Origin of the sequence: Komagataeibacter xylinus, assembly GCF_004302915.1 — a bacterium.
In the GTDB taxonomy this organism is placed as follows: Bacteria; Pseudomonadota; Alphaproteobacteria; order Acetobacterales; family Acetobacteraceae; genus Komagataeibacter; species Komagataeibacter xylinus_C.
In genome coordinates this window covers 1-54,975 of the sequence record NZ_QQBI01000015.1, presented here as the reverse complement: position 1 = coordinate 54,975, position 54,975 = coordinate 1, and the positions used below count along the sequence as shown (strand labels likewise).

Here is a 54,975-nt window from a genome sequence, read left to right as displayed (position 1 = left end):
GCCAGCTGCACCCCCGGCCTGAGTGCGACGCTGCTGTGCATCGACCTTGATTATTTCAAGACCGTCAATGACGTGTATGGCCATGCGGCGGGCGATACGCTGCTGCAGCTGGTCTCCGCCCGGCTGAAGGCGTGCAGCCGTCCTGAAGACCTCGTGGCAAGGCTGGGCGGCGACGAGTTCGCCATCATCTGGCCCCATGTGCCCGACCCGAACGAGCTGACCGGCCGCGCGCGAGAGATTGTCGAGACCGTCAGCAAACCTTACATCATCGACGGGCACCATATCGTCATTGGCGCCAGTATAGGTGCTGCGCTGTACCCGCAGGATGGCGAGAATGCCGAACTCCTTTTGCAGCATGCCGATATTGCGCTGTATCGCGCCAAGTCGCTCGGGCGCAACGGCTTCCAGTTCTTTGATGCCGACCTGCGTGATGAAATCCAGACCCGCGCGCGCCTTGGCAACGAACTGCGCGCGGCCATTGCGGGCAATGCGCTGACGCTGCATTTCCAGCCGCTCTATCCCATGCCGGGCAACCGCATCAGCGCGTGCGAGGCGCTGGTGCGCTGGCATCACCCCGTGCGCGGCATGATCCCGCCCGACCAGTTCGTGGGCCTGGCCGAGGAAAACGGCCTGATCCACGACCTTGGTGAATGGGTGCTGCGCGCCGCCTGCCTTGAGGCTGCGGGCTGGCCCGAGCAGGTGCGCATTGCGGTCAATGTCTCGCCCATCCAGCTGCGCAACCCGCGTTTCCTGAGCATTGTGGAAGGGGCCCTGGCGTGCTCGGGCCTCGCGCCGGCGCGGCTTGAAGTCGAGATTACCGAAAACATCTTCGTGCAGAACAGCGCCACCAACCGCGACATCCTGCACAGGCTGGGCCAGATCGGGTGCAGCATCGTGCTTGATGATTTCGGCACCGGCTATTCCTCGCTGGGCTACCTGCGCTCGTTCCGCTTCCAGAAAATCAAGATCGACCGCTCCTTCGTGCAGGAACTGCCCGAGCGCGGGGCCGCGGGCATCATCCGCGCCATCATCAGCCTGGCGCAGAGCATGGACATTCCCATCACGGCGGAAGGGGTAGAAACACACGACCAGTGGGCGCACCTCAACGCGCTTGGGTGCAACCAGGTGCAGGGCTTCCTGCTCGGTCGCCCGCAGCCATCGGAGATGATCCGCCAGAGCATCCTGACCCATGCCTGAGCGCACAGGGGCGGCCTAGTCTTGCACCCGTAACGCAAAACACGTAAAACCGCAGCCAGCATCAGGAGTTGGGGCGACGCCCAACGCCAACCTGCCGTTCCGGGCAAGGTGGCGCTCCCGCAAGGGAGGATGTGGCCAGGCCGGCAACCAAGCGGATCATGCCACGCAGCGCGTCACGCCCCACACAATGGAGGACGGACGCGGCAATGCCCATAAGAATACCCGATGATCTCCCCGCCCGCGGTACGCTTGAGGCCGAGGGCGTGATGGTGATGGGCGAAACCGACGCCATCCGGCAGGATATCCGCCCGCTGCGCATCGGCCTGCTCAACCTCATGCCCGACAAGATCCGCACCGAGACCCAGATCGCCCGCCTCATCGGGGCAACACCGCTGCAGGTCGAACTCACGCTGGTGCGCATGAGCGGGCATGTGCCACGCAATGCTTCAGCCAGTCACATGACCTCGTTCTACCGGGCGTGGGAGGAGGTGCGCGGCGCGCGCTTCGATGGCTTCATCATCACCGGGGCACCGGTCGAGCGCCTGCCCTTTGCGGAAGTGACATACTGGGATGAACTGCGCCGCGTGTTCGACTGGACCCGGACCAACGTGCACCGATGTTTCAACATCTGCTGGGCCGCCCAGGCGGCGGTGCACCACTTTCATGGCATGCCCAAGCATGCGCTCGCCTGCAAGGCGTTCGGGGTGTATGACCACCGCATCCTTGTCCCGGCCTCGCCCTACCTGCTCGGCTTTGCCGATGACCTGTCCATTCCCGTCTCACGCTGGACGGAGGTGCGGCGCGCCGACCTGCCGCGTGGCACTGACATGACCGTCCTGGCCGAAAGCCCCGAGACTGGCCTGTGCCTGCTGGATGACCCGCGCCACCATGCGCTGCACATGTTCAACCACCTTGAATATGATTCCACCTCGCTGGCCGAAGAATATTTCCGCGACCGCGAAAGGGGCCTCGATATTGCGGTGCCGCACAACTACTTCCCGCATGATGACCCGGGCCAGCGCCCCATCAACCGCTGGCGCGCGCATGCGCACCTGCTGGCGGCCAACTGGATCAACCAGATATACCAGACCACGCCGTTCAATATCGCGCGGATCGGGCTTGAAAGCCGCAGCCCCGCCCTGGCCTGCGCCTGAGGGTACACGCACACGTGATGGCGGCATGCCTGTTCGCACAAACGTCAGGCAATAAAAAGAACGGGATGGGGATAGGGTATTCTCCCCCGTTGCCGGAGATGCTAAAAGCGGCCAAGGCCATGATCCGCGGCTCTTTATCGCGGTAAAAAACCGACATAGTTACAGGCATGACATTGCATGGCATGAAGATCGGCTTTCTGTTCAACCACGACTGTATCCACCAGGTTTCGCATACGGCCCCCATCATCTGCCAGCTGGTTGCATTGGGGCAGGATGTTACGGTCATTACCTCATCGGTGGAGCAGGAGGCGCATGTACGCCGCACGGTCGGTGCCTGCGCGCATGATGTGACCTTCGTGCGCATCGACATCAGCCTGCTTGCGCGCGCCGTCAACGTGGTGGCCCGTTCCTTCCTGCCGTTCCGCCGCATTGCCAACCTGCGCGAGAATATCCGCCTGTTCTCCCGCTTTGACGCGCTGGTGGTGCCCGAGACCACATCGGCCCTGCTCAAGAGCCATTTCCGGCTCGATATCAAGCTGATCTACTTCCCCCACGGCGCGGGCGACCGCTCCATCGGCTTTCGCGACGTGACGCGGTTTTTCGACCTGGTGCTGCTGCCCGGTGAAAAGACGCGTGAGCGCATGCAGGCTAAAGGCCTCATTCGCCCCGATGCGCATTCCGTGGTTGGCTACCCCAAATTCGATATCGTTGACCTGTCCAGGCGCCGCCGGTTTTTTGATAACGACCGCCCGACCGTGCTGTACAACCCGCATTTCGATCCCGTCCTGTCCTCATGGTGGGACATGGGGCTTGAGGTGCTGGACTGGTTTGCGCGGCAGGATGACTACAACCTGATCTTTGCGCCCCATGTCATGCTGTTCAGGCGCAACCTGCATACATCGGTCGAGCACCGCAGGCTGCGCCTGCGCCGGATGATACCGCAGAAAATCCGCAACCTGTCGCATATCCTGATCGATACCGGCAGCGCCAACTCGGTCGACATGTCCTATGTGTGCGGGGCCGATATCTACCTCGGTGATGTCAGCAGCCAGATCTATGAATGGATCTACCAGCCGCGGCCATGCATCTTCCTCAATTCGCACAAGGCCCGGTGGCGCGACAATCCCAGCTATGCCCACTGGAACATGGGGCAGGTGATCGACCGGGTGGATGAACTGCCCCATGCGCTTGCCGTAGCGCAGGCGCAGCAGGCCCTTTATGGCCCCCGCCAGCAGGAGGCATTTGCCGCCACCTTCCATACCGTGCCCGATGAGAGTGCCGCCAGCCGCGCCGCCCGGGACATTGTGTATTTCCTCTCGCATGGTAAAACATCCGCCGCCTGAAAGCTGAGAGAACCCATGACCGTCGGTGTGGGAGGAGAGGGTCATGCGGATCGCCTATGTCATCAACACGTTCGAGGGTGGTGGCGCTGCCCTGCCCATACCCGATATCGTGGAGGTGTGCCGCGCCAACGGGCACAGTGTCGAGGTCGCCGCTCTCTCCCCGCGCAATGGGCGCGCCATGCCCGCCCTGCGCAAGGCCGGGCTTGAGCCGGTCGTGCTGGCCGAGGATACGTCATCTCCCGCGCTGATGCTGCACCGGCTTGATGCCTGGGTGCGCAAGGTGCAGCCAACCCATATCTGGACATCGCTCACCCGTGCCACCCTGCTCGGGCAGCTTGTGGGGCTGCGCCAGGGCATTCCGGTGGTGAGCTGGCAGCACAACGCCTTTCTCAAGCCTGCCAACCTCGCCCTGCTGCGGCTCATGCGCAACCGCAGCCGGTTATGGGTGGGCGATTCAGGCTACGTGACCGAACTGACCCGCCAGCGGCTCGCCCTGCCTGCCGACCGGGTCATGTCATGGCCCATCTTCCGCATTGATCCTGATCTGGCACCCGCCGCGCCGTGGCGGGCGGGCGAGGTGGTACAGATCGGCTCGCTGGGGCGGCTTGATCCATCCAAGGGGTATGACGTGCTGTTCCGCGCGCTGCTGGCCCTGCGTGATGTGCCCGGCCTGCCGCCCTACAAGGTCACCATAGGCGGCGAGGGGGCAGAGCATGCGCGGCTTCAGGGCTTCTGCCAGCGCCACGGGCTGGATCAGGTGCACTTCGCGGGTTATGTCGAGGATACGGCGGCGTTCCTGCGGGACTGCCATCTCTATGTTCAGCCCTCGCGGCAGGAAGGGTTCTGCATTGCCGCCCACGAGGCGATGAACACGGGCCTGCCGGTGCTGGGCAGCACCGTGGGCGAGATGACGCATTCCATTACCGAAGGGGTCAGCGGCTGGCATGTCCGCCCCCGCCGCCCGCATGAACTGGCAGGCAAGCTCGAGCAGGCCCTGCGCCAGCCCGAACGCCTTGCGCCCATGGGGCGGGCGGCGCGGGCCTATGTGGCGCAGCATTTCAGCCCGGCGGCCTTCATGCAGGCAGGGAGTGCGGTGTTGCAGCGCATGGCGGCGCTGGCATAGCGCCCTTAATCGGCTAAAAGCGAAAAAGTAAAAGTTTTTGGGTGCCGCCTTTTTTAAAGGCGGCGTTCTTCTGAAGCGTTTTGAAAAAAAGCTTCAGAAGAAACTTCTTTTTGTCAGGGTCGGGCGGTCAGAGGATCTCATCTGGCGGGGTCTGCTTGGTCAACCGGTCATAGCGCAGCAGGGTGCCCAGTAGTTCTTCCATGGCCGAGAGCGGCAGCATGGTCGCACCATCGCTCGGGGCCGTGTCGGGGTCGGGATGGGTCTCGATAAACAGGCCCGCCACGCCAATGGCCAAGGCCGCGCGCGCCAGGATGGGCGCGAACACGCGCTGCCCGCCCGAGGCCGAACCCAGGCCGCCGGGCTGCTGCACCGAATGCGTGGCATCATAGATTACAGGGTAACCCGTGCCCGCCATGATGGGCAGGGCCCGCATGTCATTGACCAGCGTGTTGTAGCCAAACGATGTGCCGCGCTCGCACAGCATGATGCGTTCGTTACCGGTCGAGGCGACCTTGGCCGCCACGTTCGCCATGTCCCACGGGGCAAGGAACTGCCCCTTTTTTATGTTGATGGCAGCCCCGGTCTGGCCTGCGGCCAGCAACAGGTCAGTCTGGCGGCACAGGAAGGCGGGGATCTGGAGCACATCGGCCACTTCGGCCACGGGCGCGCACTGGTCTGGCTGGTGCACGTCGGTCAGGACCGGCAGGCCAAAACGTGCACGCACCTGCGAGAGGATATCAAGCCCCTGCGCCATGCCCACGCCCCGCGCCCCGTTGAGGGAGGTGCGGTTGGCCTTGTCGAACGAGCTTTTATAGATCAGCCCGATGCCGAGGCGCTTCGCCATGCCCTGCAGGGCATCGGCCACCTCGGTCGCATGCTGGACGGACTCGATCTGGCACGGCCCTGCGATCAGCACGAACGGATGTTCGTTGCCAACGGCAAGCGTGCCGATATCGACCGTGGTGTGCGCTGTCATCGCTTGGCCGCCGCGTGCGCCACCGCCGCCTTGATGAAGCCGGAGAACAGCGGGTGCGGGTCAAACGGCTTGGAGAGCAGCTCGGGGTGGTACTGCACCGCGATGAACCACGGGTGGTCGGGGTATTCCACCACTTCGGGCAGGATATCGTCAGGTGACATGCCCGAAAAGCGCAGGCCGGTCTTTTCCAGCTGCTCGCGGTAATGCACGTTCACCTCGTAGCGGTGGCGATGGCGCTCGCGGATGTCGGTGCGGCCATAGGTCTCGGCTGCGCGCGAGCCTTCGGCCAGCTTCGCGGGGTAGGCGCCAAGGCGCATGGTGCCCCCCAACTCGCCGCCCTCGCGCCGGCGCAGCAGTTCGTTGCCGCGCGCCCATTCGGTCATCAGGCCCACGACCGGCTGGTCCGTCGGGCCGAATTCGGTCGAGGACGCATCGGGAATGCCCGCAAGGTTGCGCGCGCATTCCACCACCGCCATCTGCATGCCAAAGCATATGCCCATGAAGGGAATGTTGTTCTCGCGCGCATAGCGCACGGCGCGGATCTTGCCCTCCGATCCGCGCTCGCCAAACCCGCCGGGCACCAGAATGGCGTCGCTGCGGGCCAGGATGTTCACCGCATCGTCCGATTTCTCGAAGCTTTCAGCCTCGACCCAGTTCAGCCGCACGCGCGCACGGTTGGCAATGCCACCATGCTGCAATGCTTCGATCAGCGATTTGTAGCTGTCGAGCAGGGCGGTGTATTTGCCCACCACCGTCACCACCACCTCGCGGTCGGGGTGGCGCACGGCGTCAACGATCTTCTCCCACCGCGACAGGTCGGGGGCGGTATCGGTCGGCAGGCCGAAATGGTGCAGCACCTCGGTGTCCATGCCCTCGGCATGATACGAGATGGGGCAGGCATAGATCGTGTCCACATCGCGCGCGGCAATGACGGCCTGCGGGCGCACGTTGCAGAAATTGGCGATCTTGCGGCGCTCGTTTTCCGGTATTTCCCGGTCCGAGCGGCAGACCAGCATCTGCGGCTGGATGCCCACGTTCTGCAGTTCCTTGACCGAATGCTGCGTGGGCTTGGTTTTCAGCTCGCCCGCAGCCGCAATCCAGGGCAGCAGGGTGAGGTGGATGAACATCGTCTGGTCAGGTGCGAGGTCATTGCGCAGCTGCCGGATGGATTCAAGGAAGGGCAGGCTCTCGATATCGCCCACCGTGCCGCCGATCTCGACCAGCACAAAGTCAAGGTCCTCGGTATCCGCCACGATCGTTTCCTTGATCGAGTCGGTAATGTGGGGAATGACCTGCACGGTCGCACCAAGGTAATCGCCACGCCGCTCGCGTGCGATCACGCCGGAATAGATCTGACCCGTGGTGGCATTATCCGCCTTGGTGGCGGGCACGCCGGTAAAGCGCTCATAATGCCCGAGGTCGAGATCCGTCTCGGCACCGTCGTCGGTCACGAAGACCTCGCCGTGCTGGTAGGGGCTCATCGTCCCCGGATCGACATTGAGGTAGGGGTCAAGCTTGCGCAAACGGACCCGATAGCCACGGGTCTGGAGCAGGGCAGCAAGGGCAGCCGAAGCGATGCCTTTGCCAAGGGAGGACACCACGCCGCCGGTGATGAATACAAACCGCGTCATGGATGGCCTTCCTACACTGGTTGCAGCCCACGCGCAAAGCCTACCTGCGGGCTGAGTGAAAAAATAAAAAAGCCCCCGCCCCACACAAAGTGGGGCGGGGGGCTTGACCCTTGCCCAGAGGGGGGCGGGCTTACTTGCCTGCTGCGGGGGCCGAAGGCGCGGGCGGCTGGGCCAGGATATCGTGGCCAACCCCGCTCGAGGCGCCACGGTTCATGACCGCGAGCGTGAGCGAGAGCACCATGAACGCCGTGCCGAGCACCGCCGTCGAGCGGGTGAGCAGCGTTGCCGTGCCGCGACCGGACATGAAGGAGCCCATGCCCTGCGAGCCGCCGATTCCAAGCCCGCCACCCTCGCTGCGCTGGATCAGGATGGTGCCGATCAGCGCGATGGTGACGAACAGGTGCAGTAGAAGAAGAACTGTAATCATGCGTCTTTCCAGTAGATCCCCGCAGGCCGCGCGGCAATCACGATGCGCGGGCGGCGCGGACAAGCGGCACGAAGGACTCGGCCTTCAGGCTGGCATTGCCCACCAGCGCCCCGTCAACGTGTTCGACAGGCAGGATATCGGTGACATTGCGTGCGTTAACGGACCCACCATAAAGGATTCGGATCGTTTTGCCAGCTTCACCGAACTGGCGCACCAGTTCGGCGCGGATGAAGGCGGACATATCGGCAATATCCTGCTGGGATGCAGCCTGCCCGGTGCCGATGGCCCAGATCGGCTCATACGCCACGATGCCGGTAAAGCCCTGCGGCAGCGAGCCCTCGAGCTGCCAGCCCACGGTGGCCTGCGAATCCCCCGAGGAGCGCTGGTCGTCGTTCTCGCCCACGCACACGATGGGGGTGAGGCCGGCGGCCATGGCGGCGACCGCCTTCTCGCGCACCGTCTCGTCAAGCTCATGGTGCTCGGCGCGCCGCTCGGAATGGCCAAGGATGACATACTGCACCCCGAGGTCGACCAGCATGGGGGCGGAAATGTCGCCGGTATGCGCGCCCGAGGCGTCCTTGTGGCAGTCCTGCGCGCCCAGGGCGATGCCTGCCGCCTTGAGGCCGGGCGCAAGGCGGGCAAGCTGCGTAAAGGGCGGGCAGACCACCACGTCGGCGCGGGTGGGCAGGGCGGCCAGTTCCGTGGCCAGCCCCGCCACCAGCGCATCCGCCTCCGCGCTCAGGCCGTTCATCTTCCAGTTGCCAACAATGATCTGTTTCATGTTTCCCCTCCTGGCCATGGCCCGGTCGTGCGGCCTGCGGGCGGCACGGGGCATGGCGATGATGGCGGCAAGCCTACACCACGGCTGCGGTGGCGTTGCAACCCGCGCGTGGCACAACCGGCCCGCCTGCACGCTAGCGCTGGTCAAACCGCCCCCGTGACCGTATGGTGCCCGACCGGAAAACAGGGCCGCCCGCACGGCGTACGGGGTGCGCGGGTCTGATCCGTCCGCCTTTATCTTGGTCCTGGTGCAGGGTTTTTCATGCTGTCTTTTCTGTATCGCGTGTTTGTCGATTCATGGGTGGGGCGTATCGTCGCCGGGCTGTTCTTCCTGGCCTTCATCGGGTTTGGCGTGGGCGACGTGCTGCTCAACATCGGCACCGAGCGCGCTGACGTGGCCGCCCGCGTGGGCAACCGCCCCATACTGGTGCAGACCTACCAGAACGCGTTGCAGACCGAGATGCCGCAGGTGGCGCAGTCCATGCACCTGGCCGACCCCTCGCAAATTCCCCCCGCCACGCGCGAGCAGGTGGCCCAGCAGGTGCTCGGCCGCCTCATGCTGCAGGCCGAGATTGCGGAGGCTGCGGACCGTCACGGCCTGATCGTGCCCGATTCCGTGGTGCGTGACGAGATCTTCTCCATCCCCGCCTTCAAGGGGCGCGATGGCCAGTTCGACCGTGCCCTGTTCAATGACCGCCTGCGCCGCACCGGCATGACCGAGGGCCGCCTGATCGAGCTGGTGCAGCAGGAGCAGGCCTCGCGTGTGCTGCTCCAGCCGATTCGTGATGGTGTGGCCGCGCCCGACGTGATGGTGCGCCGCGTATTCGACTTCGAGGCCCAGACCCGCACCATCGACCTCGTGCGCGTGCCCTTTGCCGCGCAGGACGTGACCGCCACCCCCACGGCCGCCCAGCTTGCCCGCTACCAGGCCAACCACCCGTGGGAATTCACCGTGCCGGAATACCGCCATGCCCGCATCGTGGTGCTGTCGGCCGATACGATTGGCCAGCGGCTTGATATTACCGATGCCGACCTGCACCAGGCCTACGAGGCGCAGGCCCAGACCTTCAACCAGCCCGAGCGGCGGACCGTGCAGATCGTGACCGTGCCGACCGAGGACCGCGCAAAGGCGCTCGCCGCGCAGTGGACGGATGGCGGCGCCTGGGCCAGCGTGCAGAAAAACGCGGGCAAGGACGCGGCGGCGGTGGAACTGCCGGGCATCAAGGTGGGTGATGTGCCCTCGGCCACTCTGGGCAGGCAGATTTTCGCCGCCCCGACCGATGCAACGCAGGGCCCCGTCAAGAGCGAGGGCGGCTGGGTGGTCTTTCGCGTGACGGCCATCAATGCCGCCCATTCCACACCCTTTGACGAGGTGAAGCAGGCCCTGCACGACAAGCTCGCGCATGACCGCGCCCAGGCGCTGCTGGCCGACCACGTGCAGAAGCTGCAGGATGCGATTGCAGGCGGCGGGCTTGATGCCATTCCCACCGATCTGGCCGCCACCGCCGTCTCGGGCGATCTGGATGCGCAGGGCCTGACCCATGAGGGCACGCCCGCCCCCATTCCCGGCAGCGACGCCGCCCGGCAGGCGATCATCGCGCGCGTGTTCTCGCAGGCCAAGGGGGCGAACCCCGAGCTGGTGCAGGGGCCTGATGGCGTGTGGTATGCCGTGGCGGTTGATGGCGTAACGCCGGGCCATGCGCAGACCCTGGCCGAGGCCGGGCCGAAGGTTGCCGCCGCATGGCAGGCGGCGGCCCGTCGCCACATGGCCGACCAGCAGGCCACCGCCTATTACACGCAGGCGGCAGGGCAGGGCGGGCTTGGCCATGTCACCCCCGCCATTGCCGGGCTTGAGCACAGCCAGCCGATCTCGCCCATGCAGCCCGCGCCCGAAATCCCGCGTGAGGTGGCGGCCCTGATCTTCCGCCTGTCGCAGCCGGGGCAGAGTGTCATGACGCAGGCGGGCGATGCGTATGTCGTGGCCACGCTCACCGCCATCAACCACCCCGATCCCGCCACCCAGAAAAACCTGTATGACCAGGTGCGTGCCGGGCTGGGCCAGTCGATGGGCGATGATATTGAAATGAGCTATGGCGCGGCCCTTGAAGGCATCGTCAAGCCCAAGCCCAATAACGGTGCCATTCAGGCGGTGATGGCGGAAGTGACCGGCCAGCAGAACGCGGGAGCAGCACAGTGAGCACACAGGCAGCCTCCTCCGCTTCCCCTCTCCACCAGGTCGCGCGCGACGCGGCGCTGGCCAGCCTGCGGGCGGGCCAGGCCAGCGTGGCGTGGCGCATCGAGCCTGCCGACCTGCTCACGCCGGTCGCGGCCTTCCTGCGGCTGGCAAAGCTGGCGCGCAGCCATGGCGGCGGCAATGGCGGGCATAACGCTTTCCTGCTTGAAAGCGTCGAAGGGGGCACCTCGCGCGGGCGCTATTCGGTCATCGGCCTGCTGCCCGACCTGATCTGGCGCTGCCATGACGGCCGGGCCAGCGTGTGCCATGACCCGGCCGCGCCCAGGCATGTCTTCACGCCCGAGGCCGAGGCCCCGCTGGTCTCGCTCCGGCGCATCCTGCATGAAAGCCGCATCGACCTGCCCGAGGGCCTGCCGCCCATGACCGGCGGCGTGTTCGGCTACCTTGGCTATGACATGGTGCGCCAGGTCGAGCACCTGCCCGACATGCCCGCCGATGACCTGAACCTGCCCGAGGGCATCCTGATCCGCCCGGGCCTGTTCGCCATATTCGACACCGTGCGGGATGAACTGCTGCTGGCAAGCCCGCTGCGCCCCCGGCCCGGTGTTGCGCCCGAGGCGATATGGGAAGAGGGGCAGGCCCGCCTGCAGCAGGCCCGCGCAGCCCTTTCCACCCCGGTGGAACTGCCCGATGCGCCTGCGGGTGCGATCGAGGCGCCGGTGCCGCAATCCACGCTGTCGCGTGAGGCGTTCTGCGATATCGTGCGCAGGTTGCAGGACTACATCGCGGCGGGGGATGCCTTCCAGATCGTGCCCAGCCAGCGCTTCAGCGCGGCCTTCACCCTGCCGCCCTTTGCGCTGTACCGTGCGTTGCGGCGCATCAATCCGGCACCTTTCCTGTTCTATCTCGACCTTGACGGGTTCAGCCTTGTCGGCTCCTCGCCCGAGATCCTGGTGCGCCTGCGCGAGGGCACCATGACCGTGCGCCCGCTGGCGGGCACCCGCCCGCGTGGCCACACCACGGCGGAGGACCTGGCGCTGGAGGAGGAACTGCTGGCCGACCCCAAGGAACGCGCCGAACACCTGATGCTGATCGACCTCGGCCGCAACGATGTGGGCCGGGTGTGCGAACTCGGTTCGGTCAGGGTGACCGAGCAGTTCGTGATCGAGCGCTTCAGCCATGTCATGCACATCTCATCCAACGTGGAGGGCACGCTGCGGCCGGGGCTCGAGGCGCTCGATGCGCTGATGGCGGGCTTTCCCGCCGGCACGCTGACGGGGGCGCCCAAGATCCGCGCCATGCAGATCATTGACGAGGTGGAGCCGACCCGCCGCGCCACCTATGCCGGGTGTATCGGCTATTTCGGCCCCGATGGCGACATGGATACCTGCATCGGCCTGCGCATGGCGGTGGTCAAGGACGGGCGGATGTACGTGCAGGCGGGCTGCGGCGTGGTGGCCGACAGCGTGCCCGAGGCGGAATACGAGGAAACCCGCCAGAAAGCCCGCGCCCTGTTCCGCGCGGCGGAGGAGGCAGTGCGTTTTGCCACGGATGACGGCGCATAAGGCGATTTGATAGCGGGGGCGTACATGATAGGATGCGCCCAGACATGCCGGGGCAGGCCGCAGGGTTTGACCCGGCCCAGCGGAAAAGCCATGATACGCCCATGATCCTCCTGATCGACAATTATGACAGTTTCACGTTCAATCTCGTCCATTACCTCGGTGATCTGGGCGAGAAATGCGATGTGTACCGTAACGATGCCATCAGCGTGGAAGAAGCCCTTGCGCTCAGGCCCGAGGCCATTGTCATCTCGCCCGGCCCCTGTTCACCCAACGAGGCCGGGATCTGCTGCGACCTGATTGCCGCCGCTGCCGGCAGGGTGCCGGTCTTTGGCGTCTGCCTTGGCCATCAGGCCATTGGCCAGGTGTTTGGCGGCAAGGTGGTGCGCGCGCCCACGCCCATGCATGGCAAGGTCTCGCCGGTCTATCATGACGGCACCGATATTTTCACCGGCCTGCCGGACCCCTTCAACGCCACCCGCTACCACAGCCTGACGGTCGATCCCGACAGCCTGCCCGATACGCTCGTCGCCACCGCCCATACAGCCGATGGCGTGATCATGGGCCTGCGCCACGCCAGCCTGCCGATCTTTGGCGTGCAGTTCCACCCCGAGAGCATCGCCTCGGAATATGGCCACGAGATCATGGCCAATTTCCTGTCCATCGCACGGGGCAGGAACACACCGCGCAAGGCCGCCTGAGCCGGCATGGGCAGCACGATGGACAACGCCCCCGAGCCGCAGGTTGCGTTCAGGGATATTCTGGCCCGTGTCGTGGGGCAGGGGGCGGTGCCGCCCGAACTGGTAAAGGCCGGGCTGGCGCAGGTGCGTGCCGGGCAGGTGGCGGAAATTCCGGCGGTTGCCTTCCTGACTGGCCTGCGCCTGCGCGGCATGCTGCAGGCCGACCCGGTGGAGCTTGAAGGTGTCATGACCGGGCGCGCGGCTGATCCTTCGGCTGCGTCCGCCACGTTCCGGGGCATTGTGGACGTGGTGCTCGAGGGCCGGGAACTGCCGCACGGGATGGCGGATGAAGCCTTCGGGCTGATCATGGACGGCGCGGTGGGCGAGGGCATGCTGGCCGCCTTCCTGACCGCGCTGCACATGCGCGGCGAGAGCGTGGGCGAGCTTGAAGCCGCGGTAAAGGCCATGCGCGCGCGCATGCTGGCGGTGCCCGGCATGCCTGATGGCGCCCTGGACGTGTGTGGCACGGGGGGCGACGGGCTGGGCACGCTCAATGTCTCGACCGCAGTGGCCTTTGTGCTGGCAGCGCTTGGCGTGCCGGTGGTCAAGCACGGCAACCGCGCCCTGTCATCACGCTCGGGGGCGACCGACGTGCTGCTGGAACTTGGCGTGCCGATGCCCGTTGGGGCTGAGCCGATCGGGCAGATGGTGGCGGCGCATAACGTGACGTTCCTGGCCGCGACAAGCCACCATCCCGCCATGCGGCATGTGGGTGCCGTGCGCCGCGCGCTGGGGTTCCGCACCATTTTCAACCTTGTCGGCCCGCTTTCCAATCCCGCCAGGGTCAGGCGGCAGCTTGTGGGCGTGTTCACGCCGCAATGGCTTGATGTCATGGTGCGCACGCTCCGCGCCCTGGGTTCCGAGCGGGTCTGGGCGGTAAGCGGGGCGTGCGGGCAGGGGCGCTTTATCGATGAACTGACCCTTGCTGGCCCCACGCAGGCCTGCGTGCTGGAAAATGGCCAGATTCACACCCTGACCATCGCGCCCGAAAGGACCGGCCTGCAACCCGCCCCCATCACGGCCATTGCAGGGGGCGCGCCCGCCCATAATGCCGCCGCCCTGCGCGCGCTGGCGGCAGGAGGGCAGGGTGCCTACCGTGATACCGTGCTGCTCAATGCAGCCGTGGCATTGCATGTGGCGGGGCGAGGGGACAATATCATGCACGGGGGCGTGATTGACTATGCCGCCCTGCGCGAGAACATCCGCCTGGCTGCGGGTGTGCTCGATAATGGCGCGGTTGCGGCCGTGCTGGAGGCTGTCCGGCAGTTCCGGGCAGACGGGCCAAACAGAGTAACAGGGTAAAACATGAACGACACGCCAATGACCCCCCCCCAGACAGGCAGTGTCCAGCCCGTGGATGTGGACAGCATCCCCGATGTTCTGGAACGTATCTGTGCACGGACCCGGGTGGACGTGGCGCAGCGTGCCAAGGTCATGCCGCTGAAGGAAATCACCGCCCGCGCGCGTGAGGTGAACACCCCGCCGCGCGGTTTTGGCCAGGCGCTGAAGCAGAAGACCGCCGACCACCAGATCGGCCTGATTGCGGAAATCAAGAAGGCCTCGCCTTCCGCCGGTATCCTGCGCCCCGACTACGAGCCCACCGTCATTGCCGAAGCCTACGAGGCGGCGGGGGCGGCGTGCATTTCCGTCCTGACCGAGGGCTCATGCTTCCACGGCAGCGCCGAGGACCTGACCCGCGTGCGCGAGGCGTGCAAGCTGCCCATCCTGCGCAAGGACTTCATCATCGACCCGTGGCAGGTGCATGAAAGCCGCCTGATGGGGGCTGACTGCATCCTGCTCATCATGGCCATCCTCACCGATGCCGAAGCCGCCGAACTGCTCGACATCGCCCGCGGCCTCGACATGGATGTGCTCGTTGAAGTGCATGATGAAGGCGAGCTCAACCGCGCGCTGGCCCTCGATACCTCGCTGATCGGCATCAACAACCGCAACCTCAAGACGCTGCAGACAGATATCGAGACCACCTGCCGCCTGGCCCCGCTGGTGCCGCCCGACCGGATCATCGTGTCAGAAAGCGGCATCCGCACGCATGCGGATGTGATGAAGCTCAACGCCGTGGGCGCATCGGGCTTCCTGGTGGGCGAGAGCCTGCTGCGGCATGAGGATGTGGGCGCCGCCGTGCACGCGCTGCTGGGCACCACCGCCCCGGCCAGCCCGGATGCGGCCGCGCCACCAGCCGAGAGCACGCCATGACCGCACCCCGCCTGTCACACCTCGATGCGGCGGGGCATGCGGTCATGGTCGATGTCTCGGCCAAGCCTGATACGCAGCGCGAGGCCGTGGCGCATGGCCACATAAAAATGCGCGCTGGAACGCTGGACCTGATCCTGGCGGGTGACATGCCCAAGGGCGATGTGCTGGCCACGGCGCGCATCGCGGGCATCATGGCCGCCAAGAGAACGGCGGAACTTATTCCGCTGTGCCACCCGCTGGCCATTTCCTCCGTCAAGGTGGAGCTTGCGCCCGACAGGGCGGGCGAGGGGATCGACATTACCGCGCGCGTGCGCACCACCGGGCCGACCGGGGTGGAGATGGAGGCGTTGACGGCAGCCTCCGTCGCGGCGCTGACGCTGTATGACATGTGCAAGGCCGTGGAGCGCGACATGGAAATCGGTCAGATCCATGTGATCCATAAATCCGGCGGCGCGTCTGGCACTTATGATCGTGCATCAGGCTGCTGATGGCACCGCAAACACCCTGTAATCGCAACGGCTGCCCTACCCTGCGCGGGTGGCGGCACGGGCACCATGAACCAAGGACGTTCGATGAGTAACGAGACCGATCCCGGCCTGGGGGGCGGGCATAACAGCCGCGCCATGACCGAAGCCGACCTGAAGCATGCCTATTACCAGATGGTGCTGATCCGCCGCTTCGAGGAGCGTTCGGGCCAGCTTTATGGCATGGGGCTGATTGGCGGGTTCTGCCACCTGTATATCGGGCAGGAAGCCGTCGTGGTCGGGATCCAGATGGAGCTCAAGCAGGGTGACAAGATCATCACCTCCTACCGCGACCACGGCCAGATGCTTGCCGCCGGCATGGACCCCCGCGGCGTGATGGCCGAGCTGACCGGCCGTGAGGGGGGCTACTCCCACGGCAAGGGCGGGTCGATGCACATGTTCTCGAGTGAGAAACACTTCTATGGCGGCCACGGCATCGTGGGCGCGCAGGTCTCGCTGGGCATCGGGCTGGCATTCGCCAACAAGTATCGTGGCACGGACGAGGTCTCGGTCACGTATTATGGCGAGGGTGCCGCCAACCAGGGCCAGGTTTACGAGAGCTTCAACCTCGCCGCCCTGCACAAGCTGCCCTGCCTGTTCGTGCTCGAGAACAACCGCTACGGCATGGGCACCAGCGTGGAGCGGGCCTCGGCCTCGAAGGCGCTGTGGCGCAATGGCGAGCCGTGGGGCATTCCGGGCATGTATGTCGACGGCATGGACGTGCAGGCCGTGCGCGCGGCCGCAGCCGAGGCCGTGGCCCATTGCCGCGCGGGCAAGGGGCCGGTGCTGCTCGAGGTCGATACCTACCGTTACCGTGGCCATTCCATGTCCGATCCGGCGAAATACCGCCAGCGCTCGGAGGTGGATGAAATCCGCAAGAACCAGGACCCCATCGACCGCGTGCGCCGCGAACTGCTGGCCATGGGCGTGGATGAACACGAACTCAAGGCCATGGACGAACAGGTCAAGGCGGTCGTGACCGATGCAGCGGCGTTTGCCCAGGCCAGTCCCGAGCCCGACCCCTCGGAGCTGTGGACTGACATACTGGTGGAAAGCTGATCTAGAGATGGCAACAGAAATACTCATGCCCGCCCTTTCCCCGACCATGAAGGAGGGGAAGGTGGCCCGCTGGCTGCGCAAGCCCGGTGATGCGATCACCGCAGGCGACGTGATTGCCGAAATCGAGACCGACAAGGCCACGATGGAAGTCGAGGCCGTTGACGAAGGCACGCTTGGCCAGATCCTGGTGCCCGAAGGCACGGAGAACGTAGCGGTCAACACGCCCATCGCGGTCCTGCTTGCCGAAGGTGAGGATGCATCCGCCATGCCGGCGGCAGCCCCCACGGCAGCGGCAAAGCCTGCGGTGGCCCAGCCCTCGTGCGCGCCGTCCGTAGCCGCGCCAGCTGCCGCCCCCGTCGCCCCGCAGCCTGAAAAGGACTGGGGCGAGACCACCGAGATCACCGTGCGCGAGGCGCTGCGTGACGCCATGGCCGCCGAACTCGCGCGCGATGAGGACGTGTTCCTGATCGGTGAGGAAGTGGCCCAGTACCAGGGGGCCTACAAGGTCTCGCAGGGGCTGCTCGACCAGTTTGGCGAGAAACGGGTGATCGACACCCCCATTACCGAGCAGGGCTTTACCGGCATGGCCATTGGCGCGGCCCTGACCGGGCTCAAGCCGATTGTCGAGTTCATGACCATGAACTTCGCCATGCAGGCCATTGACCAGATCATCAACTCGGCGGCCAAGACGCGCTACATGTCGGGCGGGCAGATGTCGTGCCCCATCGTGTTCCGTGGCCCCAATGGCGCGGCGGCCCGCGTGGGGGCCCAGCATTCGCAGTGCTATGCAAGCTGGTACGGCCATGTGCCGGGGCTGAAGGTGGTGGCACCGTGGTCGGCAGCCGATGCCAAGGGCCTGCTGCGCGCCGCCATCCGCGACCCCAACCCGGTCGTGTTCCTTGAAAACGAGATCCTGTACGGCCAGCGCTTTTCCTGCCCGGTGGATGAGGATTTCATCCTGCCCATCGGCAAGGCCAAGGTGGAGCGCGAGGGGCGTGACGTGACCATCGTCGCCTTCTCCATCATGGTGGGCGTGGCCCTTGAGGCGGCGGCAAAACTGGCCGAGCAGGGCATCGAGGCGGAGGTGATCAATCTGCGCACCATCCGCCCGCTCGATACCCAGACCGTGGTGGACAGCGTGAAAAAGACCAGCCGCCTCGTTACGGTGGAAGAAGGCTGGCCGTTTGCAGGCATCGGCGCGGAAGTGGCCATGCAGGTGATCGAGCATGCGTTCGACTACCTCGACGCGCCGCCGGTGCGCGTGGCGGGCGCCGACGTACCCATGCCGTTCGCCGCCAACCTTGAAAAGCTGGCCCTGCCCAATACGGACTGGATCATCAATGCCGTCCGGCAGGTTGTGTGAGGGGAACGCGCGATGTCCATCAACATCCTGATGCCAGCCCTTTCCCCCACCATGAAGGAAGGCACGCTGGCCCGCTGGCTCAAGGCGGAGGGCGACACGATCACCGCAGGCGACGTGATTGCCGAGATCGAGACCGACAAGGCCACGATGGAAGTCGAGGCCGTGGATGAAGGCATTCTGGGCCGCATCCTGATCGAGGGCGGCACGCACGGCATTGCCGTCAACACGCCCATCGCCATCCTGGTGGCGCAGGGGGAAAGCGTGCCGGATGCGCCAGCCCCGGTTGCCCCGGCAGCTTCACCCGCGCCCGCGCCATCTGCCCCGGCAGCGCCGCCGGCAGCCGCAGCGGCTCCGGCTCCGGCTGCTGCACCCGCCAAAGGCACGCGCGTGTTTGCATCCCCACTGGCGCGCCGCATTGCAGCGCAGAAGGGCATCGACCTTGCCAGCCTCAAGGGCAGCGGCCCCAACGGGCGCATCGTGCGCCGTGATGTGGAGCAGGCGGCATCTGCCCCGGCACCCAAAACCGCAGCGCCCGCGGCTTTGGTGGAAGAAGCGGGCTTCGAGAGCATTCCGCACACCACCATGCGCAAGGTCATTGCGCGCAGGCTGACGGAATCCAAGTCCACCGTACCGCATTTCTATGTGGAAATGGATGTGGAGCTTGATGCGCTGCTGGCACTGCGCAGCCAAATGAACGCGGCCTCGCCTGATGAAGGGCCGGGGGCGTACAAGATTTCCGTCAATGACATGCTGGTCAAGGCGGCGGCTGTCACGCTGCGCCGGGTGCCGCAGGTCAACGTGTCCTTCACCGAGGAGGCCGTGCGGGTTTATGAGGATGTGGACATTTCGGTGGCCGTCTCCATTCCCGACGGGCTGATCACGCCCATCGTGCGCAAGGCCGATACCAAGAGCCTGCGCCAGATCAGCCTCGAGACGCGTGACCTCGTGGCGCGTGCGCGGGCAGGCAGGCTGAAGCCGGAGGAATTCCAGGGCGGCACCTTCTCCATCTCCAATATGGGGATGTACGGGGTCAAGGCGTTCTCGGCCATTCTCAACCCGCCGCAGGCGGCCATCCTGGCCATTGCGGCAGGCGAGCGCAGGCCGGTGGTCAAGGGTAACGAGATCACCATCGCCACCGTCATGACTGTCACGCTCTCGGTCGATCACCGGGTGGTGGACGGCGCGCTGGCCGCACAGTGGGTCTCGGCCTTCCGCAAGGTGGTCGAGAACCCCATGAGCCTTGTGGTCTGAGGGAGCGCGTTCAATGAGCACCACACAGTTTGATGTGATTGTTATTGGCGGCGGCCCCGGTGGGTATGTCGCGGCCATCCGCGCGGCCCAGCTCAAGCTCAAGGTCGCGGTGGTGGAAGCCTCCCAGCTTGGTGGCATCTGCCTCAACTGGGGCTGCATTCCCACCAAGGCGCTGCTGCGCGCCTCCGAGATCAACCACCTGCTGCACAACCTTGGCGAGTTCGGGTTCGCGGCGGATAACGTGCGCTTTGACTTTGACAAGGTGGTCAAGCGCTCGCGCGCCGTCTCGGCCCAGCTTTCGGCAGGTGTTGCCCACCTGCTCAAGAAGCACAAGGTCACGGTCATCAGCGGCTTTGGCAAGCTGGCCGGAACGGCGGGGGCCAGTCGCAAGGTCTCGGTCAGCGTGGACGGTAAGGAAACCACCGTGCTGACCGCGCCAAACGTGATCGTGGCCACCGGCGCGCGTGCCCGCGTGCTGCCGGGGCTGGAGCCTGATGGCAGGCTGGTCTGGTCCTACCGCGAGGCCATGGTGCCCAAGGCCATGCCGCGCAGCCTGCTGGTGATCGGCTCGGGCGCGATTGGCGTGGAGTTCGCCTCCTTCTATCGCAACATGGGTGCGGAGGTGACCATTGTGGAAGTGGCTGACCGCATCCTGCCGGTGGAAGATGCCGAGATCAGTGGCTTTGCACGCAAAGCGCTGGAAAAGCAGGGCATGAAGATCCTGACCGGAGCGAAGCTGGGCAAAATCACCAAGGCTGACAATTCGGTTACGATAGACGTAACCGCTGGCGGCAGGACCACGCCCGTCACGGTCGAGCGCGTGATCTCGGCGGTGGGCATTGTCGGCAATGTCGAGAATATCGGCCTCGAGGGCACTGCCATCAAGGTGGACCGTACCCATATTACGGTCGATCCCTACTGCCGCACGGGCGAGAAGGGCGTGTTCGCCATTGGTGACATTGCAGCTCCCCCCTGGCTTGCCCACAAGGCCAGCCATGAGGGTGTGATGGTGGCGGAACTGATCGCGGGGCGTGAGGTTCACCCGATCAGCCCCATGAACATTCCCGGCTGCACCTATTGCCGCCCGCAGGTGGCCTCCGTCGGGCTGAGCGAGGAGAAGGCGAAGGCTGCGGGTTACAGGATCCGCGTGGGTCGCTTCCCGTTCATAGGCAATGGCAAGGCGATTGCGATGGGCGAGCCCGAGGGTATGGTCAAGACCATCTTTGATGAGGCTACCGGCGAACTGCTCGGCGCGCACATGGTTGGCGCGGAAGTGACCGAGATGATCCAGGGCTACGTGATCGCCCGCACGGGTGAACTGACCGATGGCGAACTGAAGGAAACGGTCTTTCCGCACCCCACCATATCCGAGACCATGCACGAGGCCGTGCTGGCCGCGTATGACGGGGCGCTGCATATCTGACCCCCACTGAAAGCCGGGGGCAGGGCCATACCGCACCCTGATCGTGCGGATGTGATCCTGCGCCCGGCTCAGGGCGCCAAGAATGCTTGACGTCTTGCTGCAGGCGTTTCACTTCTGGTTATCTGCCTGTTTACGGGATTTTTTGCATCATGTCCGTGCGTTTGATGATCGACCACCGCAAGAAGGGTGAAGCCACGCTGCGCCATCCAGAAAAGGCGCACAGGCCCGATAACCCCATTGCCCGCAAGCCAGAGTGGATCCGTGTGCGCGCGCCCAACCACCCCACCTATCACGAGACGCGCAAGCTCATGCGCGACAACAACCTTGTGACCGTGTGCGAGGAGGCGGCCTGCCCCAATATTGGTGAATGCTGGTCGCAGCGCCACGCCACCATGATGATCATGGGCGAGATCTGCACCCGGGCCTGCGCGTTCTGCAATGTCACCACCGGCCTGCCCAACGCGCTTGACGGGGATGAACCCGGGCGCGTGGCCGATGCGGTGGCCAAGCTCGGCCTGCGGCACGTGGTCATTACATCGGTGGATCGTGACGACCTGCCTGATGGTGGCGCGCATCACTTCGCCCGCGTGATTGGCGCGATCCGCGCCAGCGCGCCTGACACCACCATCGAGATCCTGACGCCCGACTTCCTGCGCAAGCCCGGCGCGCTCGAGGTGGTGGTGCGCGCCCGCCCCGATGTGTTCAACCACAACCTGGAGACCGTGCCGCGGCTGTACACCACCATCCGCCCCGGCGCGCGGTACTACCAGTCGATGCGCCTGCTTGATGACGTGAAGCGGATGGATCCTTCCATCTTCACAAAATCGGGATTGATGCTGGGACTGGGGGAGGAACGGCCTGAAATCCTGCAGGTCATGGATGACCTGCGCATTGCGGACGTTGATTTCATCACCCTGGGGCAATATCTCCAGCCTACGGTCAAGCATGCTGCGGTGGCCCGGTTCGTAACGCCTGAGGAATTTGCCGATTATGCGGGCATGGCCCGGGTGAAGGGCTTCCTGCAGGTCAGTTCCTCGCCGCTGACCCGGTCGTCGTACCATGCGGATTCAGATTTTGCGCAGCTACGCGCCGCACGTGAGCAACGCCTGAAGGCAGAGCGTGGCGCAATGGAGATCAAGTAGATGCCCACCCATGCCGAACGTCGGCTTATCGCCTATTCGCCCAGCCAGCTTTTTGAACTGGTGGCCGACGTCGGGAAATACCCCCAGTTCCTGCCGTGGTGCACCAGTGCGCGCGTGCGCACGCGCACGGCAACCGAGCTGGTGGCTGACCTGACCATCGGGTTCGGCCCCTTCCGCGAGACATTTACCAGCCGTGTTCTGCTCGAGGCACCCAGCACCATCCGCGTCAGCTACGAGAAGGGGCCATTCCGTTACCTCAACAACGTCTGGACCTTTACGCCCGAGCCGCGTGGCTGCCTGGTCGATTTCTTCGTGGATTTCGAGTTCAAGTCCCGCCTGTTGCAGGCCGCGATCGGGGTGGTGTTCAACGAGGCCGTGCGCCTTATGGTCTCGGCCTTCATCCGCCGCGCGCGTGACATCTATGGCCCGCCGCCCGCAGTCCAGCCTGCGCAGGTGACCGCCGCCAAGGCAGGCAACGCCTGACCCCCCCGTATCGACGACAGGGAAAACACTTCATGAGCAGAATTCTCCCCGCCCTTATGGGGGCGGCCCTTGTGTGCGCGGCCCCGCTGGCCCATGCCGCCTCGCCCGCGCCGCACAAGGCGGAAGCCCCCGCGCCCGGCAGCGATGCCGAGACCGCTGACCTGAACGAGCAGAGCCTGCAGAAGGCCCGCACTTCGCTTCAGCCCCCCGCGCCGGCAGCATCTGCTGGCCACCCCGTGCAGGCACAGGGTACGGGCCAGACCGCAAGCCCCATCCGCGTGCCGGAAACCGGCAGCACGGTAGCCGGGTACTAGGTCACGCCAGTTTGTCCTGAAAACAGAAAAAAGTTTTTGGTTAAGCTTTTTTAGAAAGCTTAAGACTGTTGAAAAACAACTTATTAATAGAAAAAATAAAAGTCTTTGAGTGTCGTCTTTTTTAAAAGACGGCGTTCTTTAAATCTTTTTAAAGAAATCTTCACCAAAAACTTCTGTTATTATGTTGCCCTTATTCCGCCGCCAGTCGGCCCGCGTGGTCAAGCAGCAGGCCAAGGGCCGCGCGCACGGCCTGGGTGCGGATATCCCATCGCTCGCCCGCAAAATGGTGCGAGACCGTATGCACCGTGCCGCCACCCGCCACGGCGAACCAGACCAGCCCCACCGGCTTGCCCGGCGTGGCCCCGCCGGGGCCTGCAATGCCGGTAATGGCGACTGACAGGTTGGCATCGGGCGCATGGCCGAGCGCGCCCTGCGCCATGGCGGCGGCCACCTCGCGGCTGACCGCGCCATATTCTTCCAGCAGTTTCAGCGGCACGCCCAGCGCATGGTGCTTCATGCTGTTGGAGTAGGTGACAAAACCGCCGCATACGACATCGGATGCGCCAGCGGCCTCGGTCATGGCGGCGGCCAGCAGGCCGCCGGTGCAGCTTTCCGCCGTGACAACACGCTGGCCTGCGGCGCGCAGGCGGGCCAGGGCATCGGGCATGCGGCCCAGAAAGGTGTCAGGTAACATCGGCGGCAATCTCCTCTTTCAGGGGCGTCAACGCATCAGGCAAGGCAACGGATGCCTGCCAGGATCGCGGCCGCCATGAGTCCGGCCACCACGTCATCGCCCATGATGCCCAGCGCATCATGCCTCCGGTCAAACCAGCCCACCGGGCCGGGCTTGGTAATGTCGAACAGGCGGAACAGCGCAAAGGCCAGCGCCAGCCATAGCCCATCAGCCCAGCGCAGGCCATCAAGCGGCAGGGGGGCGAGGGGGAACATGGCAATCCACATGCCCGCCACCTCATCGATCACGATCCACCCGTGGTCTTCCCCGCCTGAGGCAAGCTGCGTGGCGCGGTAGCCCACAAAGGTCACCACCAGCACCGCCAGCGCCATCCATAGCCATTGCCCCAGCAGTGGCACGCCCACGATCAGGGCAGCGAGCGAACCCACCGTGCCCGGCGCACGGGGCGCAAAGCCGGTGCCACAGAAACTGGCGATGAAGCGGGCAGGTGAAAACGCCATCAGCCTGCCCCCAGTGCCGGGTCGGTCGCCTGATAGATGGCCATGTTTTCCTCCACCCGTTCCACGTAGTTGCGCGTCTCGCCAAAGGGGATGCTCTCGATCCAGTCCAGCATGGCATCGGGCACGGGGGTGTCGCGCGCGGGGTTGCCCAGGGTCAGCAGCCAGCCATCGGTGCGGTGGGGACCTGCATTATAGGCGGCGGCCACGTAGGGCACGGCATTGCCCACGCGCCGGGCGATATCGGCCAGGTAGGCCGCGCCAAGCTGCATGTTCAGGTCAGGGTTGGTCAGGCTGGCGGCGCTGACATTCACGTTCAGCCCCGCCTTGCGCGCCACTTCACGCGCGGTGGGCACGAGCAGCTGCATCAGGCCCACCGCATGGGCGGGGCTGACCACGCCCGCGTCAAACCCGCTTTCCTGCCGGGTTATGGCCAATTCCACATCGGGCGGCAGGGTGCTCGTGGGGGGGGCGCAGGCGCGGGGCCAGCCCTCATGCACCAGTGTCAGCCCATCCTTGCCCGCCAGCCGGGCCACCATCACGGCGGCATCGGGCATGCCAAGGCGGGTGGCCATGCGGGCGGCGAGCACATGGGTGATGGGGCTGGTGCCCTGCGCATCAAGCGCCAGAATGAAGTCACGCGCATGGTGGCGGTCGTTCCATGAAACGAGGATCTCGGCGGCGCGGGCGAGGTCGGTGGTGTCAAACCGCACGGAATCGGCCACGCCGGGGCTGGGTTCGCTCTCGCGCAGCAGATGCGCGCGGATCTGGCGGCCCGCCTGCTCAGGGGTCACGAGCTGGTTGGCGCGGTTGCCTGCCAGCCATTCTATGGCCATCTGGCCATAAAAGGTGTTGGCGAGGCTGGCCGCCTGCATCCATTGCGCGCGGGCCGGGCCATGGCGCCCGCGTGCCCAGAGCGCGCGGCCCACCCAGAACAGCCCCCGGCTGCGGGTAATGACCGGTACCGCCTGCGCCAGCGGGGCGAAATCGGCCTGTGCGTGCTCGGCATCATGCAGGTATTCCAGCCGGATCCATCCTGCAAGGAACAGGGCATCATAATGGTTGGCCGAGCCGATATCCGCCGTGTCGCTGGCCAGGAACAGCGCGTCATCCACCCGGTGGGCCAGCAGCAGGTCGCGCGCCAGCCCGTCACGCTCGCGCCAGAACACGGTGGCGATGGCGGGGGACTGCTGCTTTTCGGTGTCTACGCCACGGGCGCGCCACAGGGCCAGCGCCTCATCAAGCCGTTGCGCGTGGTGCAGCCAGCGCAACTGGTCGAGCACCAGCGCGCCATCGGCCTGCTGCTCGGGCGGCAGGGTGCTTAGTGTATCTTCCGCCTGCGGGTCGTTGCGGCGAAACGCCAGGCGCGCGCGGGCCACGGGCTGCTGCGTGGCTTCAAGCAACGCCACCTGCCGGGTTGCGGCGTCAATCCTGCCCGCGCGTTCCTGCCGGTCAAAGCGCTGCCAGTGGTCCTGTGGCGTAAACTGCGGCCCGAAGCCCGCCAGCAGGGCCTGCGCGTCCGTGGGGCTGTCGGCGCGGTTGATCCATGTATCCCGCGCCCATGCCGCCAGTTTTTCGGGGGTGGGGCTGGCGTGGGCGCAGCGCAGCAGGGCGCGTGCGTCCGTCAGCGGCAGGCGGGGGCACAGCGCGCCCGCCACCGCATCATCCGATTCCGCCGCCAGCGCCTGCTGGTAGTGGGCGAGCAGGAGGCCACGCTGTGGCCATGCGGGATTTTCGTTGAGGAAGGTGGCGTATTCCTCCGCCGTGCCGCCAGCACCCGAGAGCAGGCGCAGATAGACCAGCAGCTTGGCTGCGATGGGGTCATCATCGGCATTGCCCGTGGCGGCCTGCCGCGGCGTGGGCCAGTCGCCTTCAGCCGGAGCCGTGGCCGCGGGGGCAGGGGTGGCCAGTCCCGCCATGATGGTGGCAAGGCAGGCCGCCTGGCCCCACCGGCGCAGGCATGCGGGCCGCAGGGAGGTGAGGGGGCGCATCAGCCCACATGCCCCACATGCGCCCAGACCTCGCCCCCGCCCTTGACGATGAGTTCAATGGCCACCGCCAGCACCACCAGCAGCCCCACCCACGAAATCCATTTGTACCGCTCCAGCAGCCGGGCGATGAGCGAGGCCGCGACCGCCATCAGCACCACCGATATGACCAGCCCGCTCACCAGCACGCCCATATGCTCGCCCGCAGCCCCCGCCACGGCCAGCACGTTGTCCAGGCTCATGGACAGGTCAGCCACGATAATGCGGATGATGGCGTTGCGCAGGGAACCGGGGGCGGGGGTGTCCGTTTCGGCATGGCCATCCCCGCGCATCTCGCGGAACATGCGCCAGCACACCCACATCAGCAGGAGGCCGCCCGCCAGTGTCAGCCCGATGATGGCCAGCAGCCTGACCGCCACCAGCGCCAGCGCGATGCGGATGACCGCCGCCCCCAGCACGCCGCACAATATGGCGATTCGGCGTGACTGCTGCGGCAGGTTGCGCACCGCCATGCCCACCACGATGGCGTTATCACCCGCCAGCGTCACGTCAATCAGGATAACCTGGGCCAGTGCGTAAAGGGAAGAAGGGGAAAAAATGGCTGACATGGGCAGAAGGATTCCTGAAGGCAAGGTCATGCCGCGGCAAGGCGTGGCGGGCGTGGCAGGTGCTTTATGCCGCCGTGCGCGGGCAACATGCAATCATGCCTGTCATGACAGCTTGTATGCCATGGGCGGAAAGCGGCGTGAATATAAGGGAGACGCACGCGCCAGAATTGGCTAGGAAGGCGGCCTGATCCTGAATTGTGTCGCTTTGAGCCAAGGAAGCCCGAGAACATGGTACCGCGCTATACCCGTCCCGTCATGGCCGCCATCTGGTCCCCCACGAACCGCTACCGCATCTGGTTCGAGATCGAGGCCCTCGCCTGCGAGGCCATGGCGGAATATGGCGCGATCCCGCTTGAGGCCGCAAAGACCATCCGCGAGAAGGGCGATGCCGCCATGGCCGCCTTCTCGCAGGCCGATCTCGACCGCATTGACGAGATCGAGGCCGAGACCCGCCACGATGTCATCGCCTTCCTGACCTGGCTGGCCGAGAAGGTCGGCCCCGACAGCCGCTTCGTGCACCTGGGCATGACTTCGTCGGACGTGCTCGACACCTGCCTGTCGGTGCAGATGGTGCAGGCGACCGACCTGCTCCTGCAGGATGTCGATGCCGTGCTGGCGGCACTCAAGCGCCGCGCGTTCGAGCACAAATACACGCTCACCATCGGCCGCAGCCACGGCATCCATGCCGAGCCGACCTCATTCGGCCTGAAGATCGCGGGCCATTATGCCGAGTTCGCCCGCAACCGCGAGCGCCTTGTCCGCGCGCGTGAGGAAATTGCCGTCTGCGCCATCTCGGGCGCTGTCGGCACCTATGCCCATATCGACCCCCGCGTTGAGGACTATGTGGCCAGCAAGCTGGGCCTGAAGCCCGAGGGCGTGTCCACCCAGATCATTCCGCGTGACCGGCATGCCGCCTATTTCTGCGCGCTCGCGGTCATTGCCAGCGGCATCGAGCGGCTGGCCACCGAAGTGCGCCATCTCCAGCGCTCGGAAGTGCGCGAGGCGGAGGAGTTCTTCCACAAGGGGCAGAAGGGTTCGTCCGCCATGCCGCACAAGCGCAACCCCGTGCTGTCGGAAAACCTGACCGGGCTGGCCCGCCTCGTGCGCTCGCATGTCATTCCCGCACTCGAGAACGTGGCGCTGTGGCATGAGCGTGACATCAGCCACTCCTCCGTCGAGCGCAACATCTGCCCCGATGGCACGATCGGCCTCGACTTCGCGCTCATGCGCCTTGCGGGCATGATGGAAAAGCTGGTGGTCTATCCTGACCAGATGCAGGCCAATATCGAGAGCCTTGGCGGCGTGGTGCATTCGGGCGAAGTGCTGCTGGCCCTTGCGCGCGCGGGCATCCTGCGGGAGGATGCGTACCGCATCGTCCAGCGCAACGCCATGGAAACGTGGACGAAGCTGGGGCAGAAGGGCGCAAAGACCTTCCGCGAGAACCTCGCCGCCGACCCCGAGGTGGCAGGCCGGGTACCGGCGGAAGTGCTCGATGCGGCGATGGACAGCAATGCCCATCTGGGCAAGATCGACCATACCTTCACCCGCGTGTTTGGCGAGGCAGGCCCCGCACGGAGCTGAAGCCCCGTGCCCTGACGGAAAACAGCAGCAGGATATCGAGGCGTGTGCACAGTCGTCATTTCCCACGATCCGGATCAGGGCTGGCCGCTGCTCATGGCGGCCAACCGTGACGAACGCCTCGACCGGCCCTGGCTGCCGCCGGGGCGGCACTGGGCCGGGCAGCCCAACGTCATTGGCGGGCAGGACCAGGTGGCCGGTGGCTCGTGGCTCACGCTCAATGATGCGGGCGTGGTCGCGGGCATCATGAACCGCGTGGGCAGCCTTGGCCCCATGCCGGGCAAGAACTCGCGCGGCGCGCTGCCGCTGCTGGCGGGAAAGTTTGATACGGCACGCGCGGCGGTGGAACACATCGCCACCATCGATGCAGGCGCATGGCGCTCGTTCAACATGATCGTGGCGGACCGGGCGGATGCGTTTTTCATCCGCGGCCCCGGCTACGGCCAGCCGCAGGTGGAGCAGCTCGCCCCCGGCGTGCACATGGTCGCCACCACCGACCCCGATGACATGGGCATGCCGCGCATCGCCCGCCACCTGCCACGCTTCCGGGCGGCAACCCGGCCCGTGCCGCCGGAATGGTCGGCCTGGACCACGCTGCTGGCCGACCGCTCGCTGCCTGCGGGCAGTGAACTCAACATCCCGCCGCGCTCGGGCTTTGGCACGTGCAGTTCATCGGCCATCGGGGTGGCAGGCGATGGCCGCCGGTCGTGGTTCTTTGCCGCGGGCGCGCCCGACCGCGTGGGCTACCAGCCCATCGACCTCGAGGCGCCACAGCCACGGGCTTGAGGTAAATATGGTATCTTCCCGCCCGGAACGCTGCTATGGCATGCGGACCATTGGGGATCATGCCGCAAACAGATCCTGCAGATCAGGGGAGGGGCCGCTCCCGGCCCGTCCCCACAGCGTTATGTGAAGGACGAGTATGGGCCGCCGCCGCCAGCTTTACGAAGGAAAAGCCAAGATCCTTTTCGAGGGGCCCGAGCCGGGCACGCTCGTGCAGTATTTCAAGGATGACGCCAGCGCCGGCAACGGCGCGAAAAAAGGCATCATCACCGGCAAGGGGGTGCTGAACAACCGTATCAGCGAACACCTCATGCTGCGCCTGCACGATATCGGGATTCCCACCCATTTCATCCGCCGCCTCAACATGCGCGAGCAGCTGATCCGCGAAGTCGAGATCATTCCGCTCGAGGTCGTGGTGCGCAACGTGGCGGCGGGCTCGCTGTCCAAGCGGCTGGGCATCCAGGAAGGCACGCGCCTGCCGCGCCCCATCATCGAGTTCTATTACAAGAACGACGCCCTGAACGACCCGATGGTGAGCGAGGAGCACATCACCGCATTCGGCTGGGCCTGCCCGCACGACATGGAAGACATCGTGGCGCTGAGCATGCGCATCAACGACTTCCTGTGCGGCCTGTTCATGGGCATCGGCATCATCCTTGTCGATTTCAAGCTGGAATTCGGCCGCCTGTTCGAGGGCGACAACATGCGCATCGTCCTGGCGGATGAAATCTCGCCCGATAACTGCCGCCTGTGGGATGCCAAGACCAGCGAGAAGCTGGACAAGGACCGTTTCCGCAAGGACATGGGCAAGGTTGAAGAAGCTTATCAGGAAGTTGCGATGCGCCTGGGCATCCTGCCCGAGGCCACGAATTCCGACATGAAGGGACCGGAGGTAATGCAATGAAGGTGCGCGTGACCGTCATGCTGAAGGAAGGCGTGCTCGACCCGCAGGGCAAGGCCGTGGAACATGCGCTGCATGTGCTCGATTTTGGCAATGTGGGCGAGGTGCGCATTGGCCGCGTGATCGAGCTCGAGATTGACGAGACCGACCGCGAGCGCGCCCGCGCGCAGGCCGATGCCATGGCGCGCGCCCTGCTGGCCAATCTCGTGATCGAGGATTTCACAACGGAGGTCGTTGGATGAAGATCGCCCGCCTTCTTGCCCTTGGCTGTGTCATGGCGGCGGCGCTGCCAGTGGCGCAGGCCTCTGCCCAGCGTGTCTCGCGCCTGTCTGGCGAGCAGCTTGGATCGCTGTGCACCAAGCCCGCCGGCACCGGAATCTGTGATTCCTACATCTCCGGCGTGGCCGATGCGGGTGCGCTCGACCACCTGTTCGAGCGCAATGCGCAGAAGGACGACAAGGACGCCGCGGCTTTCTGCATAACGCCCGCAACCCCTACGGCGGACATGCGCGGCAAGGTCGTGAACTGGATGAAGGCCCACCGCGATGGACTGAACCGCCCGGCGGGTGAGGTTGTGTTCACGGCGCTGCATGAATCCTATCCCTGCGGCGGCGGCAAATGAAGGCGGCAATTGTAGTTTTTCCCGGCACGAACCGGGAGCGTGACATGGCCATCGCGCTGCGCGGCGTGACCGGGCAGGCCCCGGCCATGGTGTGGCACCGTGATACGGCCCTGCCCGAGGGGCTGGACCTTGTGGTGCTGCCCGGCGGTTTCAGCTATGGCGATTACCTGCGTTGCGGCGCCATGGCGGCACACGCGCCGATCATGGCGGCCATCCGCGAATTCGCGCTCAAGGGCGGCCATATCCTGGGCGTGTGCAACGGTTTCCAGATCCTGACCGAGGCGCAGCTTTTGCCCGGCGCACTCCTGCGCAACGCGGCGCTGCGCTTCCTGTCGCAGGATTGCTGGCTGCGCGTGGAGCGCAATGACACGCCGTTCACCCGCCACTGGGCAAAGGGTGATGTGTACCGCACCCCCATGGCGCATGGCGATGGCAATTACATTGCCGAGGCCGAGACCATCCGCATGCTCGAAGATACCGGCCGCGTGGCCTTCCGCTACGTTGCGGAAAACGGGCGGCTGGATGCAGGCGACCCGCAGCTCAACCCCAATGGCTCGATGAACGCCATTGCCGGTGTGTTCAGCGAGAACCTGCGCATCTGCGGCATGATGCCCCACCCGGAGGATCTGGTTGATCCGCTGATGGGCGGCGAGGATGGCAAACCCCTGTTTACGGGACTTGTGGAGGCTCTGGTCGGATGAGTGCAAAGGCACAACGCACCGTTGATGAGGCACTGGCGCGCGAATTCGGCCTGACGGCGGAAGAATACGGCAATGTCCTGTCCATCATGGGCCGCACGCCCAGCTTTACGGAGCTGGGCATCTTCTCCGTGATGTGGTCCGAGCACTGCTCGTACAAGTCATCGCGCGCCTATCTCAAGACCCTGCCCACCACGGCACCATGGGTCATCCATGGCCCCGGCGAGAACGCGGGCGTGGTTGATATCGGCCACGGTCTGGCCGCCATCTTCAAGATGGAGAGCCACAACCACCCCTCCTTCATCGAGCCCTATCAGGGCGCTGCCACCGGCGTGGGCGGCATCCTGCGTGATGTGTTCACCATGGGCGCGCGCCCGGTGGCCAACCTCAACGCCCTGCGCTTTGGCGACCCCAACAACCCGCAGACGCGCCGCATCGTTGATGGCGTGGTGCGCGGCGTGGGCGGCTACGGCAACTGCGTGGGTGTTCCGACCGTAGGCGGCGAGATCAACTTCCACCCCGCCTATGACGGCAACCCGCTGGTCAATGCCATGACCGTGGGTGTTGCGCGGCAGGACCGCATCTTCCTCTCGGCGGCTGCTGGCGTTGGCAACCCGGTGATCTATGTCGGCTCCAAGACGGGGCGCGACGGCATTCACGGGGCCACCATGTCGTCCTCCGAGTTTGACGAGGATGCGCTGGCCAAGCGCCCGACCGTGCAGGTGGGCGACCCGTTTGTTGAAAAGCTGCTGATCGAGGCCTGTCTCGAACTGATGGCGACCGACGCCATCGTGGCCATTCAGGACATGGGGGCGGCTGGCCTGACCTCCTCCGCCGTAGAAATGGCGGGCAAGGGTGGCGTTGGCATCGACCTCGACCTTGACCACGTGCCCCAGCGCGAGCGCGGCATGACGGCGTATGAGATGATGCTGTCCGAGAGCCAGGAGCGCATGCTGATCGTGCTGCGCCCCGACCGCACCGAGCAGGCCCGCGCCATCTTTGACAAGTGGGAACTCGACTTTGCCGTCATCGGTCACCTGACCGATACCGGCAATATCGTGATCCGCCACAAGGGCGCGGTCGAGGCCGAGATTCCGCTGGCACCGCTGGCCGATCAGGCCCCGGTCTACCGTCGCCCCACGGCGCCTGCGCAAAAGCCGCAGCCTATGGAGCCGATCATCGACCCCGTGGGTGTGGAGCAGGCGCTGATCCGGCTGATCGGCTGCCCGGACCTCGCCTCGCGCGCATGGGTTTACAACCAGTATGACAGCACGGTAGGCGGCCAGACGGTGCGCAGGCCGGGTGCGGCCGATGCCGCGATCGTCAAGGTGGAAGACACCGAGATCGGCCTGGCGCTGACCACCGACTGCACGCCGCGCTACTGCCGCGCCAACGCGAAGCTGGGCGGCGCGCAGGCCGTGGCCGAGGCGTGGCGCAACATCACGGCCACGGGTGCCCGCCCGCTGGCGGTGACCGACAACCTCAACTTCGGCTCGCCTGAAAAGCCGGAGGTGATGGGCCAGTTCGTCGATGCCATCGCTGGCATGGGCGAGGCGTGCCGTGCGCTCGACTTCCCGGTCGTGAGCGGCAATGTCTCGCTGTATAACGAGACGCGTGCGCCTGATGGCACCTCGCAGTCCATCCTGCCCACGCCTGCCATTGGCGGCCTTGGCGTGCTGGAGAACGTGCGCCAGGCGGTCGGGCTTGGCATGCCCGATGGCTGCGACGTGATGCTGCTGGGCGAGACGAAGGGCCAGCTTGGCCAGTCGATCTGGCTGCGCGAGATCCTTGGCGCGCAGGATGGCGAGCCACCTGAACTCGATCTGGCCGCCGAACGGCGCAATGGCGATTTCGTGCGCGGGCTGATCCTTGATGGCACGATTGCCGCCTGCCACGATGTGGCTGATGGCGGCGTGCTGGTGGCCGTGACCGAGATGGTCATGGCAGGGCAGGCAGGCTGCGTGCTCGACGCCCCGCAATCCGGCATGCGGCCCGAGGCTTTCTGGTTTGGCGAGGACCAGTCGCGCTATGTCGTGGCGGTGCGTGATGGGCAGGCGCTCGCCACCCTTGCGGCAAAGGCAGGGGTGCCATGCCGCAGGCTGGGCCGTTCGGGCGGCGAGGGTTTGACATTGCCCAGCGGGTCCACAATATCCAAGGCGCGTCTGCTCGCGGTGCATTCCGAATTCTTTCCGCGACTGATGGACCGATAGGGCAGGAGTTTTAAGCCACATGGCAATGACGGCACAGGAAATCGAGACCTACATCCGCGAGGCCCTGCCTGATGCAAAGATCACGATCGATGATCTGGCGGGCGATGGCGACCACTATGCCTGCCGCGTGGTGAGCGAGGCCTTTCGCGGCCTGCCCCGCGTGCGGCAGCACCAGATGGTCTATAACGCGTTGCAGGGGCACATGGGCGGCAAGCTGCATGCGCTGGCGCTCCAGACCCAGACGCCCGACTGACCAAAAAAGCGGTATCCTTACCCCCAAAGCAGGAAAACAAGATTATGGCCGAAACAATCGCACAGCGCATCCAGGCGCAGATCGACGCCAACCCCGTCATGCTGTACATGAAGGGTGATGCCAACTTCCCGCAATGCGGCTTCTCCGCGCGCGTGGTGCAGGTGCTCAAGCACCTTGGCGTGCCCTTCAAGACCGAGAACGTGCTGGCCGACGCCGAGCTGCGCCAGGGCATCAAGGACTTCTCGAACTGGCCCACCGTGCCGCAGCTTTACGTCAAGGGCGAGTTCATTGGCGGCTGCGATATCGTGACCGAGATGTACCAGACCGGCGAGCTCGAAAAGCTCCTGACCGAGAAGGGCATCGCCACCGCTGCTGCCTGATCAGGGCGGCCCGAGGGCAGTAAAAAGGACGGGCGGGGCAGAAATGTCCTGCCCGTTTCGTATTTGGGGCATAACATCACTTGCATCATGCCACCGCTTTCGCCTAGCTTTCCTTGGCATTTGAAAAAACAAGGGGGCCTGATGCGCTATACTGACTTGCGTTCTGCTACAATGCTGCTGCTTGGCGCAGGTCTGATTGGAAGCATCGCCACCCCCGCCCATGCCCGCACCCATGCGGTAACCGAGAGCGAGGCCGACCGGCTCACGCTTGGCGCGCTGATCGCCCCGCCGCCACCGCCCGTGCGCCACGCGACCTACCGCCATGCAGCGGGCAGGGGCCATGCCGCCCCGGTGGTGCTGGCGGCGCATCACGGCACCCCCGCCCATACGCAGCACACGATGGTGCATACCATCGTCTATCACCCGCATGGCAGCGTAACCCACCATATCCATCCGGCACCGATCCGCCATCGCACCTGAAAGTCTGTTTGAAAACAGCCTTTTAAAAAAATAATAAAAGCTTTTGGATGCCGCCTTTTTTCAAGAAGGCGGCGTTTGCATTCTGGCGGAACCAGCCGGGCTCAGTACTGCCTGAAGGCGTCCGGTATCCACTCAATGACATTGCCCGGCAGCACCGCGCAGACATCAAGGCGCATGCTGTCATAGGTCCAGTGCGGATTGGCGGCGCAGAGTGCCTGGGCTGCATTCATGATGCGCGTGACCTGCGCAGGCCGGATCGATTCGCCTGCCGCCAGCACGGAAGGGCGTGCCTTGACCTCGATAAAGGCCAGGCAGCCCGCGCGCAGGGCCACGATGTCGATTTCCCCCCACTGCGTGCGGGCGCGGTGCAGCAGCACCTGCCAGCCCTTTGCCCGCAGATCGGCCATGGCAGCCTGTTCCGCCGCCAGGCCATCGGCAAAGGCGCGCCTGCCACGGCGTTGGCGATGAAGGGCAGGCGGGCGTGCTGTCATGCCCCGTTTTTTACAGGTTTTCTCAAGCGTCCGTCCAGCAGGCATGGGGTCATGGGCCCTGAAGTGCTGCACCTTTTTGACAAAAGGCAACAGATGGAAACTTTTTTTATTTATCAAAAGGTTATTTGAAAACAGGGTCATTCCACCGGGTCGTGGCTGTGTAAAGCCCGGCGGGTAGGATAAGAGCATGTAGGCGCATGACCGGGCTGGAGCAGGATGAGGTGACATGATCTTTGATACCCTGACCATATGGGACCTGACCCTGCTTGTGCTGCGGCTGTGCTTTCTCGTGCCGGTCGTGATCCATGTGCTCCTGACCAAGCGCGATGTCGGGGCCTCGATTGGCTGGATTGGCGTGACCGTGCTCATGCCGCTTACGGGCGGCATCCTCTATCTCATGTTTGGCATCAACCGCGTGCACCGGCGCGCGCGGCGCATGGCGGGGCAGCATCCGTGGCGCAGCCGCACCATGTCCTCGCAGTGGCGGTGCGATGAGAAGGGCACCTTCGCCCCGCTGGGCTCCATGGTGGGCAAGCTGACCGGCCGCCCGCTGCTGGGCGGCAACGCCATCGAGCCGATGCATGATGGCGATACGGTCTACCCGCGCATGCTGGCCGCCATCAACGCGGCCGAGCGCAGCGTGCTGCTGTGCTCCTATATCTTCCGCGCCGACAGCATTGGCCGCCAGTTCTGTGATGCGCTGGCCCGGGCGCACGGGCGGGGGGTGGAAGTGCGCGTGCTGGTCGATGGCGTGGGGTCGGGTTATTTCAATTGTGGGGTGGCCCGCATCCTGCGCCATGCTGGCGTGCCGGTGGGGCAGTTCATGCATTCCATGCTGCCGTGGCGCATGCCGTTCATCAACATGCGCGACCACAAGAAGATTTTGGTGACCGACGGGCTGACCGGCTTCATGGGCGGGCTGAACATCGGCGAGGAAAACATCGCCGCCTCCCATCCCGCGCATCTGGTATCGGACACGCATTTCCAGCTTAAAGGCCCGGTGGTGCACCAGCTGAGCGAGGCCTTTGCACGGGACTGGGCCTTTACCATGGGCGAGGAACTGACGGCGGACATCTTCTTCCCCCCCCAGGCAAGCTGTGGCGAAACACCCGGCCGCATCGTGACCGCCGGGCCGGACATGGACCTGGAGAAGATCGAGTACACCATGCTCCAGGCCTTCACCATGGCGCGGCACAGCATCAGGCTCATGACGCCGTATTTCCTGCCAGATGACCGGTTCCTGACCGAACTGGAACTGGCTTCGCTGCGGGGCATCGAGGTGGATATCGTGGTGCCCGCGCACAGCAACCACACCCTGCTGGACTGGGCGCGGGCGGCCAACCTGCCGCGCTTTCTAGATTCGGGGTGCCGGATCTGGATGGCGCGGCCGCCCTTCAATCATTCCAAGCTCATGGTGGTGGACCGGCACTGGTCGTTCGTGGGCAGTTCCAACCTTGACGTGCGCAGCCTGCGCCTGAACTTCGAGATCAACCTCGAAACCTATGATGCAGACCTTGCGGGCTCGCTTGATGATTTCATCGCCAGCCACCGCCACATCAGGCTCACGCACCATGATCTCGACCGCCGCCCCTTCGTGCGCAAGCTGCGCGATGCCGCAGCCCGCCTCATGCTGCCCTACCTGTAGGCGCGGCTGCCCGAGGGGCGCAGCGTGACCGATATGGGCCGGTGGTCTGAGGCATAGTTCTCGATCACATGCCGCTCGGTGCAGGTCAGGCCGCGCACCAGGCAGCGATCGAGGCGTATGGGCAGCATGTCGGCCATACGGTGGGTGGGCGCGCGTGGCCCCACATCCTGAAAATGGCGGATCAGCGCGGGGCCGACCTGGTTGAAATCCCCCAATATGGCGGCCTGGTGCGGCAAAAGCTGCACCACGCGGCGCAACTGGCGGCGGTTGAGCAGCTGCCCGTGTGAAAGATGCACGTTGGCCACGACCAGCGACCGGCACTCGATCACCTGCGCCACCCGGCGGATGAGCGTGCCAGCAGGCAGGGTGCAGGTCAGCGGCTGGCGGCGATAGGGCCACGGGCTCCAGCAGGCCAGCCCGTGAATGCGGCCGGGCAGGGGCGAGCGCGCGTAGTGGCCGCCAATCAGGGTGGGCAGGGTGTCGATTTCCACCGTGGCCTCCTGCATGAGCAGAAGGTCCGGGCGCTCGGCATGGATCAGGTTGATCACGTCGCGCACCGTGGCGCCAATGCGGCGCAGCAGGTTCCAGCTGATGATCTTGACCCCATCCCCCTCGCGCGTGGGGGGCGTCAGGTCCAGCCGGGGCGGCGTGCCGTGGCGCGGCTGGACGGAAGGCAGGCGGAGATAGGGGCGGGCAAGGGTCATGGTTCGATAAACGGCTCGCGGATGTCATCAGGAACGGGGTCGCGGCGGCGCACGTCGCCCGCTGCGAATTCTGCCGTGAGCGTATAGCCCACGCCAATCAGCACGGGGCCAAGGAAAATGCCCAGGCCCCCGAAGGTCAGCACGCCGCCCAGCACGCCCAGCACCGTCAGCAGGTAGGGCATCTGCGCGCCCCGGGCGATGAACATGGGGCGGATGATGTGATCGGCGCCCGATACGATGATGGTGCCATACAGCAGCAGGAAAATGCCCCAGCCGGGATGGTGGGTGATGAGCAGGAACACCGAAGCCGGGATCCAGATCAGCGGTGCGCCAATGGGCAGCACGGCCACGAAGGCGGTGACCGCGCCAAGCAGCACCGGGCTGGAAATGCCCGCGATGGCAAACCCGATTCCGGTCAGGATGCCCTGGATGATGGCCGTGCCCAGAATGCCGTAAACCGTGCCGCGTATGGTGCGGCCCACGATGCCCAGTATCCGGTCGGCATACACGCCCGCGATGCGCCTGACCACGGCTACGAACGTGTTGCCCAGCGCATCGCCGCCCAGCCAGAAGAAGAAGGAGATGAACAGCGCCATGGCCAGGTGCGCCAGCCCGCTGGCAAGCTGCATCATGGCGCTGAGCACCGACTGCCCGATGCGCCCGGCATAGGGGCGCACGACCTGGTCTATGCTGCCGACATCGACCGACCATTTCTGCCATTTTTCAACAATTTCGGGGCCGAAATGCGGAATATGGGCAATACGCGCGGGCAGTGGCGGCAGGTGCAGCGCGCCAACGGCGTTGACCATGTACTGCAAGGTTGCGGGCACATCGGCAATGCTGCTCGACACCACGATGGCCAGCGGCACCACCAGTACCAGTGCGCACAGCAGCGTCATGACCAGGGCCGCGGGCAGCAGCGACATGCGCGCGCGCAGCCGCATGAACACCGGCCAGGTGGAAAAGGTCAGGATCGCGGCCCAGAGCAGGGCGGTAAGGAACGGATAGAGGATGAGAACGCAGCCGAATGCGATCCCCCCCAGCATCAACCCCATCATGATACGTTCGACCATATCGGTGGCCTATCCCCTCCTGCCATGAAACGAAAGACAAATGTTCAGGACTTTCGCTCCTGTCCTGTATGCTGCACCTTATTGTCGAACACGCAATTCCTTGAAGACCGGGAGAAGGTATGCATCCGCTGATCTCAGCCAGTGATCTGGCACAGGCCATCCACAATGGTGGTGATATTCTTGTGCTCGATGCCTCCATGGCGCTGCCGGGGCAGGCCTTCGACCCGCAGCAACGCTTTGCCAACGCGCACATAGCCGGTGCGGTGCGCTTTGATATCGATACTTTTTCCGATCCGGATTCTCCCCTGCCGCACACCATTCCCGGGCAGGCCCGCTTCAGCCGCCTCGCCACCGAGCGCGGCATGGCCAATACAAAGCGCATCGTGTTCTATGACCAGGATGGCATGGCGTGCGCCGCGCGTGCGTGGTGGCTGACGCGCCTGTTCGGCCATGAAGGCGTGCAGGTGCTTGAAGGCGGCCTGCCCGCATGGAAAAGCGCTGGCCTGCCGCTGGAAAGCGGGCCGGACCTGACCACGCCAGCCCCTTTCATCAGCCGCCCGCATTATGACCGGCTGCATGGCACGGGTGATGTGCTCGACATCGTGCACGGCCGCCTGCCTGGCCTGATCCTTGATGCCCGCAGCCGTGGCCGCTTTGAAGGGCGCGATCCCGAGCCGCGCGCGGGCATCGAATCCGGTCACATGCCCGGCGCGCGCAGCCTGCCTTATGGCGAACTGCTTGATGATAACGGTCGCTTCCTGCCCGTTGAGGCGCTCAGGGCGAAATTCGAGACGCTGGGCGTAAACGACACCACCACCGTCACCTGCTCGTGCGGCAGCGGCATGACCGCGTGCATGATCGCGCTGGGGCTGGTCTGTGCACAGGCTGGCGCGGGCGAGCCGGTGGTATATGACGGCTCATGGGCGGAATGGGCCTCCACGCCCGATGCGCCCATCGTGTGCGGCGCGTAAGGGCGGACGGCCAACATGACTGATCCGATGGCCCTTGTGCCGCCAGACCTGCTTGAAAGCGTGGTGCGCGGCTGGCGCGACCTCTCGCCCCGGCTCGTGCCCCTTGGCCGTGACACGCCGCAGGGGGCGAAGGGCGTATTCGTCAACCCGCCTGCCGAGCGGGGCTCCACCGTGCTGTTCTCCAGCGTCGGGGCGATGGAGCAGGCAGGGCAGGGCCGCTATGGGGATGAACTGATCTATGGCGCCATGGGCACGCCCATCGGCCACCGGCTGGAGCAGGCTATAGCCCTGATCGAGGGCGGCACGCATGCGCAGCTCGTGCCCTCGGGGCTGGCGGCGTGCGCGCTGCCATTCCTGGCCTATGCGCAGGCGGGCGCGCACTGCCTGCTCTCTGATTCCGTCTATGGCCCCACCCGCCGCTTTGCCGAGAAGGTGCTGCGCCGCTTTGGCGTGGATATCACCTACTTCCCCCCCACCGCGACCGAGGCCGAACTGCGCGGCCTGATCCAGCCCAATACCCAGATCATCTTTGCCGAAAGCCCCGGCAGCCACTCGTTCGAGGTGCAGGACGTGCCCATGCTGGGCCGCCTTGCGGCTGAAACCGGTGCGCGCCTGATCGTGGACAACACATGGGGCATTGGCCTGTTCAGCCCGTTCGCCCATGGGGCGCATGTGTCGGTGCAGGCGCTGACCAAATACCCGTCGGGCCATTCCGATACCATCATCGGCGCGGTGACGGTGGCCAGCGAGGCCGACTGGCGCCCCCTGCGTGATGCCGCCATTCAGGCAGGGCAGGTGGCCGGCCCCGATGACTGCGCGCTGACCCTGCGCGGCCTGCGCACCATGGGCGTGCGCCAGGCCCAGCAGGCCGCGACCGCCCTGGCCGTGGCGCTGTGGCTGCAGGACCGGCCCGAGGTGGCGCGCGTGCTGCACCCGGCGCTGCCATCGTGCCCCGGCCATGAATACTGGAAGCGGGATTTCACCGGTGCCTCCTCGCTGTTCGGGGTCGTGTTTGACGCGGCTTTTACAACAGCCGACATGGTGGCGATGATCGACGGGCTGGGCCTGTTCGGCATCGGGGCCTCATGGGGGGGATATGAAAGCCTGGTGCTGCCCACCACGGGCGGGATTTCGCGGCAATGCCCCTCGGTCACGCAGGCGGGACCAACGTGTCGTTTGCATATCGGGCTTGAAGCAGGCGAGGCGCTGGTGGCTGATCTGGCCCGTGGGCTTGATGGCATGTCTGCTGCCCGCCACCGGCACGGGCCAGCCTGATGCAGATCAAGGCTGATCCGCCGCCGCGGTGAAAGACTCCCACCCCGGATGCCGCCCCCGCCGCCCTGACCGGGCTGGCAGGCGGCAAGGTGCAATACCGGCCCGCTCAGGGCAGTGAAACTGAAGGTGCAAGATGGTTGGCAAGATGAAGGCAGCGGTAGTGCGGGAATTCGGCAAGCCGCTGACGATCGAGGAACTCGATATTCCGCAGATCAACGCAAACCAGATTCTGGTCAAGGTCGATGCCTGCGGCGTCTGCCATACCGATCTGCACGCAGCACGCGGCGACTGGCCCACCAAGCCCAACCCCCCGTTCATTCCCGGCCATGAGGGGATCGGCCATGTGGTCGAGGTGGGCAGCAACGTCAACTGGATCAAAACCGGCGACGTGGTGGGCGTGCCGTGGCTGTATTCCGCCTGCGGGCATTGCGAGCACTGCCTGGGCGGGTGGGAGACGCTGTGTGAAAAGCAGGAGGATACCGGCTATTCGGTCAATGGCTGCTTTGCCGAATATGTGGTGGCCGACCCCAATTACGTGGCCCATCTGCCCAAGGACATTGACCCGATCAAGACCGCCCCGGTGCTGTGCGCGGGCCTGACCGTGTACAAGGGCCTCAAGATGACCGATACGCGGGCAGGGGAATGGGTGGCCATTTCCGGCGCGGGCGGCCTGGGGCAGATGGCCATCCAGTATGCCGTGGCCATGGGGCTGAACGTGGCCGCCGTTGACATCAGTGATGAAAAACTGGCCGAGGCCCGCAAACTGGGCGCGCGCGTAACAGTCAATGCGCTGAAGGAAGACCCGGTCGCCACCATCCGCGCGCAGACGGGGGGCACCCATGGCGTGCTGGTCACGGCGGTGTCGGACAAGGCCTTCAGCCAGGCCGTGGGCTATGCGCGGCGCGGCGGCACGGTGGTGCTCAACGGCCTGCCGCCGGGCGACTTCCCGCTTTCCATCTTTGACATGGTCATGAACGGCACCACGGTGCGTGGTTCCATCGTGGGCACGCGGCTCGACATGATCGAGGCGATGTCCTTTTTCACCGATGGCAAGGTGACCACCGTGGTCAGCCCCGACCGGCTGGAAAACATCAACACCATTTTCGATAATCTCGAACATGGCCGGGTGGCCGGGCGTGTGGTGCTCGACTTCCGCAACGGGGCGTAAGGCAACCCGGACCGTTTTGGGGCGTTTGGTTGAATGACAGGGCAGGGTGCCCCCTGCGGGTGCCCTGCCGCAACAGCAAACGGACGGACAGGTAAGGACATCATGAAAAAGACAGTGATTGCGGCAGTGCTGTGTGCAACCGGCCTGAACGTGGCGACGTTTGCGCCAGCACTGGCTGATTCGTGCGATGGCGTAACCGACCATGCCGAATGCGAAGTGCGGCTCAAGGCGCACGACACCAAGGAAGGCACGCGCCATACGGCGCACAAGGCCCACAAAAAGGCCGAGGAAGGCACCGATAGCGCCAAGGACTGGGGCGACCGCACCGGCAAGAAGCTGGATAACTGGGGGCATAATACCAAGGGCGACATGAGCCAGTTCTTTACGGGTCACCGCTGAGGCGCTTGTTCAAGACAACGCCTTGATGAAAACTTATGGATGCCGCCTTTTTCAAAAGGCGGCATTTTTTTATGAGGAGACATGGATGCATCATCCACTCCGCCGTCGATTTTTACGGAGGCATGTCGATGATGTAATCTATAGAAATTAAAATAATGCATAGTGCATTTGAGTATGAGTATTTATTGAATACTTAAAATTCATTCCATTCATATTGGCAATGGGTGGTCATTTATAGGCTCCCAAAAAAAGACTTTTATTTGGCTCGGTACAAGAACGGTGCCGGATCGGAGTTGATCGTTTTCTCGCCTGCCGGGCCAAGGCAGTCGCAGTGCTGGCAAGCAATGCAACAGGGAGGGGCTGCATCAGCGAAAGGCTTCGTTGACCAGTTGATCTAGCGTCATGCAGGTGTCGCCATTGTTGGTGAGGGACAGCAGCAGTCCGTCTATTGCGAGTACGGCCAGTCCATGCGCTTTTCCCCAACGGGCCGCCATGGTGGCTGCCTGGGTTGTACCTGATTCCCCTGGCCCCGGCAGGGCGGCCAGCCGCCTGAAGGCCCGCTCTGATGCCGTTACAAGGTGCGCGTCAGTGCGATTGATGGCATCGCTGCGAAACATGAGGGTGAACAGGCCCGGATTGGCAATGGCAAAACGGATGTAGGCCAGCCCCACATCACGCGCCGAGGGGGCGTGTGGCGGTGACATTGCCTCAGTCAGTTCGTCAAAACCTTGTGCTGCCAGGACGCTTAACAGTCCGGCCAGATTGCCAAAATAGGGAGCCGCCGCCGTGGCGGAAACACCGGCATGCCGGGTGATGGCCCTGAGCTTCAGCGCTGCAATACCGTCCCGCTCCAGCAGAACCCGCGCCGAGCGTAACAGGGTGGCTTGCAGGTCTCCGTGATGATAGCGGCCTTTTTCTTTTGTTTTCATGTGATGCCCCCACCTGACTTTACATTGTAAAAATTACTTGACGATCATTCCCTGCCTCTGCCACGCTTTACATTGTAAAGTTAAGGGGGAGCCATGCTGAATAACCGCAATCCGGTCTATCGGGAGATCGATGCAGCCTGCCTTCCCATCGAGGGCAGGCTACCGCCCGGGCTGCAGGGCACGCTGTATCGCAATGGCCCCAACCCAAGGCCGGGCGAAGCCAGCCAGCACTGGTTTGTGGGGCAGGGCATGATCCATGCCATCTCGCTTGGGGGTGGGCAGGCCCTCTATCGCAACCGCTGGGTCATACCGCAGGTGAACCTCACCCCACAGCTGGGAAAAGCCAATACGCATGTCATCGCCCATGCTGGCACGTTGATGGCGCTGGAAGAGGCGCATGCGCCGGTCCTGCTGGGCCCGGATACGCTTGCCTTTCATGGTCATGGCTGCATGACCGGTCGCTTCACCGCCCACCCCAAACATGACCCTGCCACCGGGGCGCTCGTGTTTTTTGCTTACGCCGCTGATGGCCGGCACACGCGCACGATCCGGTGTGGCAGTCTTGATGCTCACGGTCACCTTGGCTGGGAGACCTGTTTTGAGGCCCCTTTTTGCAGCATGGTGCATGATGCGGCGGTAACGGCGCGGCATATCGCGCTGCCGGTGCTGCCACTGGCGGCAGCGCCTGGGCTGGATGAGGGTGATGCCCTTGGATTTGCCTGGCAGCCGGGACTCGGTGGTCATCTTGCCGTGCTGCGGCGCGGTGCGTATGGGAGCGAGGTGCGCTGGCATGAAGCACCACCGGTCTATGCGTTTCATATCGCCAATGCGTGGGAAGAGCACGACCGGCTGTTCCTTGATCTGTTTGTCTATGATGTGCCGCCTTTGTTTCCTACGCCAGGCGGTATGCGTGTCAAAGCCGCGCCTGCACGCCCATGCCGCTGGAGCGTGGCGCTTGAGGGGCGCGACCCCGTGCGCGTTGAACGCCTGCATGACATGGCGGGCGAGTTTCCCCGCATTGATGACCGCCATGCGGGCAGGTCTTACGACCAGATTTATTATGCCAGCCGCAGCGGGGTGGAACAGGTGGGTTTTCAGGCCATCACGCGCCTTGATCTGTCGCGCGGGACGATCGACCAGTTTGATTTTGGCCTGTCGGCTTCTGTGTCCGAACCGGTGTTCATGCCGCGCGGAGATGATGCGCCGATTGATGACGGGTGGCTTATGAGCACGGTCTGGCGACCGGAATGGGCGGGATCAAAACTGGTCGTGTTCGATGCCGGTCATGTGGCCGATGGCCCGGTTGCCGCTGTCATCCTTCCGCAGCGCGTGCCTGACGGGTTTCATGGCAGTTTCGTGCCTGATGTCTTTCTTGATCTGGAAAAATCCCGATGAAGCGCCCATCGGCCTTGGCCACGATTGCCCTTGATGCAGGTGGCCTGATCCTGTCATGGGTTCTGGGTGCGTTGGGCCTGGCGCCGTATGCCACCATCGCCGTGATCGTGTTCATGGCAGGCGACGGGTTGCGGCGGTGGTATTGTGGCCTGGGTTTTCCCCGGGTGTGGTGGCTGTTCAATGGGCTGGCTCTGGTTCTGGCCATTACGGATCTGATTGTCGTGGTCTGGCTGCCTGCGGCGTATGAATCCATTCCTGCCAGTTTGGTTTTTGCTGTGGTGTTTGCCCTGGGGGCTTCGGGCCGCAGGCCGATCGTGCAGGAAATTGCCGAGCAGCGTCGCGGCGCGCCCTTCCCCCCGGAGCGCCATGACCTCAGGGCATTTTTCCGGCTCTATAGCTGGATATGGGCACTGTATTTTTTCATCAGGGCCGGGCTGTATCTATGGTTTGCGCACAACCTGTCGCCTGAGCGTGCCCATGCGCTTGAGAATATGATCGGGCCTGTCAGCCTGTTCGTGATGATCATGTCCAGTTTCAGGGGGCCGGCATTGTTTCAGTTGGCCCAACGGGCCGGATTGTTAGGACAGCGTGCAGGCCTGCCCACACCGGCGCCCGACGAGACGCGTGGCTGAACGCCAGCCCGGTCCCGCCGCGCTGAACAAAAAAGGGGCGGGCATTTAATGCGCCGTCCCCTTTGGCGTGATCGTGTGCGCAGGATCAGGAATGGTGGTGATCAGCCGCCTCATGCTCGCGCCAGCCGCTTTCAATGGCGTGCAGGAAGGTCTTGAAGTGCTTCTTCACCTCATCGGGGGAGGCCTTTTCCATCACGTCCTTCTTGGCGGCCGTAAGGGTGGCGGCGGCGTGGATCAGGGCTGCGTGGATGATGTCGCTCGGTTCTTTGCTCATGGAATTCTCTCCGTTACGTGATGCGTCACGATGGAATAGGACCCCCGCGCTGGCAACCATGCCCCCTGCATGACTGCCGTTCCCTTCCTGGCCCTTGATTTGGCGCATGGCCATCACAGGGGCCGTATCATCTGTGGCGGGGAACTTCACGCTCACGCTCCCGTTGCTTTGATCAGACACAGACCAGATGGGATATCCGATGTTTTCAAGGCTTACCGCACTCGCCCTCGCCACCACGGCAGCACTCGCCCTGCCGGTTGCAGCCCATGCCGAGCCGGGCGGCTGCGTCAAGGGTGCCGTGGCTGGCGGGGTGGCCGGGCACTTTGTTGGCAGCGGTCATGGCAAGGGCGGTGCCGCGGCAGGCTGTGCCGCGGGCATGGTGCGCCGGCACAATGCCCGCAAGGCCGAGCGGGAAGGGGCGCAGCAGAACCAGCAGCAGCCCGAAGGCGGCCAGCCCGGCGGCAATGGCGCGCCGCCCCCGCCCCCCACCAATGGCAGCAGCGAATAACGCTGCATGCCATGCGCCGTCAGGGTACCGCCCTGACGGAGGATGCCCCCATGGCCCAGGCGTAACACATGGTCAGCTGGTTACGCGGGTCGGGGTTGATGCCAACGAAGATGATGTCCTTGTGCACGTAAAGCAGCTTGTGCCGTGGCCCCATGGTCACCTTGTGCAGCACGACCGGCTGGTCACGCGCCACCTGCGCGCGCGTGCTCACCGCCCAGTCATGGCTGATGCGGGCCAGCAGTGTCAGGTCAGGGATGACAATGGCCAGGTGCATGACCGCAAGCCCCGCGCAGGTCACCGCCATGACCTTGCTGAAAACCGCGCCCACCGGGCATGAAAACAGCAGGCAGGCCAGATAGCATACCAGCAAGACGCTGGCGGGATAGGACACGCGGGCTGCCAGCGCCTCACGGGGGAAGATGAGCAGCAGCAGCATGTAGGCCAGTGCCAGCGCGGCAAACATCCAGCCCCGCCCGCAGCGCAGGCAGGCGGGAAAACACAGTTGCCGCCTGCCAACAAACAGGCCGATGCCAATCAGCAGCACGTATGGCACCCAGAAGGGGTCGAACAGGCTGCCCAGGTTGCCAATCAGCCCGTCAAGCCGGTCGGGCAGCGTGCTGGGCGTCATAAAGCGCGCACGCATGTAATTGCCTGGGGCGATGCCCAGCGTGAACGTGCCCAGCGCGTGGCTGCCTGCCAGCGCCCAGGGGGGCGGGCGGCTGTTTTTCCATGCCCATGCAGCCCACCCCAGCAGGAACAGCGCCATCAGCAGCGAAATCGATTCCATGGCCGTGGCGATCAGGAACACCGCGCCGTACTGCGCCACGTTCATGCGCGTGCGCCCCGCCAGCACCCGTGAGAGAATCCACATCTCGCCCGTAACCGCCCACAGGTAGCCAATGGCGCCGGTTTTCCATAAGGCGACCTCGGCAATGGTGCGTGGCAGCCACCACAACATGAGAAAAACCAGCAGGCACTGCGCAAATCCGGTGCGCGCCGAAGGCCCGGGTTGGTGCCCGGCCTCGCGCCTGCACATATGCACCACCACATGCACCAGAAACACGAACACCCCCGCATTCACCACCGCAAACGCGGCCAGCGAGCCATAATGGTGCAGGTCGAGGACGAAAAAGGTGACGAGGGTGATGAACCACCGCCCGGTCCAGAAAAAATAGTTGCCCCATACGATATGGAAGATCATGCGCGGGCTGAAGGGAATGGTGCGGCAGTAATCATCGGCCCAGAGCGGCGTGACCCAGTTGGCCCACAACAGGAATATGAAGCACAGGCCAAGGGCCAGCTTCTCACCGGGCAGGAAGCGGGGGGCGGCAGCAGGGGCTGGCACAGGCACGGTCATGGGGCAGGGTCTTTGTGCGGTGTGGGGCCGGCATGCCTAACACGGCGCGCCGCATACGCGAAAATGATGGCCCATAATCCACCCTGATCCGGGGTTGCATCATGGATCAGGGCCTGTTGCATCGCCTATGAAGGAAGGACAGGCGGCGCGCTCGATCCCGATGGCGCCGCAGCGCAGGGGATCAACTCACGTGTCACAGCCTGTATCTTCGCCCACCGCCACGCCATGCCCGCCGCAGGCCTCGCCGCCGGGTGCCACGGGGGTGCGCGCGGCGCTGACCACGGCCATGGCCGGGCTGCTCGTAGGGCTTGATACCGGGCTGATTGCCGAGGCGCTGGGCTTTATCGGCCACGACTTTCACGCAAGTGCGCGCGCGCAGGAATGGATCGTGTCGGTGCTGATGATCGGGGCGCTGCTCGGCTCGCTCGGGGCGGGGGTGTTCTCGCGCCGCTTCGGCCGCAGGCTGGCGCTGGGCGCGGCCACGCTGCTCATCGGGGCAGGCGCGCTGCTTTGCGCAACGGCCGGGCTGATCGGGCAGATCCTGCTCGGGCGGTTCCTGATCGGGGCGGCGATTGGCATCTGCACCTTTACTGCGCCGCTCTACATATCGGAACTGACCACGGGCAAGATGCGTGGCACCATGGTCTCCACCTTTTCCATGCTCCAGTCCTGCGGCATCCTGCTGGGCTACCTGGCGGGCGGCCTGTTTGCGGGCGGAGGGCACTGGCGGCTTATGGTAGGGCTGCCGGTTGTGCCCGCCATGGCGCTGTTTGCCGCATGTGCGCTGCTGCCCTCCAGCCCGTCATGGCTTGCGGCGCGCGGGCGCTTTGAGGAGGCGCGCAAGGTGCTGCGCGACCTGCGTGGCGATGAGGCCGAGGCCGACCGGGAGCTTGACAGCATCCGCCACGAACTGGGCGCGGGCAAGGCGGTAAGCGGCTTTGCCCTGCTGCGGGCCAAGCCGTATTTCCGCCGCTCGGTGGCGCTGGGCATCGGGCTGCAGATCATGCAGCAGCTCACCGGCATCAACGTGGTGATGTATTACGCCCCCAAGATTCTGGAAGGCGCGCATTTTGGCACCACCGCCGCCGCATGGGCCACGGTGCTGGTCGGGATGGTCAATGCGGTGGTGGGCATCGCGGCCATCTTTATGGTCTCACGCTGGGGGCGCAGGCCGCTGCTGGTGTCAAGCTGCGTCATCATGGCCTGCGCGCTGGGCTGTGCCGCCGTCATCGAGGGGATGCACCTGCAGGGGCTGGGGGCCACGCTGAGCCTTGTGGCGGCCCTGCTGGTGTTTGTGGCGGGCTTTGGCATGGGGGCGGGGCCGCTGGTGTGGACCCTGTGCTCCGAGATCCAGCCCATCGCGGGGCGTGACTTTGGCGTGGCGTGCTCCACGCTGGCCAACTGGGGCATGGACTGGGCGGTGAGCAACACCTTTCTCACCATTGTCGCGGCGATGGGGGCGGGATGGACCTTTGCCGGGTTCAGCGTGATGAACATCGGCTTCATGCTGTTTACCGTGCTGCTGGTGCCCGAGACGCGCGACGTGCCGCTGGAGGTGATCGAGCAGCACCTCGAGGCGGGCCTGCCACTCCGCCGCATCGGGCGCTAGTGCAGATCCGGTTTGAATGGACACATTCGAACTGGTGAAGTGGAATTGCGCTAGAACCCGCGCATCGGGCCGTGGCTGTAGTGCAGCAGCATGCAGCCCACCGCGGTCATGTGGGTGCCTGCGCCAAGCACCACCATCACGTGCCAAAGCACGTTGGAAAACGGCATGTTCTCGCGCATGTAGAACACCACCCCGATGCTGAAGAAGAACAGCCCCAGCACGATGAGAAAGAAGGTCGGGCTGGGCAGCATCCAGACCTGCGGGTCAGGACACAGGAAGAAAACCCACGCCACGCACAGGTAAGGCACCACATGAAACCGGCGTGACCAGGTGAAGAAGCACATCTTGGCCACGATGCCCGCTGCCGCCATGGCCCACAGCACCGCACAGAACCACAGGCTGGCGCGCCCCTGCCCGCCGAGCACGATGAAGGGCGTATAGGTTGCGGCAATGGCCACGAAGATGATGGACTGGTCAATGCGCTGCAATCCGCCCTTGAGGCGGCAGGGCGGGCAGAAATTATAGGCCGCCGATGACAGGCAGGTGCCCAGTATGCCGCCGCAGTACAGCATGGTCACACCCGCCGCGAGGCCCGAATGCGCCAGCATGGCCGTGCGCAGCAGCCACAACACGCCATAGCCAAGCCCCACGACGCCGATGATGTGGACCGCAAGGTCGGCCGCCCGTTCGGTTACGGAATAGATGGGGAAACGCGTGCGGGTGCTCATGCGGCGGAAATTACTCCTTATTTCTGCTCTGGTCCGGTCCTGTAGCGCGAATAAGTCTGTTTCCCCATATGCAGAAACGTTCAGGCCTGCGTGAACGCGGGCTGGCCCGTGCCACGATGGCGCGCCTGGCCCGGGGCAGGCATGCTGTCATAGCGTGCGGCCATGCAACGCGCAAAGCCGAACCCATGCGGGCAGGGCTTGCGGGGCAGCGGCCTTGTGGCGCACAACGCGCGCCAGAGGACAGGGAGAAAGCGGGACATGGCCCGATTATGGCCCCTGCTCTGGGTGCTGATTGCGCTGGGGGCAGGGCATTTCGTGTGCGGCATAACCCTTACGCCATGGCATATGGCTGCCATGGTGCTGGCGGGGCTGGGCTGCTTTGCGTTGGTCTGGGGGCTGTTTCTGGGCGGCCTGATGCTGCTGGCCTATGTTAGCAGCCTGCTTGAGCGCACGGGCAGCAAGATGCGGTGGTAAGTAACAGCAAGGCCGGTGCCGCCGGTTCTGCGTAACGCAGGGAGCCCGCCAGCAACCTGCCGCGAGGCTGTCGCTGGGCAGGGAAGAAGGCAGGAACCTTCATCACCTCCGTGCGCGCAGGGCCGGACGCATGGCAACTAAACGCAGGATAGCCGCCTGCGTCCTGGCCCGCTCGGGTTACTTATCCAGTATGGTCCATGTGCCGTCGACCTTCTTGAAGTGCAACGGTATTTCGTTTTTCTCGTCATTATGCTGCAGATCGAGCTTGCAGACATAGACGCCATCGACTGCTTTATCATCGCAGCTGCTGTCCGTAACGGTGACCTTGGGCAGCTTTTCCTCAATGGGAAGAGTGGCATCCGTAATGCCGTTGGCTTCCATGTAATGCATTTTCATGGCGGCGAATGTCTGCTGGACCTCACTTTTGGAGGGCGCGCCGCTGCCACAGGCAGCCAGTGCAAGCACGGGCAGCATGAGCAGGGTGGAACGGAAGCACTTGGAAAAGGCAATCAAATTTTCTCACGATTATGTTATAAATGTATGATTGATGAACCTTTTTAACAACTCAATTAGTCCGAATGGTTTTTATTATTCTAAAATGAACCGGAACGCAGCAGTCTTTGCCGTACATAAAAAAACAGGGGTTTCCCCCTGTTTTTTCGTGGTCATGCAGCCTGCTTCAGCGTGCGGTGCGCTCGCCGGTCACGTGGGCGCACAGGGCCTGGATCTCGGCTGCGGTCACGCCCTCGGGGTTGTGCTCGGCCTTCTTGGCGATCTCGTGCTCGGTGCCCGAGGCGCGGCCATGCTCCTTGGCAACATGCTGGGCGAGGGCGATCACCTCTTCCTTCTGGAGCAGCTTGGGCTCCTTCAGGCCACGGGCTGCAAGCTTGTGCATGTGTTCGCGGGCGGCGGCGGTGGGTTTGTCGGTCATGGTTCAGGCTATCCTGTTAACGTGGCGCGCAATGTGCGCGTAAGGGCGCGTTATAACTTATAGGATGCACGACCTCACGTCGTATTTTACATATCAGCTTTGTTCTGCCCGGCATGGGCAGGCCCTTTACGGAAACCCATATGCAAACGCCCATCCCCCCCGCGCCTGATAGCGCCCTGACCCGCCTGGCCCCCACCGTAGGGCTGACCGGCCCGCAACAGGCGCTGATGGATGAAGTGCTGGCCTTCTGCCGCGCCCACACGGCCGATGCGCATGCGCTGTTCGTGATCGAGGGCGATGCGGGCACGGGCAAGAGCCTGCTGCTCAACACGCTGTTCACCGCCATCCAGCAGGCAGCACGCGGGCGGGATGCGGCCGACCCGCTGCATGGCACGCATAACGCCCTGCTGGTCAACCACCCGGAAATGATCAAGCTGTACCGCAACATTTCCGAATCCCAGCCCTGCCTGCGCAAGAAGGATTTCGAGCGGCCGACCACCTTCATCAACCAGATGGCGGGTTACGGGGGGCGGGCCGATATCGTGCTGGTGGATGAGGCCCATCTGCTTCTGACCCGCAGCGACCCCTATAACCGCTTTAGGCAGGACAACCAGCTTGCCGAGATCATCCGCCATGCCCGCATCGTGGTGATCGTGTTCGATGCAAGGCAGGTGCTCAAGTTCAAGAGCCTGTGGACTGATGAACGCCTGCGCGCGCTGGTTGCGGGCTATCCGGTCGTGATCCGCAGGCTGGACCAGCAGTTCCGCATGCACGCCCATGCGGATGTGATGGACTGGATCCGCGCCCTGCGTGATGGCGAACTGCGCGCGCTACCGGCGCCGCAGCCCTTTGATTTTCGTATTTATGATGACGCGCAGGCTCTGTACGAAGCCATATGCCAGCGCAATGCGCAGTACGGGCTGTGCCGCATGCTGGCCACCTACGATTATCCCTACACCCTGAACGGGCAGGACCATTTCATTACCGAGGGGCGCTTTCACCTGCGCTGGGACCGCGCGATGCCGCAGGCCCGCCTGCCCTGGGCGGAACGGGCGGATACGATTGATGAGGTGGGCTCGGTCTATACCATCCAGGGGTTTGACCTGAATTATGCGGGTGTGATCCTTGGCCCGTCCGTAACCTATGACCCGGCCACCGACCGGATCGTGATCGACCCTGCCCGCTACGAGGACCGCGCCGCCTTTACCGGGCGCGACGGGGTGGAGAACCCGCCTGCGGTCATGGCGCGGATCATCCTCAACTCCATCAACGTGCTCATGACGCGTGGGGTGAGGGGGCTTTACATCTATGCCAGCGATCCCCGCCTGCATGCCCGGCTCGATGCCTTATGGCATGCGCGGCAGGCTGCTGCCGCCGCGCCGTAGGGGTTCAGCCCTTCTCGCCGAGGCGTTTGAGGTAGGGCAGAATTTCGGAACCGGATTCAATGGCATGGCCGAGAACGGTCTCGACGAGTGTTGCAAGGCCCTGCGCATCAAGCCGCGCGAGGATCACGCTCAGTTCATGCTTGTCAGTATCGGAAAGCTGGGGAGACTGGATGATGCGCCGTTCGATCGCCGCTTTCATGGCGTCTGTGGTGAAAGGCATGTCGATAATCTGGTCTTTGCTCATGGCCATCAATTTCCTGCAAGAATTAAGGGAACAGGCCATGGTACGGGTTGCCGGTTTTCCGGCAACCACCCTGCACGCGATGCGGTTATGCGTTTGCTATGACAGATGCCGGGCAGGCTTTCAGCCCTGTTCGGGCTGGTCCATGCTGGCCATGCGGTGCAGGCGCGCCGTTTGCGAAAAGCCACGCATTTCCTGTGCGATGCCCTGGCGCTCCAGCCGCCGCAGGCCTGTGGCATAGCCAATTTCCTGCTTGAGCTGGCCAAGCAGCATGTTGGTGCGACCGCGGAGCATTGTCTTGAAACGATCCATGTCACATCTCCCCTAAAAGACTTACAGAGCAATGCTGCGTTAAACGCATGCCAGACAAAAGCACGACGCATGGAGGAATGCAACGATTAATGCATACCTGACAGACATTTAATGCATGAATTGAGGGGAATGGATGCAGTTTCACCTGCATGAGGGCCTGTTGGCCGGACTTAATTGTATGGACAGTTTTTTCATTGCTGTCTGATCTTTCACAAGAAAAGGTTTTCCCATGCGTGTTCCTGGCTGGTTGGGTGGCAGTTTTCTGCCCGTCATGCTCCTTTGGGCACCGGCTCTTGCCGCCCCGGCCTACCACCCCGGTTTTACCTGCCCCCGGCTTGACGGGGCCGATGTTCTGGCCACGGCGCTCTGTGCTGATCCGGTCATGGCAAAAGCGGAACTGGACCTTGAAAAAGTGTTCTATGCCCATCGCGGGCAGGAGGGGGCGGGGGCCTATGCTGCCATCAAGGCGCAGGCCGTTGCCTATGACGCGGCCTTGCGCAATACGTGCGCCATTCCGCCCGCGGGCACGCCGGGCGCGGTCCTGCCAGCGGGCGCTGCTTCATGCTACGTGAAAATAACGGAGCAGCAGGCCGCCGAGTGGGCAAAATCCCTCAGCGGCCCCTATGCGCAGGAAGCCGCGCGCGATATCGACCTGCATATTGCCCTGCAACAGAAGCTCATCAATGCCGGGTATGCGTCCTCTCCCATGCTCAAGGCCGATGGAATTTATGGCGATGGTACGCGCACGGCCATCAAAACCTGGCAGGCGGCCTACGGGGATGACCAGACGGGTGCGCTTTCAGATGATGAAGTGCCCCATGTCGAGAAACTTGGCGTCTCGCGCGCCGTGCGCTGGGCCAGTCGCCCGCCCGAGCCCTCCCTGAGCAGCGATACGAACGCACCGCCCCTGCTGCGCATCTTCCAGTTGGACATGCTGGGCATCCAGCGCCCCTTTCTTGAGCAGATGACGGGGCCAGCCAAATATGTGAACCACTATGCTGACAAGACCACGGCCTATACTTACATGATAAAAGCCTGCGAACTGACAGCCTATGAACAGGGCGACCAGATTCAGGGCTACGGGCTGAAGGTGACCCCAGCCTGCTCGGTGCCGCTGACACCGTTCATCCAGAATTCAACCCCCTCGGTGGCCGAACTGACAATGGGCGACGTAAGCGCCGCGCTGAACGGCAATGCCCGGCCTGTGGCTGACTGCCTTGAAAGCTGCGGCAATGCCGCTAACCCCAATATCGGGCTGATGGAGCAGGGGTCGCATGCCGAGGATTACGTGAATATCGAGGTTTATGCCCCGGTGGTAGATGAAGCGGCCCTCAATGCCTATTCAAACTGGCATGATGCGCTCAGGAAGCATGAAACCGATGACTATATTCTCAACGGCAAGTTCAACTGCGATGGCAAATATGCCACCGAGGGGCTGCATGCCATGCGCGATGTCGCGGTAAAGGAGATTTTTGTGGGCCGGGGAGAGTCAGGCATTGGGCATGACATCAATGCGCAGTGTAAGCAGTGAAGCGCCCCCTGATTTTCAGTAATATTCAACCTGTTTCAGGTTGCTGCAACCAAAAATTCCGCGGGATTGTTTTTCAATCCCGCGATTTTTCATTATTTTAATAATAATGTATTTTAAATAATTTCTTTAATTGTTCAGGGCGACCCAGTGGCCGTCAACCTTCTTCATCGGCACGGTAACCTCACTGACATTACCTGCCGGGTTCTTCAGCGTGGCCTTGCATTTATAGACGGAGGAATCTTCCGAACTGGTCTCGCATTTACTATCCACGATCTCGACGCGAATTTCTCACACTTGAGGAAATTTTGGGTTATTTTGTAGAATTCAGTCATCCCACAGGAGCCCGATCTG

Annotated in this window: 60 protein-coding genes and 1 riboswitch (1 of these 61 only partly in view); of the genes, 40 read left to right on the top strand and 20 right to left on the bottom strand. The window is 64.3% G+C overall.

Annotated elements, in window-relative coordinates:
• From DV027_RS10230 to DV027_RS10215, 4 genes are all read left to right on the top strand, one after another.
• Positions 1-1,197: the 3' portion of a putative bifunctional diguanylate cyclase/phosphodiesterase gene (locus DV027_RS10230; protein ID WP_242621837.1), read on the top strand. Its footprint begins 948 nt before the window's first position; the window shows 1,197 of its 2,145 coding nt (coding positions 949-2,145); its start codon lies off the left edge, out of view; its stop codon occupies positions 1,195-1,197.
• 53 nt (positions 1,198-1,250) lie between these two features.
• Positions 1,251-1,358, top strand: a riboswitch (SAM-I-IV-variant riboswitch).
• Between the two features lie 45 nt (positions 1,359-1,403).
• A complete protein-coding gene (locus DV027_RS10225) occupies positions 1,404-2,351 on the top strand; it encodes a homoserine O-succinyltransferase (protein WP_130731706.1) in 948 nt (315 codons plus the stop codon).
• 182 nt (positions 2,352-2,533) lie between these two features.
• Positions 2,534-3,694, top strand: coding sequence for a hypothetical protein (locus DV027_RS10220; protein WP_242621836.1), 1,161 nt, complete (start codon positions 2,534-2,536; stop codon positions 3,692-3,694).
• A gap of 43 nt (positions 3,695-3,737) precedes the next feature.
• A complete protein-coding gene (locus DV027_RS10215; protein WP_130731704.1) occupies positions 3,738-4,817 on the top strand; it encodes a glycosyltransferase family 4 protein in 1,080 nt (359 codons plus the stop codon).
• A 127-nt stretch (positions 4,818-4,944) separates the two neighbouring features.
• Here DV027_RS10215 and kdsA read toward each other — a convergent pair whose 3' ends face one another.
• The 4 genes from kdsA to tpiA form a co-directional block, all read right to left on the bottom strand.
• Complete coding sequence (gene kdsA / locus DV027_RS10210; protein WP_130731703.1) at positions 4,945-5,793, bottom strand: 3-deoxy-8-phosphooctulonate synthase; 849 nt, start codon at positions 5,791-5,793, stop codon at positions 4,945-4,947.
• Positions 5,790-7,424, bottom strand: coding sequence for a CTP synthase (locus DV027_RS10205; protein WP_130731702.1), 1,635 nt, complete (start codon positions 7,422-7,424; stop codon positions 5,790-5,792). The genes kdsA and DV027_RS10205 overlap by 4 nt, the downstream gene beginning before the upstream one ends.
• Positions 7,425-7,554: 130 nt before the next feature.
• The gene (gene secG / locus DV027_RS10200; RefSeq protein WP_130731701.1) at positions 7,555-7,851 is read right to left on the bottom strand and encodes a preprotein translocase subunit SecG; all 297 of its coding nucleotides are present in this window, start codon (positions 7,849-7,851) and stop codon (positions 7,555-7,557) included.
• A gap of 37 nt (positions 7,852-7,888) precedes the next feature.
• Positions 7,889-8,632, bottom strand: a complete 744-nt coding sequence (tpiA, locus tag DV027_RS10195; RefSeq protein ID WP_130731700.1) for a triose-phosphate isomerase — start codon at positions 8,630-8,632, stop codon at positions 7,889-7,891.
• Between tpiA and DV027_RS17550 the strand changes: the two genes are divergently transcribed.
• From DV027_RS17550 to DV027_RS10130, 14 genes are all read left to right on the top strand, one after another.
• The gene (locus DV027_RS17550; protein WP_165399162.1) at positions 8,631-8,792 is read left to right on the top strand and encodes a hypothetical protein; all 162 of its coding nucleotides are present in this window, start codon (positions 8,631-8,633) and stop codon (positions 8,790-8,792) included. The genes tpiA and DV027_RS17550 overlap by 2 nt on opposite strands.
• A gap of 101 nt (positions 8,793-8,893) precedes the next feature.
• On the top strand, positions 8,894-10,828 hold the full coding sequence (locus DV027_RS10190) for a peptidylprolyl isomerase (RefSeq protein WP_130731699.1): 1,935 nt from the start codon (positions 8,894-8,896) through the stop codon (positions 10,826-10,828).
• Positions 10,825-12,390: an anthranilate synthase component I gene (trpE, locus tag DV027_RS10185; protein WP_130731698.1), complete on the top strand. Its 1,566-nt coding sequence runs from the start codon at positions 10,825-10,827 to the stop codon at positions 12,388-12,390. The genes DV027_RS10190 and trpE overlap by 4 nt, the downstream gene beginning before the upstream one ends.
• Before the next feature lie 101 nt (positions 12,391-12,491).
• Positions 12,492-13,088, top strand: coding sequence for an anthranilate synthase component II (locus DV027_RS10180; RefSeq protein ID WP_130731721.1), 597 nt, complete (start codon positions 12,492-12,494; stop codon positions 13,086-13,088).
• Between the two features lie 6 nt (positions 13,089-13,094).
• Complete coding sequence (gene trpD / locus DV027_RS10175) at positions 13,095-14,429, top strand: anthranilate phosphoribosyltransferase (protein ID WP_130731697.1); 1,335 nt, start codon at positions 13,095-13,097, stop codon at positions 14,427-14,429.
• Between the two features lie 18 nt (positions 14,430-14,447).
• On the top strand, positions 14,448-15,341 hold the full coding sequence (trpC, locus tag DV027_RS10170; RefSeq protein ID WP_130731720.1) for an indole-3-glycerol phosphate synthase TrpC: 894 nt from the start codon (positions 14,448-14,450) through the stop codon (positions 15,339-15,341).
• Complete coding sequence (gene moaC / locus DV027_RS10165) at positions 15,338-15,829, top strand: cyclic pyranopterin monophosphate synthase MoaC (protein ID WP_130731696.1); 492 nt, start codon at positions 15,338-15,340, stop codon at positions 15,827-15,829. The genes trpC and moaC overlap by 4 nt, the downstream gene beginning before the upstream one ends.
• Before the next feature lie 135 nt (positions 15,830-15,964).
• Positions 15,965-16,924, top strand: a complete 960-nt coding sequence (gene pdhA, locus DV027_RS10160; RefSeq protein ID WP_242621841.1) for a pyruvate dehydrogenase (acetyl-transferring) E1 component subunit alpha — start codon at positions 15,965-15,967, stop codon at positions 16,922-16,924.
• Positions 16,925-16,931: 7 nt separating this feature from the next.
• A complete protein-coding gene (locus DV027_RS10155; protein WP_130731694.1) occupies positions 16,932-18,287 on the top strand; it encodes a pyruvate dehydrogenase complex E1 component subunit beta in 1,356 nt (451 codons plus the stop codon).
• 12 nt (positions 18,288-18,299) lie between these two features.
• The gene (locus DV027_RS10150; RefSeq protein WP_130731693.1) at positions 18,300-19,538 is read left to right on the top strand and encodes a pyruvate dehydrogenase complex dihydrolipoamide acetyltransferase; all 1,239 of its coding nucleotides are present in this window, start codon (positions 18,300-18,302) and stop codon (positions 19,536-19,538) included.
• Between the two features lie 13 nt (positions 19,539-19,551).
• On the top strand, positions 19,552-20,961 hold the full coding sequence (lpdA, locus tag DV027_RS10145; protein WP_130731692.1) for a dihydrolipoyl dehydrogenase: 1,410 nt from the start codon (positions 19,552-19,554) through the stop codon (positions 20,959-20,961).
• Positions 20,962-21,110: 149 nt separating this feature from the next.
• Positions 21,111-22,103, top strand: a complete 993-nt coding sequence (gene lipA, locus DV027_RS10140) for a lipoyl synthase (RefSeq protein WP_129551302.1) — start codon at positions 21,111-21,113, stop codon at positions 22,101-22,103.
• Positions 22,104-22,586: a type II toxin-antitoxin system RatA family toxin gene (locus tag DV027_RS10135; RefSeq protein ID WP_130731691.1), complete on the top strand. Its 483-nt coding sequence runs from the start codon at positions 22,104-22,106 to the stop codon at positions 22,584-22,586.
• A gap of 32 nt (positions 22,587-22,618) precedes the next feature.
• Entirely contained in the window at positions 22,619-22,900 is a 282-nt protein-coding gene (locus tag DV027_RS10130; protein WP_130731690.1) for a hypothetical protein, read from the top strand.
• A 190-nt stretch (positions 22,901-23,090) separates the two neighbouring features.
• Here the strand turns inward: DV027_RS10130 and DV027_RS10125 are convergent, their stop codons facing one another.
• The 4 genes from DV027_RS10125 to DV027_RS10110 are packed head-to-tail and all read right to left on the bottom strand — an operon-like array spanning position 23,091 to position 26,687.
• Entirely contained in the window at positions 23,091-23,594 is a 504-nt protein-coding gene (locus DV027_RS10125; RefSeq protein ID WP_130731689.1) for a CinA family protein, read from the bottom strand.
• A gap of 35 nt (positions 23,595-23,629) precedes the next feature.
• Positions 23,630-24,094 carry a phosphatidylglycerophosphatase A family protein gene (locus DV027_RS10120; RefSeq protein ID WP_130731688.1) on the bottom strand — a complete coding sequence of 155 codons (465 nt, stop codon included), beginning with the start codon at positions 24,092-24,094 and terminating at the stop codon, positions 23,630-23,632.
• A complete protein-coding gene (locus tag DV027_RS10115) occupies positions 24,094-26,082 on the bottom strand; it encodes a lytic transglycosylase domain-containing protein (RefSeq protein WP_130731687.1) in 1,989 nt (662 codons plus the stop codon). Before DV027_RS10115 ends, DV027_RS10120 begins: the two co-directional genes overlap by 1 nt.
• Positions 26,082-26,687, bottom strand: coding sequence for a YjbE family putative metal transport protein (locus DV027_RS10110; protein WP_130731686.1), 606 nt, complete (start codon positions 26,685-26,687; stop codon positions 26,082-26,084). Before DV027_RS10110 ends, DV027_RS10115 begins: the two co-directional genes overlap by 1 nt.
• 228 nt (positions 26,688-26,915) lie before the next feature.
• Here DV027_RS10110 and purB point away from each other — a divergent pair, with 228 nt between their 5' ends.
• The 10 genes from purB to DV027_RS10060 all read left to right on the top strand — a co-directional run bounded on the left by purB (position 26,916) and on the right by DV027_RS10060 (position 34,592).
• Positions 26,916-28,268 (top strand): adenylosuccinate lyase, encoded by a 1,353-nt coding sequence (gene purB / locus DV027_RS10105; RefSeq protein ID WP_130731685.1) that lies wholly within the window; start codon positions 26,916-26,918, stop codon positions 28,266-28,268.
• 42 nt (positions 28,269-28,310) lie between these two features.
• A complete protein-coding gene (locus tag DV027_RS10100) occupies positions 28,311-29,051 on the top strand; it encodes an NRDE family protein (protein ID WP_130731684.1) in 741 nt (246 codons plus the stop codon).
• A gap of 136 nt (positions 29,052-29,187) precedes the next feature.
• On the top strand, positions 29,188-29,952 hold the full coding sequence (purC, locus tag DV027_RS10095) for a phosphoribosylaminoimidazolesuccinocarboxamide synthase (RefSeq protein ID WP_130731683.1): 765 nt from the start codon (positions 29,188-29,190) through the stop codon (positions 29,950-29,952).
• On the top strand, positions 29,949-30,191 hold the full coding sequence (gene purS / locus DV027_RS10090) for a phosphoribosylformylglycinamidine synthase subunit PurS (RefSeq protein WP_110569194.1): 243 nt from the start codon (positions 29,949-29,951) through the stop codon (positions 30,189-30,191). The genes purC and purS overlap by 4 nt, the downstream gene beginning before the upstream one ends.
• On the top strand, positions 30,188-30,571 hold the full coding sequence (locus DV027_RS10085; RefSeq protein WP_130731682.1) for a Rap1a/Tai family immunity protein: 384 nt from the start codon (positions 30,188-30,190) through the stop codon (positions 30,569-30,571). Before purS ends, DV027_RS10085 begins: the two co-directional genes overlap by 4 nt.
• Positions 30,568-31,272: a phosphoribosylformylglycinamidine synthase subunit PurQ gene (gene purQ / locus DV027_RS10080; protein WP_130731681.1), complete on the top strand. Its 705-nt coding sequence runs from the start codon at positions 30,568-30,570 to the stop codon at positions 31,270-31,272. Before DV027_RS10085 ends, purQ begins: the two co-directional genes overlap by 4 nt.
• A complete protein-coding gene (gene purL / locus DV027_RS10075; protein WP_130731680.1) occupies positions 31,269-33,479 on the top strand; it encodes a phosphoribosylformylglycinamidine synthase subunit PurL in 2,211 nt (736 codons plus the stop codon). The genes purQ and purL overlap by 4 nt, the downstream gene beginning before the upstream one ends.
• A 19-nt stretch (positions 33,480-33,498) precedes the next feature.
• Positions 33,499-33,732 carry a BolA family protein gene (locus DV027_RS10070; RefSeq protein ID WP_061274211.1) on the top strand — a complete coding sequence of 78 codons (234 nt, stop codon included), beginning with the start codon at positions 33,499-33,501 and terminating at the stop codon, positions 33,730-33,732.
• 44 nt (positions 33,733-33,776) lie between these two features.
• Positions 33,777-34,112 (top strand): Grx4 family monothiol glutaredoxin, encoded by a 336-nt coding sequence (gene grxD / locus DV027_RS10065; RefSeq protein WP_078524283.1) that lies wholly within the window; start codon positions 33,777-33,779, stop codon positions 34,110-34,112.
• Between the two features lie 141 nt (positions 34,113-34,253).
• Entirely contained in the window at positions 34,254-34,592 is a 339-nt protein-coding gene (locus DV027_RS10060; RefSeq protein ID WP_207303471.1) for a hypothetical protein, read from the top strand.
• Between the two features lie 101 nt (positions 34,593-34,693).
• On the opposite strand, the gene DV027_RS10055 is transcribed toward DV027_RS10060, so the two are convergent.
• On the bottom strand, positions 34,694-35,083 hold the full coding sequence (locus DV027_RS10055; RefSeq protein ID WP_207303470.1) for a YraN family protein: 390 nt from the start codon (positions 35,081-35,083) through the stop codon (positions 34,694-34,696).
• 226 nt (positions 35,084-35,309) lie between these two features.
• Here DV027_RS10055 and cls point away from each other — a divergent pair, with 226 nt between their 5' ends.
• Entirely contained in the window at positions 35,310-36,728 is a 1,419-nt protein-coding gene (gene cls, locus DV027_RS10050) for a cardiolipin synthase (RefSeq protein WP_130731679.1), read from the top strand.
• On the opposite strand, the gene DV027_RS10045 is transcribed toward cls, so the two are convergent.
• Together DV027_RS10045 and DV027_RS10040 are read right to left on the bottom strand one after the other, a co-directional pair.
• Complete coding sequence (locus tag DV027_RS10045; RefSeq protein WP_130731678.1) at positions 36,719-37,432, bottom strand: endonuclease/exonuclease/phosphatase family protein; 714 nt, start codon at positions 37,430-37,432, stop codon at positions 36,719-36,721. The genes cls and DV027_RS10045 overlap by 10 nt on opposite strands.
• A complete protein-coding gene (locus DV027_RS10040) occupies positions 37,429-38,505 on the bottom strand; it encodes an AI-2E family transporter (protein WP_130731677.1) in 1,077 nt (358 codons plus the stop codon). The genes DV027_RS10045 and DV027_RS10040 overlap by 4 nt, the downstream gene beginning before the upstream one ends.
• Before the next feature lie 119 nt (positions 38,506-38,624).
• Here DV027_RS10040 and DV027_RS10035 point away from each other — a divergent pair, with 119 nt between their 5' ends.
• From DV027_RS10035 to DV027_RS10020, 4 genes are all read left to right on the top strand, one after another.
• Positions 38,625-39,476, top strand: a complete 852-nt coding sequence (locus DV027_RS10035) for a sulfurtransferase (RefSeq protein ID WP_130731676.1) — start codon at positions 38,625-38,627, stop codon at positions 39,474-39,476.
• A 15-nt stretch (positions 39,477-39,491) separates the two neighbouring features.
• Positions 39,492-40,751 carry a cystathionine beta-lyase gene (metC, locus tag DV027_RS10030; RefSeq protein ID WP_130731675.1) on the top strand — a complete coding sequence of 420 codons (1,260 nt, stop codon included), beginning with the start codon at positions 39,492-39,494 and terminating at the stop codon, positions 40,749-40,751.
• 133 nt (positions 40,752-40,884) lie between these two features.
• A complete protein-coding gene (gene adhP, locus DV027_RS10025) occupies positions 40,885-41,919 on the top strand; it encodes an alcohol dehydrogenase AdhP (protein ID WP_130731674.1) in 1,035 nt (344 codons plus the stop codon).
• A 102-nt stretch (positions 41,920-42,021) separates the two neighbouring features.
• The gene (locus DV027_RS10020) at positions 42,022-42,318 is read left to right on the top strand and encodes a hypothetical protein (RefSeq protein ID WP_130731673.1); all 297 of its coding nucleotides are present in this window, start codon (positions 42,022-42,024) and stop codon (positions 42,316-42,318) included.
• 365 nt (positions 42,319-42,683) lie between these two features.
• Here the strand turns inward: DV027_RS10020 and DV027_RS10015 are convergent, their stop codons facing one another.
• A complete protein-coding gene (locus tag DV027_RS10015) occupies positions 42,684-43,247 on the bottom strand; it encodes a TetR/AcrR family transcriptional regulator (protein WP_130731672.1) in 564 nt (187 codons plus the stop codon).
• A 93-nt stretch (positions 43,248-43,340) separates the two neighbouring features.
• Here DV027_RS10015 and DV027_RS10010 point away from each other — a divergent pair, with 93 nt between their 5' ends.
• Together DV027_RS10010 and DV027_RS10005 are read left to right on the top strand one after the other, a co-directional pair.
• Complete coding sequence (locus tag DV027_RS10010; protein WP_130731671.1) at positions 43,341-44,642, top strand: carotenoid oxygenase family protein; 1,302 nt, start codon at positions 43,341-43,343, stop codon at positions 44,640-44,642.
• On the top strand, positions 44,639-45,274 hold the full coding sequence (locus DV027_RS10005) for a hypothetical protein (RefSeq protein ID WP_130731670.1): 636 nt from the start codon (positions 44,639-44,641) through the stop codon (positions 45,272-45,274). The genes DV027_RS10010 and DV027_RS10005 overlap by 4 nt, the downstream gene beginning before the upstream one ends.
• Positions 45,275-45,359: 85 nt before the next feature.
• Here the strand turns inward: DV027_RS10005 and DV027_RS10000 are convergent, their stop codons facing one another.
• Entirely contained in the window at positions 45,360-45,548 is a 189-nt protein-coding gene (locus DV027_RS10000) for a hypothetical protein (RefSeq protein WP_130731669.1), read from the bottom strand.
• 199 nt (positions 45,549-45,747) lie between these two features.
• Between DV027_RS10000 and DV027_RS09995 the strand changes: the two genes are divergently transcribed.
• On the top strand, positions 45,748-46,056 hold the full coding sequence (locus DV027_RS09995) for a hypothetical protein (RefSeq protein WP_130731668.1): 309 nt from the start codon (positions 45,748-45,750) through the stop codon (positions 46,054-46,056).
• A gap of 19 nt (positions 46,057-46,075) precedes the next feature.
• Here DV027_RS09995 and DV027_RS09990 read toward each other — a convergent pair whose 3' ends face one another.
• Positions 46,076-47,413, bottom strand: a complete 1,338-nt coding sequence (locus tag DV027_RS09990; RefSeq protein WP_130731667.1) for a DUF6056 family protein — start codon at positions 47,411-47,413, stop codon at positions 46,076-46,078.
• 190 nt (positions 47,414-47,603) lie between these two features.
• Between DV027_RS09990 and DV027_RS09985 the strand changes: the two genes are divergently transcribed.
• Positions 47,604-49,022, top strand: coding sequence for a sugar porter family MFS transporter (locus DV027_RS09985; RefSeq protein WP_242621835.1), 1,419 nt, complete (start codon positions 47,604-47,606; stop codon positions 49,020-49,022).
• Between the two features lie 50 nt (positions 49,023-49,072).
• On the opposite strand, the gene trhA is transcribed toward DV027_RS09985, so the two are convergent.
• Positions 49,073-49,750, bottom strand: coding sequence for a PAQR family membrane homeostasis protein TrhA (trhA, locus tag DV027_RS09980; RefSeq protein ID WP_130731666.1), 678 nt, complete (start codon positions 49,748-49,750; stop codon positions 49,073-49,075).
• Between the two features lie 80 nt (positions 49,751-49,830).
• Positions 49,831-50,010, bottom strand: a complete 180-nt coding sequence (locus DV027_RS09975) for a hypothetical protein (protein WP_130731665.1) — start codon at positions 50,008-50,010, stop codon at positions 49,831-49,833.
• Between DV027_RS09975 and DV027_RS09970 the strand changes: the two genes are divergently transcribed.
• Complete coding sequence (locus DV027_RS09970; RefSeq protein WP_130731664.1) at positions 50,009-50,224, top strand: hypothetical protein; 216 nt, start codon at positions 50,009-50,011, stop codon at positions 50,222-50,224. The two genes, DV027_RS09975 and DV027_RS09970, sit on opposite strands and share 2 nt — an antisense overlap.
• A gap of 177 nt (positions 50,225-50,401) precedes the next feature.
• Here DV027_RS09970 and DV027_RS09965 read toward each other — a convergent pair whose 3' ends face one another.
• Both DV027_RS09965 and DV027_RS09960 read right to left on the bottom strand, forming a co-directional pair.
• A complete protein-coding gene (locus tag DV027_RS09965; RefSeq protein ID WP_130731663.1) occupies positions 50,402-50,737 on the bottom strand; it encodes a hypothetical protein in 336 nt (111 codons plus the stop codon).
• 166 nt (positions 50,738-50,903) lie between these two features.
• On the bottom strand, positions 50,904-51,155 hold the full coding sequence (locus DV027_RS09960) for a hypothetical protein (RefSeq protein WP_130731662.1): 252 nt from the start codon (positions 51,153-51,155) through the stop codon (positions 50,904-50,906).
• A gap of 140 nt (positions 51,156-51,295) precedes the next feature.
• On the opposite strand from DV027_RS09960, the gene DV027_RS09955 reads away from it, so the two are divergent.
• Complete coding sequence (locus DV027_RS09955; RefSeq protein WP_130731661.1) at positions 51,296-52,540, top strand: DUF2075 domain-containing protein; 1,245 nt, start codon at positions 51,296-51,298, stop codon at positions 52,538-52,540.
• Positions 52,541-52,544: 4 nt separating this feature from the next.
• On the opposite strand, the gene DV027_RS09950 is transcribed toward DV027_RS09955, so the two are convergent.
• Together DV027_RS09950 and DV027_RS09945 are read right to left on the bottom strand one after the other, a co-directional pair.
• Entirely contained in the window at positions 52,545-52,784 is a 240-nt protein-coding gene (locus tag DV027_RS09950) for a hypothetical protein (RefSeq protein WP_207303469.1), read from the bottom strand.
• 120 nt (positions 52,785-52,904) lie between these two features.
• A complete protein-coding gene (locus tag DV027_RS09945) occupies positions 52,905-53,075 on the bottom strand; it encodes a CsbD family protein (RefSeq protein ID WP_242621834.1) in 171 nt (56 codons plus the stop codon).
• Between the two features lie 289 nt (positions 53,076-53,364).
• Between DV027_RS09945 and DV027_RS09940 the strand changes: the two genes are divergently transcribed.
• Complete coding sequence (locus DV027_RS09940; RefSeq protein ID WP_165399161.1) at positions 53,365-54,624, top strand: peptidoglycan-binding domain-containing protein; 1,260 nt, start codon at positions 53,365-53,367, stop codon at positions 54,622-54,624.
• Positions 54,625-54,975: the final 351 nt, after the last annotated feature.

Excerpts from the sequence above, each read along its gene's own strand:
- DV027_RS10015 (WP_130731672.1), bottom strand. The coding sequence starts at position 43,247 with ATGAAAACAAAAGAAAAAGGCCGCTATCATCACGGAGACCTGCAAGCC.
- adhP (WP_130731674.1), top strand. The coding sequence starts at position 40,885 with ATGGTTGGCAAGATGAAGGCAGCGGTAGTGCGGGAATTCGGCAAGCCG.
- DV027_RS10055 (WP_207303470.1), bottom strand. The coding sequence starts at position 35,083 with ATGACAGCACGCCCGCCTGCCCTTCATCGCCAACGCCGTGGCAGGCGC.
- DV027_RS10070 (WP_061274211.1), top strand. The coding sequence starts at position 33,499 with ATGGCAATGACGGCACAGGAAATCGAGACCTACATCCGCGAGGCCCTG.
- DV027_RS10150 (WP_130731693.1), top strand. The coding sequence starts at position 18,300 with ATGTCCATCAACATCCTGATGCCAGCCCTTTCCCCCACCATGAAGGAA.
- DV027_RS10035 (WP_130731676.1), top strand. The coding sequence starts at position 38,625 with ATGCATCCGCTGATCTCAGCCAGTGATCTGGCACAGGCCATCCACAAT.
- DV027_RS10125 (WP_130731689.1), bottom strand. The coding sequence starts at position 23,594 with ATGTTACCTGACACCTTTCTGGGCCGCATGCCCGATGCCCTGGCCCGC.
- purL (WP_130731680.1), top strand. The coding sequence starts at position 31,269 with ATGAGTGCAAAGGCACAACGCACCGTTGATGAGGCACTGGCGCGCGAA.
- DV027_RS10020 (WP_130731673.1), top strand. The coding sequence starts at position 42,022 with ATGAAAAAGACAGTGATTGCGGCAGTGCTGTGTGCAACCGGCCTGAAC.
- purC (WP_130731683.1), top strand. The coding sequence starts at position 29,188 with ATGGGCCGCCGCCGCCAGCTTTACGAAGGAAAAGCCAAGATCCTTTTC.
- purQ (WP_130731681.1), top strand. The coding sequence starts at position 30,568 with ATGAAGGCGGCAATTGTAGTTTTTCCCGGCACGAACCGGGAGCGTGAC.
- kdsA (WP_130731703.1), bottom strand. The coding sequence starts at position 5,793 with ATGACAGCGCACACCACGGTCGATATCGGCACGCTTGCCGTTGGCAAC.
- DV027_RS17550 (WP_165399162.1), top strand. The coding sequence starts at position 8,631 with ATGTTTCCCCTCCTGGCCATGGCCCGGTCGTGCGGCCTGCGGGCGGCA.
- DV027_RS09990 (WP_130731667.1), bottom strand. The coding sequence starts at position 47,413 with ATGACCGTGCCTGTGCCAGCCCCTGCTGCCGCCCCCCGCTTCCTGCCC.
- DV027_RS10120 (WP_130731688.1), bottom strand. The coding sequence starts at position 24,094 with ATGGCGTTTTCACCTGCCCGCTTCATCGCCAGTTTCTGTGGCACCGGC.
- DV027_RS10190 (WP_130731699.1), top strand. The coding sequence starts at position 8,894 with ATGCTGTCTTTTCTGTATCGCGTGTTTGTCGATTCATGGGTGGGGCGT.
- DV027_RS10135 (WP_130731691.1), top strand. The coding sequence starts at position 22,104 with ATGCCCACCCATGCCGAACGTCGGCTTATCGCCTATTCGCCCAGCCAG.
- DV027_RS10005 (WP_130731670.1), top strand. The coding sequence starts at position 44,639 with ATGAAGCGCCCATCGGCCTTGGCCACGATTGCCCTTGATGCAGGTGGC.
- DV027_RS09945 (WP_242621834.1), bottom strand. The coding sequence starts at position 53,075 with ATGCTCCGCGGTCGCACCAACATGCTGCTTGGCCAGCTCAAGCAGGAA.
- DV027_RS09995 (WP_130731668.1), top strand. The coding sequence starts at position 45,748 with ATGTTTTCAAGGCTTACCGCACTCGCCCTCGCCACCACGGCAGCACTC.
- grxD (WP_078524283.1), top strand. The coding sequence starts at position 33,777 with ATGGCCGAAACAATCGCACAGCGCATCCAGGCGCAGATCGACGCCAAC.
- DV027_RS10085 (WP_130731682.1), top strand. The coding sequence starts at position 30,188 with ATGAAGATCGCCCGCCTTCTTGCCCTTGGCTGTGTCATGGCGGCGGCG.
- DV027_RS10115 (WP_130731687.1), bottom strand. The coding sequence starts at position 26,082 with ATGCGCCCCCTCACCTCCCTGCGGCCCGCATGCCTGCGCCGGTGGGGC.
- purS (WP_110569194.1), top strand. The coding sequence starts at position 29,949 with ATGAAGGTGCGCGTGACCGTCATGCTGAAGGAAGGCGTGCTCGACCCG.
- DV027_RS10000 (WP_130731669.1), bottom strand. The coding sequence starts at position 45,548 with ATGAGCAAAGAACCGAGCGACATCATCCACGCAGCCCTGATCCACGCC.
- trpC (WP_130731720.1), top strand. The coding sequence starts at position 14,448 with ATGACCCCCCCCCAGACAGGCAGTGTCCAGCCCGTGGATGTGGACAGC.
- DV027_RS10180 (WP_130731721.1), top strand. The coding sequence starts at position 12,492 with ATGATCCTCCTGATCGACAATTATGACAGTTTCACGTTCAATCTCGTC.
- DV027_RS10060 (WP_207303471.1), top strand. The coding sequence starts at position 34,254 with ATGCGCTATACTGACTTGCGTTCTGCTACAATGCTGCTGCTTGGCGCA.
- pdhA (WP_242621841.1), top strand. The coding sequence starts at position 15,965 with ATGACCGAAGCCGACCTGAAGCATGCCTATTACCAGATGGTGCTGATC.
- DV027_RS10155 (WP_130731694.1), top strand. The coding sequence starts at position 16,932 with ATGGCAACAGAAATACTCATGCCCGCCCTTTCCCCGACCATGAAGGAG.
- trpD (WP_130731697.1), top strand. The coding sequence starts at position 13,095 with ATGGGCAGCACGATGGACAACGCCCCCGAGCCGCAGGTTGCGTTCAGG.
- DV027_RS09970 (WP_130731664.1), top strand. The coding sequence starts at position 50,009 with ATGGCCCGATTATGGCCCCTGCTCTGGGTGCTGATTGCGCTGGGGGCA.
- DV027_RS10040 (WP_130731677.1), bottom strand. The coding sequence starts at position 38,505 with ATGGTCGAACGTATCATGATGGGGTTGATGCTGGGGGGGATCGCATTC.
- DV027_RS09975 (WP_130731665.1), bottom strand. The coding sequence starts at position 50,010 with ATGTCCCGCTTTCTCCCTGTCCTCTGGCGCGCGTTGTGCGCCACAAGG.
- DV027_RS10225 (WP_130731706.1), top strand. The coding sequence starts at position 1,404 with ATGCCCATAAGAATACCCGATGATCTCCCCGCCCGCGGTACGCTTGAG.
- cls (WP_130731679.1), top strand. The coding sequence starts at position 35,310 with ATGATCTTTGATACCCTGACCATATGGGACCTGACCCTGCTTGTGCTG.
- trhA (WP_130731666.1), bottom strand. The coding sequence starts at position 49,750 with ATGAGCACCCGCACGCGTTTCCCCATCTATTCCGTAACCGAACGGGCG.
- DV027_RS09955 (WP_130731661.1), top strand. The coding sequence starts at position 51,296 with ATGCAAACGCCCATCCCCCCCGCGCCTGATAGCGCCCTGACCCGCCTG.
- DV027_RS09950 (WP_207303469.1), bottom strand. The coding sequence starts at position 52,784 with ATGAGCAAAGACCAGATTATCGACATGCCTTTCACCACAGACGCCATG.
- tpiA (WP_130731700.1), bottom strand. The coding sequence starts at position 8,632 with ATGAAACAGATCATTGTTGGCAACTGGAAGATGAACGGCCTGAGCGCG.
- DV027_RS10220 (WP_242621836.1), top strand. The coding sequence starts at position 2,534 with ATGAAGATCGGCTTTCTGTTCAACCACGACTGTATCCACCAGGTTTCG.
- moaC (WP_130731696.1), top strand. The coding sequence starts at position 15,338 with ATGACCGCACCCCGCCTGTCACACCTCGATGCGGCGGGGCATGCGGTC.
- metC (WP_130731675.1), top strand. The coding sequence starts at position 39,492 with ATGACTGATCCGATGGCCCTTGTGCCGCCAGACCTGCTTGAAAGCGTG.
- lipA (WP_129551302.1), top strand. The coding sequence starts at position 21,111 with ATGTCCGTGCGTTTGATGATCGACCACCGCAAGAAGGGTGAAGCCACG.
- DV027_RS10110 (WP_130731686.1), bottom strand. The coding sequence starts at position 26,687 with ATGTCAGCCATTTTTTCCCCTTCTTCCCTTTACGCACTGGCCCAGGTT.
- DV027_RS10130 (WP_130731690.1), top strand. The coding sequence starts at position 22,619 with ATGAGCAGAATTCTCCCCGCCCTTATGGGGGCGGCCCTTGTGTGCGCG.
- DV027_RS09960 (WP_130731662.1), bottom strand. The coding sequence starts at position 51,155 with ATGACCGACAAACCCACCGCCGCCGCCCGCGAACACATGCACAAGCTT.
- DV027_RS10045 (WP_130731678.1), bottom strand. The coding sequence starts at position 37,432 with ATGACCCTTGCCCGCCCCTATCTCCGCCTGCCTTCCGTCCAGCCGCGC.
- DV027_RS10010 (WP_130731671.1), top strand. The coding sequence starts at position 43,341 with ATGCTGAATAACCGCAATCCGGTCTATCGGGAGATCGATGCAGCCTGC.
- lpdA (WP_130731692.1), top strand. The coding sequence starts at position 19,552 with ATGAGCACCACACAGTTTGATGTGATTGTTATTGGCGGCGGCCCCGGT.
- purB (WP_130731685.1), top strand. The coding sequence starts at position 26,916 with ATGGTACCGCGCTATACCCGTCCCGTCATGGCCGCCATCTGGTCCCCC.
- secG (WP_130731701.1), bottom strand. The coding sequence starts at position 7,851 with ATGATTACAGTTCTTCTTCTACTGCACCTGTTCGTCACCATCGCGCTG.
- DV027_RS10205 (WP_130731702.1), bottom strand. The coding sequence starts at position 7,424 with ATGACGCGGTTTGTATTCATCACCGGCGGCGTGGTGTCCTCCCTTGGC.
- DV027_RS09940 (WP_165399161.1), top strand. The coding sequence starts at position 53,365 with ATGCTCCTTTGGGCACCGGCTCTTGCCGCCCCGGCCTACCACCCCGGT.
- DV027_RS10215 (WP_130731704.1), top strand. The coding sequence starts at position 3,738 with ATGCGGATCGCCTATGTCATCAACACGTTCGAGGGTGGTGGCGCTGCC.